This window comes from Pseudomonas yamanorum, assembly GCF_013386765.1.
Lineage (GTDB): Bacteria > Pseudomonadota > Gammaproteobacteria > Pseudomonadales > Pseudomonadaceae > Aquipseudomonas > Aquipseudomonas yamanorum_A.
In genome coordinates, this window is sequence record NZ_JACARE010000032.1 from 43892 (window position 1) to 101141 (window position 57250).

The 57250-nt window shown below is 61.6% G+C and carries 51 protein-coding genes (1 of these 51 only partly in view); 27 read left to right on the plus strand and 24 right to left on the minus strand.

Going from position 1 to position 57250, the window contains the following annotated elements:
* Positions 1-220: 220 nt before the first annotated feature.
* Both HX875_RS23875 and pap read right to left on the minus strand, forming a co-directional pair.
* Complete coding sequence (locus tag HX875_RS23875) at positions 221-1405, minus strand: thiolase family protein (RefSeq protein WP_177046241.1); 1185 nt, start codon at positions 1403-1405, stop codon at positions 221-223.
* Between the two features lie 102 nt (positions 1406-1507).
* On the minus strand, positions 1508-3025 hold the full coding sequence (pap, locus tag HX875_RS23880) for a polyphosphate:AMP phosphotransferase (RefSeq protein WP_177046243.1): 1518 nt from the start codon (positions 3023-3025) through the stop codon (positions 1508-1510).
* Positions 3026-3166: 141 nt separating this feature from the next.
* Here pap and mnmC point away from each other — a divergent pair, with 141 nt between their 5' ends.
* Positions 3167-5146 carry a bifunctional tRNA (5-methylaminomethyl-2-thiouridine)(34)-methyltransferase MnmD/FAD-dependent 5-carboxymethylaminomethyl-2-thiouridine(34) oxidoreductase MnmC gene (gene mnmC / locus HX875_RS23885; protein ID WP_177046245.1) on the plus strand — a complete coding sequence of 660 codons (1980 nt, stop codon included), beginning with the start codon at positions 3167-3169 and terminating at the stop codon, positions 5144-5146.
* On the opposite strand, the gene HX875_RS23890 is transcribed toward mnmC, so the two are convergent.
* Entirely contained in the window at positions 5143-9942 is a 4800-nt protein-coding gene (locus HX875_RS23890) for an NEL-type E3 ubiquitin ligase domain-containing protein (RefSeq protein WP_177046247.1), read from the minus strand. The two genes, mnmC and HX875_RS23890, sit on opposite strands and share 4 nt — an antisense overlap.
* Before the next feature lie 210 nt (positions 9943-10152).
* Here HX875_RS23890 and HX875_RS23895 point away from each other — a divergent pair, with 210 nt between their 5' ends.
* The 4 genes from HX875_RS23895 to HX875_RS23910 all read left to right on the plus strand — a co-directional run bounded on the left by HX875_RS23895 (position 10153) and on the right by HX875_RS23910 (position 15318).
* The gene (locus tag HX875_RS23895; protein ID WP_177046249.1) at positions 10153-11925 is read left to right on the plus strand and encodes an N-acetylglutaminylglutamine amidotransferase; all 1773 of its coding nucleotides are present in this window, start codon (positions 10153-10155) and stop codon (positions 11923-11925) included.
* Positions 11926-11928: 3 nt separating this feature from the next.
* On the plus strand, positions 11929-13674 hold the full coding sequence (ngg, locus tag HX875_RS23900; protein ID WP_177046251.1) for an N-acetylglutaminylglutamine synthetase: 1746 nt from the start codon (positions 11929-11931) through the stop codon (positions 13672-13674).
* Between the two features lie 172 nt (positions 13675-13846).
* Positions 13847-15031, plus strand: coding sequence for an osmoprotectant NAGGN system M42 family peptidase (locus HX875_RS23905; RefSeq protein ID WP_003216760.1), 1185 nt, complete (start codon positions 13847-13849; stop codon positions 15029-15031).
* Positions 15032-15090: 59 nt separating this feature from the next.
* Positions 15091-15318, plus strand: a complete 228-nt coding sequence (locus HX875_RS23910) for a YheU family protein (protein ID WP_003192759.1) — start codon at positions 15091-15093, stop codon at positions 15316-15318.
* A gap of 6 nt (positions 15319-15324) precedes the next feature.
* Here the strand turns inward: HX875_RS23910 and csrA are convergent, their stop codons facing one another.
* Together csrA and HX875_RS23920 are read right to left on the minus strand one after the other, a co-directional pair.
* Positions 15325-15513: a carbon storage regulator CsrA gene (csrA, locus tag HX875_RS23915; RefSeq protein ID WP_177046253.1), complete on the minus strand. Its 189-nt coding sequence runs from the start codon at positions 15511-15513 to the stop codon at positions 15325-15327.
* Positions 15514-15918: 405 nt separating this feature from the next.
* Positions 15919-16740, minus strand: a complete 822-nt coding sequence (locus HX875_RS23920) for an SDR family oxidoreductase (RefSeq protein ID WP_177046255.1) — start codon at positions 16738-16740, stop codon at positions 15919-15921.
* A 329-nt stretch (positions 16741-17069) separates the two neighbouring features.
* Between HX875_RS23920 and HX875_RS23925 the strand changes: the two genes are divergently transcribed.
* Positions 17070-17222 carry a DUF3309 family protein gene (locus HX875_RS23925; protein ID WP_003216767.1) on the plus strand — a complete coding sequence of 51 codons (153 nt, stop codon included), beginning with the start codon at positions 17070-17072 and terminating at the stop codon, positions 17220-17222.
* A 60-nt stretch (positions 17223-17282) separates the two neighbouring features.
* Here HX875_RS23925 and HX875_RS23930 read toward each other — a convergent pair whose 3' ends face one another.
* Positions 17283-19370: an LTA synthase family protein gene (locus tag HX875_RS23930; RefSeq protein ID WP_177046257.1), complete on the minus strand. Its 2088-nt coding sequence runs from the start codon at positions 19368-19370 to the stop codon at positions 17283-17285.
* A gap of 322 nt (positions 19371-19692) precedes the next feature.
* On the opposite strand from HX875_RS23930, the gene HX875_RS23935 reads away from it, so the two are divergent.
* Complete coding sequence (locus HX875_RS23935) at positions 19693-20163, plus strand: methylated-DNA--[protein]-cysteine S-methyltransferase (RefSeq protein WP_177046330.1); 471 nt, start codon at positions 19693-19695, stop codon at positions 20161-20163.
* 116 nt (positions 20164-20279) lie between these two features.
* Here the strand turns inward: HX875_RS23935 and HX875_RS23940 are convergent, their stop codons facing one another.
* From HX875_RS23940 to HX875_RS23955, 4 genes are all read right to left on the minus strand, one after another.
* On the minus strand, positions 20280-20471 hold the full coding sequence (locus HX875_RS23940) for a PLDc N-terminal domain-containing protein (RefSeq protein WP_010176042.1): 192 nt from the start codon (positions 20469-20471) through the stop codon (positions 20280-20282).
* 68 nt (positions 20472-20539) lie between these two features.
* On the minus strand, positions 20540-21070 hold the full coding sequence (locus HX875_RS23945) for a hypothetical protein (protein ID WP_177046259.1): 531 nt from the start codon (positions 21068-21070) through the stop codon (positions 20540-20542).
* 41 nt (positions 21071-21111) lie between these two features.
* Positions 21112-21627, minus strand: coding sequence for an ankyrin repeat domain-containing protein (locus HX875_RS23950; RefSeq protein ID WP_010176046.1), 516 nt, complete (start codon positions 21625-21627; stop codon positions 21112-21114).
* Between the two features lie 96 nt (positions 21628-21723).
* Complete coding sequence (locus HX875_RS23955) at positions 21724-23550, minus strand: long-chain-acyl-CoA synthetase (RefSeq protein ID WP_177046261.1); 1827 nt, start codon at positions 23548-23550, stop codon at positions 21724-21726.
* A 397-nt stretch (positions 23551-23947) separates the two neighbouring features.
* Here HX875_RS23955 and HX875_RS23960 point away from each other — a divergent pair, with 397 nt between their 5' ends.
* A complete protein-coding gene (locus tag HX875_RS23960) occupies positions 23948-24226 on the plus strand; it encodes a DUF3509 domain-containing protein (protein WP_003216777.1) in 279 nt (92 codons plus the stop codon).
* A 52-nt stretch (positions 24227-24278) separates the two neighbouring features.
* Here the strand turns inward: HX875_RS23960 and HX875_RS23965 are convergent, their stop codons facing one another.
* From HX875_RS23965 to aroC, 4 genes are all read right to left on the minus strand, one after another.
* Complete coding sequence (locus HX875_RS23965) at positions 24279-24566, minus strand: response regulator transcription factor (protein WP_177046332.1); 288 nt, start codon at positions 24564-24566, stop codon at positions 24279-24281.
* A gap of 245 nt (positions 24567-24811) precedes the next feature.
* On the minus strand, positions 24812-25357 hold the full coding sequence (locus HX875_RS23970) for a 1,2-dihydroxy-3-keto-5-methylthiopentene dioxygenase (RefSeq protein WP_177046263.1): 546 nt from the start codon (positions 25355-25357) through the stop codon (positions 24812-24814).
* A 28-nt stretch (positions 25358-25385) separates the two neighbouring features.
* Positions 25386-26537, minus strand: coding sequence for an MFS transporter (locus HX875_RS23975; protein ID WP_177046334.1), 1152 nt, complete (start codon positions 26535-26537; stop codon positions 25386-25388).
* Positions 26538-26685: 148 nt separating this feature from the next.
* Positions 26686-27777 carry a chorismate synthase gene (aroC, locus tag HX875_RS23980; RefSeq protein WP_003213122.1) on the minus strand — a complete coding sequence of 364 codons (1092 nt, stop codon included), beginning with the start codon at positions 27775-27777 and terminating at the stop codon, positions 26686-26688.
* A gap of 143 nt (positions 27778-27920) precedes the next feature.
* Here aroC and HX875_RS23985 point away from each other — a divergent pair, with 143 nt between their 5' ends.
* Both HX875_RS23985 and HX875_RS23990 read left to right on the plus strand, forming a co-directional pair.
* A complete protein-coding gene (locus tag HX875_RS23985; RefSeq protein WP_177046264.1) occupies positions 27921-28883 on the plus strand; it encodes an alpha/beta hydrolase in 963 nt (320 codons plus the stop codon).
* A gap of 100 nt (positions 28884-28983) precedes the next feature.
* Positions 28984-29787 carry a hypothetical protein gene (locus tag HX875_RS23990; RefSeq protein WP_177046266.1) on the plus strand — a complete coding sequence of 268 codons (804 nt, stop codon included), beginning with the start codon at positions 28984-28986 and terminating at the stop codon, positions 29785-29787.
* Between the two features lie 137 nt (positions 29788-29924).
* Here the strand turns inward: HX875_RS23990 and prmB are convergent, their stop codons facing one another.
* On the minus strand, positions 29925-30833 hold the full coding sequence (prmB, locus tag HX875_RS23995) for a 50S ribosomal protein L3 N(5)-glutamine methyltransferase (RefSeq protein WP_003213129.1): 909 nt from the start codon (positions 30831-30833) through the stop codon (positions 29925-29927).
* A gap of 240 nt (positions 30834-31073) precedes the next feature.
* Between prmB and HX875_RS24000 the strand changes: the two genes are divergently transcribed.
* The 5 genes from HX875_RS24000 to HX875_RS24020 all read left to right on the plus strand — a co-directional run bounded on the left by HX875_RS24000 (position 31074) and on the right by HX875_RS24020 (position 33845).
* Positions 31074-31664 carry a cysteine hydrolase family protein gene (locus HX875_RS24000; RefSeq protein WP_177046268.1) on the plus strand — a complete coding sequence of 197 codons (591 nt, stop codon included), beginning with the start codon at positions 31074-31076 and terminating at the stop codon, positions 31662-31664.
* Positions 31665-31794: 130 nt separating this feature from the next.
* The gene (locus HX875_RS24005) at positions 31795-32115 is read left to right on the plus strand and encodes a hypothetical protein (RefSeq protein WP_177046270.1); all 321 of its coding nucleotides are present in this window, start codon (positions 31795-31797) and stop codon (positions 32113-32115) included.
* A 75-nt stretch (positions 32116-32190) separates the two neighbouring features.
* Positions 32191-32748 (plus strand): Smr/MutS family protein, encoded by a 558-nt coding sequence (locus HX875_RS24010; protein WP_177046271.1) that lies wholly within the window; start codon positions 32191-32193, stop codon positions 32746-32748.
* A gap of 78 nt (positions 32749-32826) precedes the next feature.
* Positions 32827-33372 (plus strand): GTP cyclohydrolase I FolE, encoded by a 546-nt coding sequence (folE, locus tag HX875_RS24015; RefSeq protein WP_003204506.1) that lies wholly within the window; start codon positions 32827-32829, stop codon positions 33370-33372.
* A 101-nt stretch (positions 33373-33473) separates the two neighbouring features.
* Positions 33474-33845: a glutathione S-transferase N-terminal domain-containing protein gene (locus HX875_RS24020; RefSeq protein ID WP_063031984.1), complete on the plus strand. Its 372-nt coding sequence runs from the start codon at positions 33474-33476 to the stop codon at positions 33843-33845.
* A gap of 94 nt (positions 33846-33939) precedes the next feature.
* Here HX875_RS24020 and HX875_RS24025 read toward each other — a convergent pair whose 3' ends face one another.
* The 3 genes from HX875_RS24025 to HX875_RS24035 are packed head-to-tail and all read right to left on the minus strand — an operon-like array spanning position 33940 to position 36876.
* Positions 33940-34254, minus strand: coding sequence for an AtuA-related protein (locus tag HX875_RS24025; protein ID WP_177046273.1), 315 nt, complete (start codon positions 34252-34254; stop codon positions 33940-33942).
* The gene (locus HX875_RS24030) at positions 34251-35582 is read right to left on the minus strand and encodes an acyclic terpene utilization AtuA family protein (protein ID WP_177046275.1); all 1332 of its coding nucleotides are present in this window, start codon (positions 35580-35582) and stop codon (positions 34251-34253) included. Before HX875_RS24030 ends, HX875_RS24025 begins: the two co-directional genes overlap by 4 nt.
* Before the next feature lies 1 nt (position 35583).
* Positions 35584-36876 carry a CitMHS family transporter gene (locus HX875_RS24035; RefSeq protein ID WP_177046277.1) on the minus strand — a complete coding sequence of 431 codons (1293 nt, stop codon included), beginning with the start codon at positions 36874-36876 and terminating at the stop codon, positions 35584-35586.
* Between the two features lie 130 nt (positions 36877-37006).
* On the opposite strand from HX875_RS24035, the gene HX875_RS24040 reads away from it, so the two are divergent.
* Complete coding sequence (locus tag HX875_RS24040; RefSeq protein WP_177046279.1) at positions 37007-37894, plus strand: LysR family transcriptional regulator; 888 nt, start codon at positions 37007-37009, stop codon at positions 37892-37894.
* Between the two features lie 75 nt (positions 37895-37969).
* Here the strand turns inward: HX875_RS24040 and HX875_RS24045 are convergent, their stop codons facing one another.
* Both HX875_RS24045 and HX875_RS24050 read right to left on the minus strand, forming a co-directional pair.
* Positions 37970-38572 carry a glutathione S-transferase family protein gene (locus HX875_RS24045; protein ID WP_010176084.1) on the minus strand — a complete coding sequence of 201 codons (603 nt, stop codon included), beginning with the start codon at positions 38570-38572 and terminating at the stop codon, positions 37970-37972.
* 11 nt (positions 38573-38583) lie between these two features.
* Positions 38584-39750: an aminotransferase-like domain-containing protein gene (locus HX875_RS24050; RefSeq protein ID WP_177046281.1), complete on the minus strand. Its 1167-nt coding sequence runs from the start codon at positions 39748-39750 to the stop codon at positions 38584-38586.
* 82 nt (positions 39751-39832) lie between these two features.
* On the opposite strand from HX875_RS24050, the gene HX875_RS24055 reads away from it, so the two are divergent.
* The 3 genes from HX875_RS24055 to HX875_RS24065 all read left to right on the plus strand — a co-directional run bounded on the left by HX875_RS24055 (position 39833) and on the right by HX875_RS24065 (position 42494).
* Positions 39833-40267 carry a MarR family winged helix-turn-helix transcriptional regulator gene (locus tag HX875_RS24055; RefSeq protein ID WP_003212841.1) on the plus strand — a complete coding sequence of 145 codons (435 nt, stop codon included), beginning with the start codon at positions 39833-39835 and terminating at the stop codon, positions 40265-40267.
* A gap of 190 nt (positions 40268-40457) precedes the next feature.
* Positions 40458-41804 carry an NCS2 family permease gene (locus HX875_RS24060; protein ID WP_003212843.1) on the plus strand — a complete coding sequence of 449 codons (1347 nt, stop codon included), beginning with the start codon at positions 40458-40460 and terminating at the stop codon, positions 41802-41804.
* Positions 41805-41867: 63 nt separating this feature from the next.
* Entirely contained in the window at positions 41868-42494 is a 627-nt protein-coding gene (locus tag HX875_RS24065) for a LysE family translocator (protein WP_017479988.1), read from the plus strand.
* Here the strand turns inward: HX875_RS24065 and HX875_RS24070 are convergent.
* Both HX875_RS24070 and uraH read right to left on the minus strand, forming a co-directional pair.
* Positions 42491-47713 carry a dermonecrotic toxin domain-containing protein gene (locus HX875_RS24070; protein WP_177046283.1) on the minus strand — a complete coding sequence of 1741 codons (5223 nt, stop codon included), beginning with the start codon at positions 47711-47713 and terminating at the stop codon, positions 42491-42493. The genes HX875_RS24065 and HX875_RS24070 overlap by 4 nt on opposite strands.
* A gap of 156 nt (positions 47714-47869) precedes the next feature.
* Entirely contained in the window at positions 47870-48223 is a 354-nt protein-coding gene (gene uraH / locus HX875_RS24075) for a hydroxyisourate hydrolase (protein ID WP_088426303.1), read from the minus strand.
* A gap of 459 nt (positions 48224-48682) precedes the next feature.
* On the opposite strand from uraH, the gene puuE reads away from it, so the two are divergent.
* The 8 genes from puuE to HX875_RS24115 all read left to right on the plus strand — a co-directional run bounded on the left by puuE (position 48683) and on the right by HX875_RS24115 (position 55930).
* Complete coding sequence (puuE, locus tag HX875_RS24080; protein ID WP_177046285.1) at positions 48683-49609, plus strand: allantoinase PuuE; 927 nt, start codon at positions 48683-48685, stop codon at positions 49607-49609.
* Positions 49606-50121 (plus strand): 2-oxo-4-hydroxy-4-carboxy-5-ureidoimidazoline decarboxylase, encoded by a 516-nt coding sequence (uraD, locus tag HX875_RS24085; protein WP_177046287.1) that lies wholly within the window; start codon positions 49606-49608, stop codon positions 50119-50121. The genes puuE and uraD overlap by 4 nt, the downstream gene beginning before the upstream one ends.
* 81 nt (positions 50122-50202) lie before the next feature.
* Positions 50203-51198, plus strand: a complete 996-nt coding sequence (alc, locus tag HX875_RS24090) for an allantoicase (RefSeq protein WP_010176096.1) — start codon at positions 50203-50205, stop codon at positions 51196-51198.
* 121 nt (positions 51199-51319) lie between these two features.
* Complete coding sequence (locus HX875_RS24095) at positions 51320-51823, plus strand: ureidoglycolate lyase (protein ID WP_010176097.1); 504 nt, start codon at positions 51320-51322, stop codon at positions 51821-51823.
* A gap of 50 nt (positions 51824-51873) precedes the next feature.
* Positions 51874-53175, plus strand: coding sequence for a urate hydroxylase PuuD (locus HX875_RS24100; protein ID WP_087694785.1), 1302 nt, complete (start codon positions 51874-51876; stop codon positions 53173-53175).
* A gap of 181 nt (positions 53176-53356) precedes the next feature.
* Positions 53357-54709, plus strand: a complete 1353-nt coding sequence (locus tag HX875_RS24105) for a nucleobase:cation symporter-2 family protein (RefSeq protein ID WP_177046288.1) — start codon at positions 53357-53359, stop codon at positions 54707-54709.
* Positions 54710-54752: 43 nt separating this feature from the next.
* Entirely contained in the window at positions 54753-55148 is a 396-nt protein-coding gene (locus HX875_RS24110; RefSeq protein WP_177046290.1) for a hypothetical protein, read from the plus strand.
* Complete coding sequence (locus HX875_RS24115) at positions 55145-55930, plus strand: outer membrane protein OmpK (protein ID WP_003209104.1); 786 nt, start codon at positions 55145-55147, stop codon at positions 55928-55930. The genes HX875_RS24110 and HX875_RS24115 overlap by 4 nt, the downstream gene beginning before the upstream one ends.
* Before the next feature lie 135 nt (positions 55931-56065).
* On the opposite strand, the gene HX875_RS24120 is transcribed toward HX875_RS24115, so the two are convergent.
* Positions 56066-57217 (minus strand): patatin-like phospholipase family protein, encoded by a 1152-nt coding sequence (locus tag HX875_RS24120; protein WP_177046292.1) that lies wholly within the window; start codon positions 57215-57217, stop codon positions 56066-56068.
* Between the two features lie 32 nt (positions 57218-57249).
* Position 57250, minus strand: a 1-nt sliver of a protein-coding gene (locus HX875_RS24125) for a lipid A biosynthesis lauroyl acyltransferase (protein ID WP_177046295.1). The gene runs 935 nt beyond the window's last position; only 1 of the gene's 936 nt is visible here; the start codon falls outside the window, past its right edge — the gene reads right to left on this strand; only part of the stop codon is in view: it crosses the right edge, with 1 base visible at position 57250.

Genomic DNA, 57250 nt, shown 5'->3' on the forward strand with positions numbered 1-57250 from the left:
GGCTTTCAGGCCGCCGTGCTTTTGATTTTGATCTTGATCTGACTGCCCCATTCAGCCCGGAGTGAGGGAACACCGAGCCTAGGCGAGGTGCCGACAGGCGGGGCAGAGCCCTTTGCTTACTTTGGGCTGGGCCGGCATTCCGGCTTTTCCAAAGTGACCCGCTGTAAGAGCGGAACCATAAGCAGCCGTTACCGAAGAAACGGATATGCCCCCCCAAAAACTACCGCACCGCCTCAAACAACCCAGTAGCCCCCATCCCACCGCCAACGCACATCGTGACAATCCCATAACGCAAATTCCGCCGCTGCAACTCACGCACCAGATGCCCCACCTGCCGCGAGCCAGTCATCCCAAAAGGGTGCCCAATGGAAATCGACCCACCATTAACGTTGTACCTGGCATTATCAATTTCCAGCCGATTACGCGCATACAGGCACTGCGAAGCAAACGCCTCATTCAACTCCCACAAATCAATATCCGCCACCGCCAGCCCCCGAGCCTTGAGCAGCTTGGGCACCGAAAACACCGGCCCAATCCCCATCTCATCCGGCTCGCACCCGGCCACCGTAAACCCACGGAAAAACGCCTTCGGCTTCAACCCCAATTCCAGCGCCTTTTCCAAACTCATCACCAGCGTCATCGAAGCCCCATCAGACAACTGCGACGAATTCCCCGCCGTCACCGACCCATCCTCGGCAAACACCGGCTTCAACCCCGCAAGGCTGGCCAGAGTGGTATCCGGACGATTGCAATCATCCCGATCCACCACCCCGTCCAGCACCTGAACCGCCCCGGTGTTCTTGTCCTCAACCTTGTACTTCACCACCATCGGCACGATTTCATCGTCAAACAACCCGTCCGCCTGAGCCTGGGCCGTACGCTGCTGGCTTTGCAGCGCATACAGATCCTGCTCTTCACGGCTGACGTGATACCGCCGCGCGACAATCTCCGCCGTCTGCCCCATGGGAAAGTAGATACCCGGCACCTGCTCCTTGAGCAACGGGTTGATCAGATTGTCGGTGTTCACACTCTTCATGGTCAGGCTGATCGACTCAACCCCGCCAGCAACGATGATGTCACTGCAACCGGACGCAATCTGGTTGGCCGCAATGGCGATCGCCTGCAAGCCCGAGGAGCAGAAACGGTTGAGGGTCATGCCCGCCGTACCGGTGCCCAGCTGCGACAGCACCGCCACGTTGCGCCCGATGTTGTAGCCCTGGGCACCTTCGTTGGAGCCGGCGCCGACGATGCAGTCCTCGACCGTGGCCGGGTCGATGCCGTTGCGGGTCAGCAGCGCGTTGACGCAATGGGCAGCCATGTCATCAGGACGGGTCTGGTTGAACTTGCCGCGAAAGGACTTGGCCAGGCCGGTTCGCACGCTGTCGACGATCACTACTTCACGCATGGGCCACCTCGATTGTTGTGGTTGTTGAGAGATGGACCGAGCATAGATCCAGCCCTCTTCAACCGCGACAATCATTCATCCCGCGTATGCAAAAGCATGGCGTTACTTCTTCTTGTCCTTCTTGTCGTGCTTGTCCGACTTGTCGAAGGCCTCTTCCAGCGCCAGGTTGATGGTGCGCAGTACCTTCACCCGGGCCCAGCGCTTGTCATTGGCTTCCACCAGCGTCCAAGGCGCAATCTCGGTGCTGGTGCGATCCACCATGTCACCCACCGCCGCCCGGTAGTCGTCCCACTTTTCGCGGTTGCGCCAGTCGTCTTCGGTGATCTTGAAGCGTTTGAACGGGATTTCTTCGCGGGCCTGGAACCGCTCCAGCTGCGTCTGCTTGTCGATCGCCAGCCAGAACTTGACCACGATCACCCCGGCGTCCCGCAGTTGCTCTTCAAAGTCGTTGATTTCGCCGTAGGCGCGCATCCAGTCCGTGGGCGTGCAGAAGCCCTCGATGCGTTCCACCAGCACCCGGCCGTACCACGATCGGTCGAACACGGTGAACATGCCCCGCGACGGGATTTTCTGCCAGAACCGCCACAGGTAAGGCTGGGCGCGCTCGTCTTCGCTCGGCGCGGCAATCGGCACGATGTGGTACTGCCGGGGGTCGAGGGCCGCCGCCACACGCCGGATCGCCCCGCCCTTGCCTGCCGCGTCGTTGCCTTCAAATACCGTCACCAGGGCGTGCTTGCGCATGCGCTTGTCGCGCATCAGCCCGGAAAACCGCGCCTGCTCGGTGATCAGCTGTTCTTCATAATCGTCCTTATCCAGGCTCAGGCTCATGTCCAGGCTGTTGAGCAAACTCATCTGGTCAACCGCCGACGGCAGCGGTGCCGGGTTCATCCCACTGGCTTTGCCCTTGGGCAGTTTCAAGGCGTTTTGCAGGCCTTCGAGCAGGATCTTGCCCACGGTCAGCCCACGGTAATGCGCATCCACGCCCTCGATCACAAACCACGGCGCATAGTCACGGCTGGTGCGACGCAGGATCCGCTCACCGAAATGCACAAACTTGTCGTAGGTCTTGGACTGCTGCCAGTCCAGCGGGCTGATGCGCCAGCTGTGCAGCGGGTCGTCCTGCAGGGCCTTGAGCCGGGATTTCATTTGCTTCTTGGAGAGGTGAAACCAGAACTTGAAGATCAGCGCGCCTTCGTCGCAGAGCATCTTTTCCAGGCGCTCGGCGCCGGCGATGGCCTGGTCCAGCCGCGCATCCTTGATCTCGCCATGGACACGGCCCTGCAACATCTGGCTGTACCAGTTGCCGAAAAAGATGCCCATGCGGCCCTTCGCCGGAAGCTGGCGCCAGTAGCGCCAGGCCGGCGGGCGGGCGAGTTCTTCGTCGGTCTGCTGGTCGAAGGTGCGCACCTCGATCAGGCGCGGGTCCATCCATTCATTCAACAACTTGACGGTTTCGCCCTTGCCGGCGCCTTCGATGCCGTTGATCAGGATGATCACCGGGAAGCGCTTTTGCTGCTGCAGTTCGTACTGCACTTCCAGCAAGGCTTCGCGCAAGGCGGGCACTTCGGCGTCGTAGGTTTCTTTGTCGATGGCGTGACCAATTTCGGCAGATTCGAACATGGGCGGCTCCGTTTCAGAATGAGGCAAGACTAGCGGATTGGACGGCGCTGCGCCGGAGGAAATTCCACGCCCGGTTGTCATGGATCAATGACACCCCGGTTGATCGGCTAGAATGGCCGCCTTGTCTTTACCGAGCCGCCCATGAACCCCGTATCCCACGCCCAGCTCGACTGGGATGACCAAGGCCGCCCGCACTCGCGGGTGTTCGACGACGTGTACTTCTCCGACCAGTCGGGCCTTGAAGAAACCCGCTATGTGTTCCTCCAGCAAAACCGTTTGCAGGAGCGCTTTGCCGCTTTGCCGGCGGGCGGGCGGCTGGTGATCGGTGAAACCGGCTTCGGTACCGGCTTGAATTTCCTGTGTGCCTGGCAGCTGTTTGAACAACACGCCGTACCGGACGCACGCCTGCATTTTGTCAGCGTGGAAAAGTACCCGCTGAGCCACGCCGACCTGCAACGCGCCCTCGCCCTCTGGCCGGAACTGGCACCCTTCGCCGAGCAGTTGCTGGCGCAATACGTCGCGATCCATCAGGGCTTCCAGCGGCTGATCCTGGATAACGGCCGCGTCACCCTGACCCTGTTGATCGGCGACGCCCTGGAACAATTGCCGCAACTGGACGCACAGATTGATGCCTGGTTCCTCGACGGTTTTGCCCCGGCGAAAAACCCGGACATGTGGACCGCCGAGCTGTTTGCCGAACTGGCGCGGCTGGCGGCGCCGGGTTCGACCATCAGCACCTTCACCAGCACCGGCTGGGTGCGGCGGCTGATCAACGCGGCCGGGTTCAAGATGAAACGCACCCCGGGCATTGGCCATAAGTGGGAAATCCTGCGGGGCGAGTTTCTGGGCTGGCCCGCCGAGGCACCGCCCTCCCTCGCCGCCAAACCGTGGTTCGCCCGCCCGCCGGCCATCAGCGGTGAGCGTCGTGCACTGGTGATCGGCGGCGGCCTGGCCGGTTGCGCGAGTGCCGCCAGCCTGGCGGCGCGCGGCTGGCACGTGAGCCTGCTGGAGCGTCACGACGGCCTGGCCCGGGAAGCCTCCGGCAACCCACAGGGCGTGCTGTACCTCAAGCTGTCGGCCCATGGCACGGCGTTGTCGCAACTGATTGTGAGTGGGTTCGGCCACACCCGACGCCTGCTGGAACACCTGCAACGCGGCACGGACTGGGACGGCTGCGGCGTCCTGCAACTGGCCTTCAATGCCAAGGAAGCCGAGCGTCAGGCGCAACTGGCCCAGGCCTTCGCGCCGGACTTGCTGCACCGGCTGGATCAGCCACAGGCGCAGGCCCGCGCAGGTGTTTCCCTGGATCACGGCGGGCTGTTTTTCCCCGAAGGCGGCTGGGTGCATCCGCCTGCGCTGTGCCAGTGGCAGGCCGGCCAACCGGGGATTGAAGTGCTGACCCACCATGAGGTGCTGGAACTGCGCAAGGTCGACGGCCAGTGGCAGGCCTGGGACGGCGAGCGTCTGCTGGCCGGCGCGGCGGTGGTGGTGCTGGCCGGGGCCGCCGAGATCAAGCGCTTTGCGCCGAGCGCAGACTTGCCGCTCAAACGCATTCGCGGGCAAATCACCGAGCTGGCCGAAACACCGGCCAGCTCGGCCCTGAACACGGTGGTCTGCGCCGAGGGCTACGTGGCCCCGGCTCGCCTGGGCCAACACACCCTGGGGGCGAGCTTCGATTTCAACAGCCTCGACCTCACGCCCAGCGCCGCCGACCACGCGGGCAACCTGGCACTGCTGGAGGAAATCTCCCCCGACCTGCGCCAGCGCCTGCACATCGACGCCGTCGAACCCGAACAGCTTCAGGGCCGCGCCGCCTTCCGCTGCACCAGCCCCGACTACCTGCCCATCGTCGGCCCGCTGGCAGACCCGCACCTGTTTGCCCAGGCCTACGCCGTACTGGGCAAGGACGCGCGCCAGGTGCCGGACGCGCCCTGCCCCTGGCTCGACGGTTTATACGTCAACAGCGGCCATGGCTCCCGCGGACTGATTACCGCGCCATTGTCCGGGGAACTGCTCGCCGCCTGGCTGGAAAACGAGCCGCTGCCGCTGCCCCGCAGCGTGGCCGAGGCCTGCCATCCGAACCGGTTTGCGCTGCGTACGTTGATTCGCGGCAAGGGTTAAAGCGGGCACTCCAGCATCAAGGGTTTATCGGCATCCGCCAGCACCGTGCGGGTCAGGCGTTCTACCAGTTGATCGCGGGCTTGCTGATGGTCGGCCTGCAGTTTCAGCGCTTGGGCCAGGTAGGTGCCGCTGGCAGAGTCCAGCGCAGTGTATTGGGTATCGTAAACCCGGCTGACGCTGCTGAACTCGGCCGCGAACTGATGCTTGAGGTACTCCACCCAGAACCCCTGGCGCGCCAGAAAGCGCGCTAGGTCAGAACTTATTTCCCGCGTGGTGACCTGGGCAATTGCCTCGGTCAGATCCTCCTGGCTCACACCGCCCACTTCGCGGTAAGTGATGCTTTCCGGCTGCCCCGGCAAGTCCAGCGTCTTGGCCAACCCGCTGCGATACACCAGGCGCACCGCCAGGTGATCAGCGATGTTTTTGCGGCGGCTGAACACATCGGAAATGCTGTCCACCTGTTCCAGGCGGAACAGCCCGCGCCCCAGTTTGAGCAACGTCGCGACACTGGGCTTGGTCACTCCGGCCTCCTTCATGGCCTTGTTGAGCATCACCGTGACTTCCATTTCACTGAAACTGTAGGCCGCCGCATCGACACAATTGGGTTCACCCTCGGCCAGCCTGAACAACAGATCACGCAGTTCGTTGTTCTCGATGGCGGCGTCCATGACCTGCCACACCCGGCGAATCAGGTCAGCGCGCACCTGCTTGTATTGCGGGGTATTGACCATTTGCCGCAATACGCCGAAGAAATCCCCGGACCGCCAGTCGTCCTTGAGCAACTCCCACTTGGCCTGGCGTGCGAGATAGGTATCGGCGGTCTCCCCTTCAAGCCAGGACTGGCGGGAACGCAGTTCACTGAGCATGGGAATGTCGTCGTCCTGCAAGCCCATGCCCACTCCGGTACGGCGCCGGTATTCATCCAGGCCCATACGGCTTTGGACCGAGATCGGATTGAGCCGCAGGTTGATTTTTTCCGTCACCGCAACCGGTGCCGTGAACAATTCGGGGGGCAACTCGACAATGTTGTTTTCCCGCAAATTAGCGTCTTCCAGGTGCAGGCGTGTGAGCAATCCTTCGGGCAGCTCCCTCGCTCGGGTGTCACGCAGGTTCAGCGAGCGCAATTGATCCATTTGCTTGACCGAGGGCGTTTCACCCAACGGGTTGCTGCTCAAATCCAGGCCGCGCAGCCCGTTCATGGCTTGTAATTTCCGGGTGGTCTCATGGGTCAGATTAATCCGGTTTTGCGCCAGACTCAGCACCTCAAGGGACGGCATGTGGGACAGCACCTCCGGCAGCCATGTGAGCAGATTATTGTCCAGCTCCAGCGAATGGAGGCCCTTGAACGCCTTGAGGAAATACGCCACATCGTTGTCCAGCGCCATGTTTTTCAAGGACAAACGTTGTACATGGCCAAACTCGATGTCGGGGGGCAATGTCGGCAGTTTGCCGACGCGCATGTTGTCCAGACTCAGGCCATACACCGCGGCACGACGCGCGCCCGGCAAATGGGTCTGGTGCCGCCAGGCACTGCGCAAACGGTCGGCGACTTGCTGGCGGCTATGACGATAGTCTTCCAGGTGGCCGGGCAATTTGCGCATTTCTGCATCCTGTTGGACCCAGGCCTTGAGCACCGCCTCCAGCCTGGCCAACTGCTGCTCGCGCTGGCGCACCATGGTGGCCCGCGACACATCATCCGCCCCCAGGCCCTCGATCATTTGGCGGGCCTCACGCTCGCTGAAGAACGGATACAGGGTCATGACTTTGCGCACCATCACGCGCGGTACACGTGTCGGGGTCGGGAGCGGCGGCGGGTCGATAACCTGGCAGGCGGCGATTGACGAGACCGGCTCGGCAGGCACCTTGCCGCGGGCCGCCAGTGCCTGGTCGAGCAACTGATACCGCAACCGCTGGGCATCCGATAAGCCGCTGCCGCCAATGTCCAGGGCCGTGCGCATGCTGACAGGCAGCGCCTGTAACGTTGCTCGATAGAACCCTTGCGGGCCACTGAAGGATTCGCCCAACGCCCGCCCGTCGCGCTCGAAGGCCGCGTATTGCTCAGCGTCCTTGACCACCGTGCGGCTCTGCGTGGCAATCGCAGCACCGACCTCTTCCAGCACATTCCCGCTGATCGACCCCTCGCGAAGTTGCAACTGCAACCCCGACGGCCATTCCGGCAATTGCTGCAAAAGACGCAAGGAAAAACCATGGGCCCGGGCATCCGCCAGTTCCGGCAAATGGAAACTGGCCATCAACCGCTCACGCTGGATCTGTGCCGTGGCCTCACGGGCCGCCTGGGCCAACGCCAACGGCACTCGGCGTTCGTTGCGCAGGTGAACCCGGTCGACGCTGCTGGCGTTGGCAATCAGTTCCCCGGCGATTTTCGCGGGCAGGCCCGGTACCTCCTCGATCAGCCGGGCCTGCTCCGGTCCCAGAGCCCGGTCGTAAGCGGCGTAGAGCCGTCGGTGCAAGGGCTTGCAGTCGATCTTCAAGGTGTATGCCAGTCGCCGCGCCAACGCTTCCCCCGCAGTTTCGCCGGTCATGGCAGGCGTTTCCCCCATCAGCACGTCAAGTTCGCGCTGGTACAAGCCGTCGGCCACGCCCAGCAGGACTTCGCCTTCCTCCAGTTGATCGTGGGTGATGGCCACGCTCAATTCATTGTCGATACGCGCGTCAGCCGGGAACGTTGCCGTGACGTGGCCCTCGGCATCCAGCACCTCAAGGTAGCGCCCACGGGGCCATCCCGGCATCAACGGCACGGCCTCCAGTTGCAAGTCCAGACTTTCGCGCGTGAACGGCTGGCGTTTTTCCAGGCGCCAGATCAAGTCATTGATTTTTTGGTCCAGGGCAAACCATTGGATGTTGTCCTGAAAACTGGCCGGCAGTTTGAGGTTTTCCTGGCCCCACTGCTGAACCTGGGACAACTGAACATCACTGGCTTGGCGTACCTGTTCCAGGCGCCCATCGGCAAGGTCGGTGAGGCTCGGGTCCAGGCGGCGCAAGCCATAGAGGCTGCTGTTCCAGGCCTGCTGCGGGCGCTCATGGACAGAGCGCCAGCCGCCGGCCCCGTTATGCACCACCGGTGGCGAGTACGCCTGCAGGCGGCTGGGATGACGGATACACCATTGCCCCTTTAACGGGTCAAAACGTACCGCGTAGGCGAGGCCATCAATGCTGATCAACTGCTGGCCCGCCTGCCGGAAAAATCCCTGGGCATCCGGCTCTTTAACGGCGACAGGCTGCGCGTAAGGCTTGAGGCTGGGGCGCCATAAGCGGGGCTGGCCGTCGGTGTTTTCGATCGCCTCGACGTCATCGAATGCCGCGACGTGATCCCGCGCAGCACGGCGTACCGCGCCGACAATTTTGCCCCCGGCCGCAAACGCGGCCATGGACGCCACGCCCTCCAGCACCGCGCGCAAATGCGAGAGTGCGCTGCTGCGGTCATGATGGCGCCAGTCCTGTACCCCTTCGTAGATTTCACCGAGCATCTGCCCCATCGCCACGCCCATCATCAGCTGACCGATAACCGGCACAAAAAAACCGGCGAGATTGAGCAGGTCCAATCCGAGGGATTCATAGTATTGCCAGCGCTGGTCGCGCACCGCCTGATCAAAATCCGCCGTGGGCACCGCCAGCACCCGGCTGTCTTTTTGCAGCTTGCCGACCATGCTGTTGAAAAAAAACTGAAACAACCCGCTATTGATCGCCAGGGGTTTGATCAACCCCAAGGATTTATGGGTGGTAAACCCGCTGAAAAAGTCTTTGCGTGAAGCTTCGTCGAGATACAGCACAAAAAAATCCGCATAGCTTTTCACGTGCAGCTTCAACCTCAGGTAGAGCTGGAACTCGGCAAACGTCGGGTATTCGAAGATCGGGCGATGCGGCTCCCCCGGCATATAGACGATACAGCGGGTTTCGGGGTGTTCATCAATCGCCGCGAGGCTGAACACCACTACGCCCCACAGGCAGCAATCATGCACACTCAGGCCCTGACACAGCAGCGGTTGGTCATCGAGCGTCAGGCTGGCAATGGTTGACTGGGTGACGTTCGGCCCTTGGCGAGTAAGACCCAATAACAGCTTGAACACGGGCTCGCCGATGTCGCCGCGCAGGTACGCCAGGTAGACGTCCACCGCCATGTCATAGACTTTCAGCTGCTTTATTTCACTGGCATCAGGGTTGTGCAGCCTCTCGTCAGCCAGCGGCAGCGCCTGATTCACCGCCGCCCGCAAGTGCAGTTGGTAACGTTGCCCGAGGTCCAGCTCGCGACACAAGGTGGCGAATGCCGGGACGCTGATTTCAGGCACCAAAGCGCCAGTGTCACTGCGATGCACGTCGCTGTCCCGAGGGAACCGCCCGCCCTGTGCCTCCTCCTCGGAAAAATTCTGCATCGCCGCCTGCAGCAGCGTACGGGTTTCGACCACCACCTTCGGCTGGTGCAGGCTCAGAGGCGAAGGCGCCGGGTCGACCCAGACCCAAGGGAGGTGCAGATAATCGTGCTTGACGTCCAGGGTCACCCCAAACCGGCTTTTCAGGCCACGGGTCAGTTCGTCGGCGCAAAACGTATCCAGGCTTTTGATTCGTTGCAGGACGGCCTGGACCTTGGATTCGTGAAGCCCCGCCAACTCATGAACCTTCTCCAGTTGCTCCAGCAATTCGGGCTTGGCCTTGAGCAGCCAGGGCGCAATGCGCTGTTGCAATACATCGGCTTTGTCCAGGTCGCCCGTCAGCTCCAGCAGCGTGGCCGAGAGTTGATCCAGGGTGAGTTGAACGGAGGCGGAAGTGTCGTCCGGCATCGGCAATATCCTTTGGCGCGAAATGAAGTGCGCACCATAGCCAGCACTCGCCGCCGCGATCCCATAACTATGTGACGCCGCTCCCGGACAGCTTGCTTATAACCGATCGGTCTAAAACTCCACGGATTCACCCGTGTCAGTTTCCAGGTACCCGCCGTTTTGGCGCGACTGTTTTTACCCCTCCCCAACGGAAAAACCGGTAAGGAATCTATGTGCGGATTAGCTGGCGAGTTACGCTTTGATCACCAACCTGCCGACCTGGCAGCCGTGGAACGAATCACCCATCACCTCGCCCCCCGAGGCCCCGACGCGTGGGGCTTCCATGCCCAAGGTCCGATTGCCCTGGGCCATCGTCGCCTGAAAATCATGGACCTGTCGGACGGCTCCGCCCAACCGATGGTCGACGCCCAATTGGGGCTGTCCCTGGCGTTCAATGGCGCGATCTACAACTTCCCCGAACTGCGCCAGGAGCTTGAAGCGCTGGGCTATGCCCTCTATTCCGGTGGCGACACCGAAGTGCTGCTCAAGGGCTACCACGCCTGGGGCGAAGCACTGCTGCCCAAGCTCAACGGCATGTTTGCGTTTGCCATCTGGGAGCGTGATGCCCAACGCCTGTTTATCGCCCGTGACCGCCTCGGCGTGAAGCCGCTGTACCTGTCGCGCACCGGCCAGCGCCTGCGTTTTGCCTCCAGCCTGCCGGCGTTGCTCAAGGGCGGCGATATCAACCCGATCCTCGATCCGGTGGCCCTCAATCACTACCTGAATTTCCACGCCGTGGTACCTGCCCCGCGTACCCTGTTGGCGGGCATCGAGAAGCTGCCGCCCGCTACCTGGATGCGTATCGACGCCAGCGGCACCGTCGAGCAGAAAACCTGGTGGACGCTGCCCTACGGCCCCCACGCCGATGAAGCCAACCTGACCCTGGAAGACTGGACCGACCGCGTGCTCGACAGCACCCGCGAAGCCGTGGCGATTCGTCAACGGGCGGCAGTGGATGTAGGCGTGCTGCTCTCGGGCGGCGTCGATTCGAGCATGCTGGTGGGCCTGTTGCGCGAAGTGGGCGTGCAGGATCTGTCGACGTTCTCCATCGGTTTTGAAGACGCCGGTGGCGAGCGCGGCGACGAGTTCCAGTACTCGGACCTGATCGCCAAGCACTACGGCACCCGACACCACCAACTGCGCATCGCCGAAAGCGAAATCCTCGAGCAACTGCCGGCGGCCTTTCGTGCCATGAGCGAGCCGATGGTCAGCCATGACTGCATCGCGTTCTACCTGCTGTCCCGCGAAGTGGCCAAGCATTGCAAGGTGGTGCAGAGCGGCCAGGGCGCCGATGAGCTGTTCGCCGGGTATCACTGGTACCCGCAGGTGGACGGCGCGAGCGACCCGTATGCCGCTTACCGCGACGCATTTTTCGACCGCAGCTACGACGACTATGCCGCCACTGTCGCACCGAAGTGGCTGACTGCAAATGACGCCGCCGGTGACTTCGTGCGCGAACATTTCGCTCAGCCTGGCGCCGATGCCGCGGTGGACAAGGCCCTGCGCCTGGACAGCACCGTGATGCTGGTGGACGACCCGGTCAAGCGCGTCGACAACATGACCATGGCCTGGGGCCTGGAAGCGCGCACGCCGTTTCTCGACTATCGCCTGGTGGAACTGTCGGCCCGGGTGCCGGGTAAATTCAAGCTGCCCGACGGCGGCAAGCAGGTGCTCAAGGAAGCCGCACGCCGGGTGATCCCCAGCGAAGTCATCGACCGCAAGAAAGGCTACTTCCCGGTGCCCGGGCTCAAGCATTTGCAAGGCGACACCTTGAACTGGGTGCGCGACCTGCTGCTGGACCCGAGCCAGGATCGCGGCCTGTTCAACCCGGCGATGCTCGACCGCCTGCTCACCGATCCCCAAGGCCAATTGACCCCGTTGCGCGGCTCCAAGCTGTGGCAACTGGCGGCGCTGAACCTGTGGCTCAGCGAACAAGGAATCTGATTCATGAAACCTCATGCCACGGCTTACAGCCAACGCTTGCTGCGGGGCCAGGCGCCCTCTTACGAGCGCCTGCAAGCCCGCCTCGCCGAAGACGGCAGCGCGCTGGACACCACGCCGATTGCCGTGCATTGCGGCTGGGGCCGGCTGTTGATCGGCCACACCTTCCCGGACCCGGCAAGCCTGGCCCTGGAGTTGCTCAACGAGCAGCCCGGCGAGCGCGACATCGCCCTCTACGTGGCGGCGCCGCAGCAGATCCTGGGGATTGACCCGCAGCAGTTGTTTCTCGACCCGTCCGACACCTTGCGCCTGTGGTTCACCGACTATCGCCCGGCGACCCGGGTGTTTCGCGGGTTCCGGATTCGCCGGGTGCAAAGCGAGGCGGACTGGCAAGCAGTGAACCAGCTGTACCAGGGGCGCGGCATGTTGCCGGTGGACCCGGCGTTGCTGACCCCGCGTCACCAAGGCGGCCCGGTGTATTGGCTGGCGGAAGACGAAGACAGCGGCACGGTGATCGGCAGCGTGATGGGCCTCAATCATCAGAAAGCCTTCCACGACCCGGAGAACGGTTGCAGCCTCTGGTGCCTGGCGGTGGACCCGCAATGCACCCGCCCCGGCGTGGGTGAAGTGCTGGTGCGCCACTTGATCGAGCACTTCATGAGCCGTGGCCTGAGCTACCTCGACCTGTCGGTGCTGCATGACAACCGCCAGGCGAAGAGTCTCTACGCCAAGCTCGGATTTCGCGCACTGACCACCTTCGCCATCAAGCGCAAAAACGGCATCAACCAGCCGCTGTTTCTCGGCCCCGGCCCGCAGGCGGAGTTCAATCCTTATGCGCGGATCATCGTCGAGGAAGCGCATCGGCGCGGAATTGATGTGCAGGTGGACGATGCCGATGCCGGCCTGTTCACCCTGAGCCACGGTGGCCGCCGCGTGCGCTGCCGCGAGTCGTTGAGCGACCTGACCAGCGCCATCAGCATGACCTTGTGCCAGGACAAGAGCCTGACCCACAAAGTGCTCAAGGCCGCCGGCTTGAACCTGCCGCAGCAACAGCTGGCCGGCAGTGCCGACGACAACCTGGAGTTTCTCGACGAGCACCAGCGCATCGTCGTCAAGCCGCTGGATGGCGAGCAAGGCCAGGGCGTGGCGGTGGATTTACAGACGATCGAGGACGTGCAAAAAGCAATCGAGGCCGCACGCCAGTTCGATTCGCGCGTGCTGTTGGAAAGCTTCCACGAAGGCCTCGATTTGCGGATCCTGGTGATCGGCTTTGAAGTGGTCGCCGCCGCCATTCGCCGCCCGGCAGAAGTCACCGGTGATGGCCAGCACTCCATTGGCGCGTTGATCGAAGCCCAGAGCCGTCGACGCCAGGCCGCCACCGACGGCGAAAGCAAAATCCCCCTGGACCACGAGACCCAACGCACCCTGCACGCCGCCGGCTACGACTACAGCAGCATCCTGCCCCGTGGCGAACGCCTGGCCGTGCGGCGCACCGCCAACCTGCACACCGGCGGTTGCCTGGAAGACGTCACTGCCATCCTCCATCCGACCCTGGTGGACGCCGCCGTGCGCGCCGCCCGCGCCCTGGACATTCCCATGGTGGGCCTGGACCTGATGGTGCCGGCCGCCGACCAGCCGGACTACGTATTTATCGAAGCCAACGAACGGGCTGGGCTGGCCAACCATGAACCGCAGCCGACGGCTGAAAAGTTTGTGGATCTGTTGTTCCCGCATAGCCAACCGACGGCTTGAGAAAGGTGTTGCCTTGACTGGCGCTTTCGCGGGCAAGCCCGCTCCCACCTGTGGAATGCATTCCCCTGTGGGAGCCGGGCTTGCCCGCGATGGGGTCGGAACAGTCGATGATTCTCTAGCCAATCGCCCACTCATCGAAACCATCGATGCCCTCAACTCATCAGGAGTTTCCATGACCCGAACCATCCCCGAACCGGATCTCGCTTACCTGCAAAAAGTGCTGCTGGAAATGCTCGCCATCCCCAGCCCCACCGGGTTTACCGACACCATCGTGCGCTACGTTGCCGAGCGCCTCGAAGAGCTGGGCATTCCGTTTGAAATGACCCGGCGCGGCACCATTCGCGCCACCCTCAAGGGCCAGAAAAACAGCCCCGACCGCGCCGTCTCCGCGCACCTGGACACCATCGGTGCCGCCGTGCGGGCGATCAAGGACAACGGCCGCCTGACCCTGGCGCCGGTAGGCTGCTGGTCCAGCCGGTTTGCCGAAGGCAGCCGCGTCAGCCTGTTTACCGATAACGGTGTGATCCGTGGCAGCGTGCTGCCGCTGATGGCCTCCGGTCACGCATTCAATACTGCCGTGGACGAGATGCCCATCAGCTGGGACCACATCGAACTGCGCCTGGACGCCTACTGCGCCACCCGTGCCGATTGCGACTCACTGGGGATCAGCGTGGGGGATTTTGTCGCTTTCGACCCGCTGCCGGAGTTCACCGAAAGCGGCCATATCAGCGCCCGCCACCTGGACGATAAAGCCGGGGTTGCCGCCCTGCTGGCGGCGCTCAAGGCCATCGTCGACAGCGGCCAACCGTTGCTGATCGACTGCCACCCGCTGTTCACCATCACCGAAGAAACCGGCAGTGGCGCAGCGGCGGCCTTGCCGTGGGATGTGAGTGAGTTCGTCGGCATCGACATCGCGCCGGTGGCCCACGAGCAGCATTCCAGCGAACACGCGGTGAGCGTGGCGATGCAGGATTCCGGCGGGCCCTATGACTATCACCTGTCACGCCACCTGCTGCGCCTGGCGGCGGAGAACGAGTTGCCGGTGCGCCGCGACCTGTTTCGCTATTACTTCAGCGACGCGCATTCGGCGGTGACCGCCGGCCACGACATTCGTACCGCGCTGCTGGCGTTTGGTTGCGATGCCACCCACGGCTACGAGCGCACCCACATCGACAGCCTGGCCGCGCTGAGTCGCCTGCTGGGAGCCTACATCCTCAGCCCGCCGGTGTTCGCCAGCGATGCCCAGCCGGCCAAAGGCTCACTGGACCGGTTCAGCCACCAGATCGAACACGACACACAGATGGAGAGCGATACCCGCGTGCCGTCGGTGGACAGCCTGGTGGGCCAGAAAACCTGAGACTGGCAACTGGGATCCCGGCGCAGTAGCATCGCCGGGATTCCTTAGCTGAGGCTTGTATGCTGATTCCCTACGATGCACTTGAAGTCGACACCCTGACCCGCCTCATCGAAGACTTCGTGACCCGCGACGGCACCGACAATGGCGACGACACGCCCCTGGAAACCCGCGTGCTGCGCGTGCGCCAGGCACTGACCAAGGGCCAGGCCCTGATCGTTTTCGACCCCGAGAGCGAGCAGTGCCAGTTGATGCTCAAGCACGATGTGCCCAAGCATCTGTTTGACTGAGGACTATCAGGGGTTGGGGACGGGCTGCCCCTGCCGGCTGAGAATCTTCTGATAGACCTCCGCCCGATGCACATTGACCCCCACTGGCGCTTCGACACCCAATTTCACTTGGGTGCCGCTCACCTCCAGGATGCGCAAGGTGATCTGATCACCCACCGAGATTATTTCGCCTACCGCGCGGCTTAGTACCAGCATGGGGTTCGTCCTTTTTGAATTACCGGACGCCGACCTTGCGCTACCCGCCTGTCACCATCAATGACCTTCAGGTTAAACAGGCATGCCTTACACGCCAGGGTAAATTACCCTACAGACAGGCAGTGAATAGTCGCGAATAGCATCCAAGAACTAAACGGCATGTTCATATTTGCAGGCGATTTCTGTGGCTAGAGAACTTGCTGTGGCGAGGGAGCTTGCTCCCGCTGGGGTGCGAAGCAGCCCCAAAACCTGCCGCCCAAGTCTTCCTGAAAGAATGCATTGATCTTGTTGGGGGCGCTTCGCACCCCAGCGGGAGCAAGCTCCCTCGCCACAGCAAGCTCCCTCACCACAGCAAGCTCCTTGCCACGGCAAGCTCCCTCGCCACATCAGGTGCTCACCTGAAATTCAACCTTTCACCGCCTGCGACTGAGCTTTCGCCCGCATCTTGTCCGCCATCACGGTCATTTCGTCATACAGCAGCTGCGGGTTCTTCTGCTTCAGCGCCCAGGCCATGCGCCCCTGCTCGTGGGGCAGGATCATGAATTGTCCCTCAGCCACTTGCTGGTAGATGTAGTCGGCGATCTCTGCAGCGGTAATCGGTGAGCTTTCCAGCAACTTGCCCACCTGGGCCTTCATCGCCGGAGTCGGCCCGCGGAAGGAGTCCAGCAGGTTGGTCTGGAAGAACGACGGGCACACCACATGCACGCCCACTTCCTGTTGTTTGAGTTCCACCAACAGGCTTTCGGACAGCGCCACCACACCAGCCTTGGCCACGTTGTAGTTGCTCATGGCCGGGCCTTGCATCAGCGCGGCCATGGAAGCGATGTTGATGATGCGGCCCTTGCTCTTTTCCAGCAGCGGCAGGAACGCCTTGCAGCCCTTGACCACGCCCATGAGGTTGATTGCGATCTGCCAGTCCCAGTCTTCCAGGGACAGTTCGCTGAAGAACCCGCCCGAGGCCACACCCGCGTTGTTGACGATCACGTCGATGCCACCGAGCTTTTCCTCACAGGCCTGTGCGAAAGCCGTGAGCTGGCTGTAGTCGCGCACGTCGCAGCGCTGGGTGAAACCGTCACCGCCGGCCTGGCGCACTAGCTTGAGGGTTTCTTGCAGGCCTGCTTCGGCGACGTCCGACAAGGCCAGCTGCCAACCCTCGCGGGCCCAGCGCAGAGCGATTTCGCGACCCAGGCCAGAACCGGCGCCGGTGATCATCATGCGATTTTGCATAGGAAAGTAGCCTTGTGGTTCACGGAAGAAGTGAGCCGCAGTGTAGCGAAGGTTTTTGCGCCACCCACGCACCATCAGAGTGCTGAATGCCCCGGGCAAACCGTGGGCCGGGTCGGATAGCGGGAAACCCGCCAAGTTCAATTTATTTAAACTAAGGATGGATAGTTGCAACGCGCTTAAAGGAAATAAGCAAGTTAGCAAAATGCTTTAAAAAAACACGGAATTTTCTGATGAACGCACCGGTCGGAGTTATTAAGGCGTCCGTAATAGCTGTCGGGCTTACTCGTTAAATATCAGGTCTTTTCAGAAGACAATAAGGAAAACAAAACATGAGCCTCATTCTTATCATTATTCTGATCCTCCTGCTGGTCGGTGGTCTTCCAGTGTTCCCTCACTCGCGCAACTGGGGTTACGGGCCATCGGGTATTCTCGGTACCGTGTTGGTAGTGCTGCTGATTCTGTTGTTGCTCGGCAAGATATAACCGGTTTAACAGCGCAAAAAAAAAGAGGCCTTGAAGGCCTCTTTTTTTATGCGCGGGTGTTTAGTCCGGCTTGCCGTCCACCACACCTGCGGTGTTATCCAGCAGGCTCTTGGTAGCGGTCTGCAGGAACGATTCGAGCTTCTGCTTCAACGCAGCCTCGTCCGGCGACTCTGGAATCACTTTCCCGGTAGGGTTGGCGCCCAGTTCATATTCCCACAGCTTCGGTGGCATTTCCTTGGGCAATACCAGCACACGGTCGCCGGTGAGCAAGGCCACGGTCTGGTCGCTGCCCGACGGCTTGATCACGCCAAAGCCCTTGTCGCCTTCCGGCAGGTTGAGCAGGTCGCGGCCCCAGCACTGGTGCAGGGTGTCGCCGCCGAGGCGGCCCATGATGGTCGGCACGATGTCGATCTGGGTGCCGACGGTGTGGTCACGCTCGCCGAATTTTTCCTGCATGCCCGGTGCAATCATCAACATCGGTACGTTGAAGCGGCCCAGGTCCATCTCGGTGATCTGCTGTTCGTTGCCGAAGCCGTGGTCGCCCACAATCACGAACAGGGTTTCCTTGAAGTACGGCTCCTTGCGGGCCTTTTCAAAGAACTGGCCCAGGGCCCAGTCGGAGTAGCGCATGGCCGTCAAATGCTCGTTGAGGCTGCCACGGTCAGTGACTTTCTCAACCGGCAATGGCGTCGGCAACGCGTACGGCGTGTGGTTGGACAGGGTTTGCAGCAGCGCGTAGAACGGCTTGCCGCCTTCACGTGCCTTCAGCTCTTCCAGGCCACGGCTGAACATGTCCTGGTCGGACACGCCCCAGGTCGGATCCGAGAACACCGGGTTGACGAAGTCATTGCGGCCGATGAAGTTGGTCATGCCCTGGTTGCTGAAGAAGCCCGACTGGTTGTCCCAGGCGAAGTCGCCGTTGTAGACATACACGTCGTCAAACTTGCGGGCGCTGAGCAACTGCGGCAGGCCCGAGAGCTTGTGGCTGCCTTCCGGCGTCTGCATCAGGTATTCGAAACCCGGCAGGTTCGGGAAGCAGGCCATGGTGGCGAACATACCCTGGTGGGTGTGAGTGCCGTTGGAGAAGAAACGGTCGAACAGCAGGCCTTCCTTGGACAGTTTGTCGAAGTACGGCGTGATGTTGCCCGGGCGGCCCAGGGCGCCCACCGAGTGACCGGCGAAGCTTTCCATCAGGATAACCACGACGTTCTTGATCGGCAGGGTCTTCTCGGCCGGCGGCGTGAAGTCACGACGCACGGCAGCGGTATCGGTATCCACCAGCTTTTCGGTCGGCAGCACCAGCATGTCGCGCACGGTCTGGGTCGCCAGAGGCTGCTCCAGGGTGGCTTTCCAGATGTTCGAACGCTCTTCGGAGAAGCGCGATTTCGCCGCCGAGATCAGCGACAACGTACCGTTGAGGCCCAGCTGGTTGGCGAAGTTCGAGTCGGTGGTGTACACGTCACCCCAACGCAGTGGCGGACCCTGACGCAGGGTGCCACGGATGGCGACCACGGCCACCAGCAGGCAGACCACGAACACCGCGATGCGTGTGTACCACGGCGCCACCTGGCGGGTGCCGATGCTGCCACCGCTGAACGGGCCGCGTGGGCGCGTTGCACGGTCGGCGCCTTTGAAGGCGATGCTCAGGATCAGCGTGCCCACGGCCCAGGCCAGCAGGTAGCGCACCACCGGGAAACCGTACCAGAGCATGCTCATCACGGTTTTCGGGTCTTCCTTCACATACTGGAAGACCAGGCCGTTGAGGCGCTGGTGGAACTCGCGGTAGAAGTCCATTTCCATCAGGCCCAGGAACAGCGCGATGCTCGACGCGACCGTCAGCCACAAGCGGAAGAACCCGCGCGCCGCCATGGCCCGCACGCTGAACAAGGCCAGCAGCAGCGGGACCAACACGTACATCACCAGGCGGATATCCAGGCGCAGGCCGTTGGCGAATGCTTCAAGGAAGGTCGAGGCCGGTGTGTCGAGGATCATTTCGCGGTTGTAGACCAGCAGCGCCAGGCGCAGCAGGGAGAACATCACCATCATGATCAAGGCACAAAGCAGCGTGTACGCCAGATGGGATTTGACGGTCGGTTGCAGCAAGCGATTAGAAGCTCGCTGCTGATTCAGGGCGTCCGGGTTTGCCATGTCGTTTTAGGACCCATTGGAAGTTTAAGTTGCGAATGAATACAGCGGCGCCCCGCCCTCGCCCAGGCTGGCTGGGGTAGACGGTGAACGCAATGGCGCAAATGGTGCCCGATCAACGCCGGCAACGCCATTGATTACTCACTCCGGCCGTTTGTTGGCACTCGTCTTAGAGCACTCGGACAGGAAAATAGCCGGCGAATTGTCTTGGATGGAATGTGAAAATTTTGTACAGCGAATATCTCGACACACAAAAAACAACGGGATTGTAGCGGCCAACTTACGGCCGTATCTTTGCCCCCTGCCCTTTTGGATTGCCCCGATGATGTTTTATTGCTATCACCCAAGTCCGCTCGGGCCGCTGTTACTGGCGGCGGATGAACAAGGGCTGCGCCTGTTGTATATGGACGTGCATCAATGCCCGGTGCAGGCGGACTGGATCCCGGCAACTAATGAACTGGATGAAGTGCGTCGACAACTGGATGAGTATTTCGCGCGCAAGCGGGAAGTGTTCGACCTGCCATTGGCACCGGTGGGTACGCCGTTTCAGCAGCAGGTCTGGCAGGCGTTGTTGCAGATTCCCTATGGGCGCACCTGGACGTATGGCGAACAAGCCCAGTACCTGGAAAATCCCAAGGCGATCCGCGCGGTGGGCACGGCCAATGGCGCCAACCCGATATCCATCATCATTGCGTGCCACCGCGTGGTGGGCAGCGATGGAACATTGGTGGGGTTTGGCGGCGGGATTGAAAACAAGGTGAAGTTGCTGGAGCTGGAAGGCAGCTGGTTGATCTAACCCACAATGGGGTACCCGCGTAGCAGCTGTCGAGCTTAAGCGAGGCTGCGTTCGCGGTTTGCCTGACACACCGCAGACGCAGCCTCGCTCAGGCTCGACAGCTGCTACGCAGATCTTCAGATCCGCACGTTGCCGCGCGGCCCGGCGATCGCCCAGATGATCAAGCCCAACACCGGCAGCAGCAGGATCAGCAGGATCCACAGCACTTTGGCGCCGGTACCCGCGCCGCTTTTGAACACGTTGATGATCGCCCAGATATCCAGCGCCAGGATGATCAACCCGATCAGACCATTAAAAGTGGAACCCATGGTATCGCTCCTAAGTGAGGGCTTGCCTGCTTAGGATAGTCAGCCGTGGCCAGGGGTTCCGTTTTATTTCAGACGTGCACCGCAACCCGCAGGGCTTCCAGGGACGGTTCGCCCTTGATCCCGACTTCAGCGCACAACTCCAGTACCCGTGGCACGTCGTTGCCGTAGACCAGCACGGCCTGGATCTCGTCGTCCAGCAGTTGGCTGAAGTTGACCAGCACGTAGCCGCCGTTTTCCGGGTTGAGCGCACTCATCTGGATCTGGATGCGGTTCAGTGCGGTCAGGGCTTCGGTCTTGGCCAGTTGCTTGGGCTTGAGGTTGAACGCCACGCCGGGGCCGAAGGAGGCGACGATCTGGGCAAACAGGTCCAGGTGAGTGTCGGCCTGGAACAGCACGGTGTCGGGCAGGCTGCCGACGACGATCCACTCGCCCAGGGGAATCGGGAAAGTGTCGTCGTAGTTGATGTCTGGGTTGGCGGCCAGGAAAGCGTCAGGATCGGCGTAGGCCTGGGCCGCTTCGTCAGCCACCTTGGCGATCTCGGGTTCGCTCATGCAGCCGGAGCTGATTTTGCTGATGAGTTCGACGAGTGCGGTTTTCATGGGGTGGTCCTGTGGCGGGGCTGATTTTGAGGGCGCAAAGCCTACACCAGTTTTTGCAACTGCGCCGCCGTATCCACCGCCCCCATGGTCTGGGCCGCTGCCAGCGCGGTCACGCCCTGGGCATCGGTGGCCTTGGGGTTGGCGCCCTGGCTGATCAGGTAATCCACCATTTCGGTACGGTTGAACATCGCCGCCATCATCAGGGCCGTGCGGCCATCGGAAGACGCGCCCTCAACCAACGCTCCGCCTTCGATCAACGCCTTGACCACCGGCAGGTTGCCCTTGAACGCGGCGCCGGCAATCGGCAGTTGGTTCTTGTCATTGGCAATCTGTGGGTCGGCCTTGAATTCCAGCAGCACTTTCACGGCATCGACATGGCCGTGGTAGGCAGACAGCATCAACAGCGTATCGCCATTGTGGTTGCGCAGGTTCGGCGGCAAGCCCTTGGCCAGCAACGCAGCCAGCATCGCGGCGTCGCCCTTGCGCGCCACGTCGAACACCTGCTCGGCAAATTCGGCGGCTTCGTCTTCGGTCATTTGTTTGGCTTGGTCTGACATGTGGGGCTCCTTGTCTGGTGTTTCATAAGGCGTCCAGTCTCGCGACGGAGTTCCCCACTGTCATGCCTTTTTTCCCAAAAGCGGCGATAGCCAGAATCAATAACGGAACTTGCCCGCCTGGATGTCCGCCAGCAGTTGCCCGGTGACCGGCACGTAGCTGTCCGATCCCGGCAGCCAGGCAAAGATCGGATCATCGCCCGCCTTGTCCGGGTCGAATGCCTCCTCCTTGAGTTTTACCTTCTGGTATTTGAAGGTGCCGGTCGTCTCCATCTTTACCTTGATCCGCAGGAACAATGGCACCGCATACGCCGGCAACTGCCCGTGGGCAAACGTCAGCAGCTCGCGCATGTCCAGGGATGCCAGGGATTCAGCGGGCGTGATGGCCGCCATGCCGGCGCGGCCATTGGTGTTTTCGATCTCTACGCCGTAGGCCACCACTTCGGAAATCTGCGGGTGCTGCAGGAAGATGTTCTCGACTTCGGTGGTGGAGACGTTTTCGCCCTTCCAGCGGTAGGTGTCCCCCAGCCGGTCAACGAACTGGGCGTGACCGAAACCGATATTGCGCAGCAGGTCGCCGGTGTTGAAGTAGCGGTCACCCTTTTCGAACACATCGCTGAGCACCACCTTGCGGTTCTTCTCGGGGTCGGTGTAGCCGTCGAAAGGTGCCTTGTCATCGATCCGGGCCAGCAACAAGCCCTGGCCGCCCTTCGGCACTTCCCGCATGAAACCGTCACTGCCGCGAATTGGCTCACAGCTGTCGTGGGCGTAGTCCACCAGTGCCCAGTGCATCAGAGAAAAGCCGATGGTGTTGTCGAAATTCAGCACGTTGGTGAAGCCGATATTACCGTCGCTGGCAGCGTACAGCTCACAGATGTGATCGACGCCAAAGCGCTGCTTGAACTCGGCCCAGACGCCGGGACGCAGGCCGTTGCCGATCATCTTCGTCACCCGGTTGTCACGGTCCTGCTCACTGGCGGGCTGGTCGATCAGGTAGCGGCACAGCTCGCCCACATAGCCCAGGGTGGTCGCGTTGAAGCGGCGCACGTCGTCCCAGAACTGGCTGGCGCTGAACTTGCGGCGAATGGCAAACCCCGACGCCCCGGCAATTGCCGAACCCCAGCACACGCACAGGCCGGTGGCGTGATACAGCGGCAAGGTGCAATAGACAACGTCTTCGGGGCCCATATCCAGGGCGATGGTGCCGAAACTGGCCGAGGACTTCATCCAGCGGCCGTGCTTGAAAATGCCGGCCTTGGGCAAACCGGTGGTGCCGGAGGTGTAGATATAGAAGCAGGGGTCGTTGAAGTAGATCTGCTGGGTGCTGGCGGGGTTTTCCAGCGAATGGTCAGCGCTCGCGGCCATCAGGTCGACATAACCCGCCGGCACGTTGTCCTGCTGCTGATCGGCGACAAACCAGGTTTTATCCGCCTGGATGCTCACTTGGCTGCGAACCACCTCGTAGGCGCCTACCAACTCGGCACCGACCACGATCGCCGCCGGCGTCACCAGGTTGAGGCTGTGCACCAGTGCGGCCTGGGTTTGCGCGGTATTGAGCATCGCGCAAATGCCGCCGACCTTGGCCACGGCCAGCACATTGAGCAACAACTCGGGGCGGTTCTCGATAAACAACGCCACCACGTCGCCCTTGCCGATGCCCTGCGCTTGCAGGTAGTGGGCCATGCGGTTGGCCTGATGGTTGGCCTGGCGGTAGCTGAGCACCTTGTCGCCATACAGCAGTGCGGCGCCATCAGGGTTGCGTTGGGTGGCTTGCTCGAAGGTCCAACCGAGGCCGCATGGCTGGTCGGGGTCGGTGATGTTGGCAACGCGGATACCGCGGACCAATCGCGGCAACGCACGGACAATGGTGGGCACCTTACGCAGCATCATGCCCCAGGTGATCAAGTCACTTGGCGGGTGGTTCATGGTGGGAACGTCCTTTTTCTTATTGTTCGTATGACCCTCAAACACCCTTTGCACCGTAAGACCGGCGCCGGATGCCTTGCAGGAAAATACGCCAGCCATTCTTTGGCTGTACATGCAGGATTTGAAAAGTTTTGTATCCCATAAGGAAAAGGAATTTAACCGCCCGTTTCGCGGTCACTATGGAAGACCTGCCTTGCGCGCCTGCGGATAAATCTTACGCAGAACCACGCAAAATGCAGGATGCACGATGGCCATTCATGCAAATTGCACGAAACTGAAAATCTTAAAATTTTTCAACATACTGATTTATAACGATTTTTTAAGACAATCAGTACTGGCACAATCACTGCACCTATCACTCCACGCTGCAAAACACGAGCTAACGGAGCTGATAGACATGAGCCTGATCCAAGACAAGTTTTCTTCTGTGTTCTCTAATTTCGACGTCACCACCCAGGCGCGTCCGGATGGCGGCATCCTGCTGACCTTGCGTAACAGCGAAGGCAAGCAGATCAAACGTTCGATCTCTTATCAGCAGTTGCACACGGCCGACCAGCTCACTTGGGTCATCAGCGCCATTCGCCGTGACCTGGCTGAACAAGCCAGCGATCTGCCGCAGATTTCGATGCTGCAAAGCCAGAACCGCTTTGCCCTGCCGACTTACCATTCGGCCTGATAGTTTTGCCGCAATGAATAAGGCCGTGATGCGCTGACGCATCACGGCCTTTTTATTGACACAACTGCAGCTTGAGCGCCTCGTTCACGGCCTGTACCCGATTGCATACCTGCAACTTGCCGTAGATGTTGCGCAGGTGAAACTTCACCGTGGCTTGGGAGATTGAGCGAATCCTGCTGATTTCCCACACTGTCTTACCCTCGACTGCCCAGCGCAGAATCTCCAGTTCCTTAGGTGTCAGGGGTTTGCCTGACAATACCGTGCGTGCCTTGCTTTTGACGGCAATGGGCGTGTGATCTGTTTCAGTGGACGGTTGTTCCAGCTGCTTTGGGCCGCTCATTTCTGCCTCCCCCACTTCCATAGGCCTTTGTAGCGCCGACATTCGGATTCCTCCTATTGACAGGCATTCAAATAATTAGGGGAGAGAGAGTTACACAAAGAGTGGAAATATTAAGTCAGTGCCGCGATAAACATCTGTTACTTACAGACCTTTAAGTTTCTTCCCACAACATTTTCCAACGCATATGGGTTGAAGTTTAAAACAGCCTCAACTACCGAGGCTGTTTCCTCAACATCCCTTCGGACTCAGTCCTCCAGGCGCGCAAATCCTGTGGCAATGGTATCGCCGGTCAGGTTGATCGCCAGCCCTTCTTCGCCGTTGAACAGGCGGATCACCACAAAATGCGGGTTTTCCCCCATGTCGAACCAATGGGCGATGCCGCCCGGGATGGCGATCAGGTCGTTTTTCTCGCAGAACACCGCGTACACATAATCCTCGATGTGCAGGGTAAACAGGCCACGTCCGGCGACGAAGAAGCGTACGTGATCCTGCGCCAAACGGTGTTCGTCGAGCCGTTCGGCACGCAGTTCGGCTTTCTGCGGATGGTCGTTGCTGATACTGACGACATCGACGTGGGTGTAGCCGCGCTCGGTCATCAGTTGGTCGATGGGCTGCTGATAGGCGGCAATGATTTCAGCCTCGCTGGCACCCGCCTCAAGCCGGGCGGCGGCCTGCCAGCGCTGGAAACCCACGCCCAGTTCGGCCAGGGTCGAGGCAATATCGTCGAGGTGAGTCAGCACCTTGTTCGGAGTATCGGGGGTGGAGACGGGGTAAACCGCGAGATAGCTCATCAAACTCTTCCTCTGTCACGGGAAAGGCTCATGGCCTCTCCTCTTGCAATCGAATGCCAATGATTATGGCGGCGGCCAGGGCCGCAAGGCTGGCAATGCTGAAGGTCAGCGTCGGCCCCAGCAGGTTCCAGCTGTAACCTGAATAGAGTGCGCCCAATGCGCCGCCGGTACCGGCCAGTGCGGCATACAGTGCCTGGCCCTGGCCCTGCTGGCGAGCGCCAAAGCTGCGTTGCACGAACTGGATGGCCGCCGCGTGAAAACTGCCGAAGGTCGCCGCGTGCATCACTTGCGCCAACAACAGCACCCAGAAAAATTCGGCGAATGAGCCCAGCAGCAACCAGCGCACGGCCGCCAGCAGGAAACTCGCCATCAGCACCCGGCGTACCGAAAAGCGCGTGAGAATCCGGCTCATGGCCAGGAACATCAACACTTCGGCGACCACGCCCAAGGCCCACAGCATGCCGATCACCCCACGGCTGTAGCCCAGGTGTTCAAGGTGCAGGGTGAGGAAGGTGTAGTACGGGCCGTGGCTCATTTGCATCAATGCCACACAGGCGTAAAACGCCAGCACGCCGGGGCTGCGCAGTTGTCGCAGAAAGCCGTCACCGGCCAGGCGATTGCCCTGGGTCAACGGCTGCGCATTCGGCACCCAGAGACTGGCACCGATGATGCCGGCCATGATCACCACGACCACCACCGGGTAGATGTCCAGGCTCAGCCAGTCGAACAGGCGCCCCATGATCACCACGGTGAGAATAAAACCGATGGAGCCCCACAGCCGCACCTGGCTGTAGCGTGAGGTCTGGCCTTGCAGGTGCGCGAGGGTGATGACTTCAAACTGCGGCAGCACCGCGTGCCAGAAGAACGCGTGCAACGCCATCACCAGCGCCAGCCAGGCGTAGGTCTTGCTGACAAAGATCAGCGAGAAGCTCACCAGGGTACACACCGCGCCAAAGCGCACGATGGCCAGGCGTCGGCCGGTGTAGTCCCCCAGCCAGCCCCACAGGTTGGGGGCCACGCAGCGCATCAGCATGGGGATGGCCACCAGCTCGCCGATGCGCGCGCTGGAGAACCCCAGGTGATCGAAGTACAGCGCCAGGAACGGCGCCGTCGCCCCCAGCAGGGCGAAATAGAACAGGTAGAAGCTGGAGAGTCGCCAGTACGGGAGTGCTCCCGTCAGCATAAGTGGCTTGTGGCGAGCGAGCTTGCTCGCGCTGGGTCGCGAAGCGGCCCCGATAGAAGCGCCGCATTGTTCCAGTTAACACCGGGTTGCAGGCTTTGGGGCTGCTTCGCAGCCCAGCGCGAGCAAGCCCGCTCGCCACACACCGTCACAGCTGGCCCAACACCGGCGTACTGACCTTCACATCGGCGTTCTGCCCGCGATGGCGCAGCAGGTGATCCATCAGCACGATAGCCATCATCGCCTCGGCAATCGGCGTGGCACGGATGCCCACGCACGGGTCGTGACGGCCCTTGGTGATCACGTCCACCGGGTTGCCGTGCACATCGATCGAACGGCCCGGAGTGGTGATGCTGGACGTTGGCTTGAGGGCCAGGTGCGCAACAATCGGCTGGCCGGAGGAGATGCCACCGAGGATGCCGCCGGCGTTGTTGCTGAGGAAACCTTCCGGGGTCAGTTCGTCTCGGTGCTCGGTGCCACGCTGGGCCACGCAGTCGAAGCCGGCACCGATTTCCACGCCCTTGACGGCGTTGATGCTCATCAGCGCGTGGGCCAGTTCGGCGTCGAGGCGGTCGAAGATCGGCTCGCCCAGGCCCGGCATCACGCCTTCGGCCACCACGGTGATCTTGGCGCCGACGGAATCCTGGTCGCGGCGCAACTGGTCCATATAGGCTTCCAGTTCCGGCACCTTGTCCGGGTCGGGGCAGAAGAAGGCGTTGTCTTCGACGCTGTCCCAGGTCTTGAACGGGATTTCGATCGGGCCGAGCTGGCTCATGTAGCCGCGAATCACGATGCCCTGGGTGGCCAGGAATTTCTTGGCAATCGCCCCCGCCGCCACGCGCATCGCGGTTTCCCGCGCCGAACTGCGGCCACCGCCACGGTAGTCGCGTTCGCCGTACTTGTGGTGGTAGGTGTAGTCGGCGTGGGCCGGGCGGAACAGGTCCTTGATCGCCGAGTAGTCCTTGGACTTCTGGTCGGTGTTGCGAATCAGCAGGCCAATGGCACACCCGGTGGTGCGGCCTTCGAACACGCCGGAGAGGATTTCGACTTCATCGGCTTCCTGGCGCTGGGTGGTGTGGCGGCTGGTGCCGGGCTTGCGGCGGTCGAGGTCACGCTGCAGGTCTTCCAGGGACAACTCGAGGCCCGGCGGGCAGCCGTCGACAATGGCGACCAACGCCGGGCCATGGCTTTCGCCCGCGGTGGTAACAGTGAACAGCTTGCCGTAGGTATTGCCGGACATGCAGGGCGCTCCGTGAAATCAGTTGAATCAAGTCAACCGTAATAACTTAAGGCGGCCAGTATACGCAGGCTAACCGACTAGTTCATCCTCGAAACCTTACCGGTAGACGTTGGTCCAACCGGCACCTTCCTCATGATGGCGCGATGATGCTGCGAGTTCTGCTTTTGACCCTCACCCTGTTTTCCAGCCTTGGCTTCGCCGCCTCCCCTGTCGTGCTGCAACGGCCTATCAGCCTGGACACCGGCAGTGGCGAGCTGTTTGGCTCGCTGTTGTTGCCCAAATCCGACAAACCGGTGCCCGTGGTGCTGATCATTCCCGGCTCCGGCCCCACCGACCGCAACGGCAACAGCGCCGATGGCGCACGCAACGACAGCCTCAAGCGCCTGGCCTGGGTGCTGGCCAGACACAACATCGCCAGCGTGCGCTACGACAAGCGCGGTGTAGCCGCCAGCCTTGCCGCCACCCCCGATGAACGCAACCTGACCCTGGATGCCTACGTGTCCGACGCCGTGGCCTGGGGCAAGCTGCTCAAGGCCGACCCGCGCATGGGCCCGCTGATTGTGCTGGGCCACAGTGAAGGCGCACTGGTCGCCGCCCTCGCCGCCCCGCAGCTCAACCCGGCCGGGGTGATTTCCCTGTCCGGCAGTGCGCGCCCGGTGGACCAGGTGATCCGCCAGCAACTGGCCGACCACATGCCACCCGCGCTGCTGCTACGCAGCAACCAGATTCTCGACCACCTCAAGGCCGGCCAGGTGGATGCCGACGTACCCACGCCGCTTGAGGGCATTTTCCGACCCAGCGTGCAGCCTTATCTGATCAGCCTGTTCCGCGCCGATCCGTCGGCAGCGTTTGCCAAACTGAAGATGCCGGCGCTGATCGTCCAGGGCACCAATGACCTGCAGGTCGGCGTGGCCGACGCGCAACAACTGCAGAAGGCCAAGCCCGACGCCGAGCTGACGGTGATCGAGGGCATGAACCACGTGATGCGGATCGTGCCCAATGACGTGAAGCAGCAACTGGAATCCTATAACGACCCTCAGTTGCCGCTGGCTGCCGAACTGGGCACCCGCCTGGTTCGCTTTATCGACGGACTTCGCGCCAGTTAAGCGAGTATTCCCCCTCCAGTCCTGAGTAAAACGGCCGATAAGCCATGGGTCGACAGCAAAAAGCCTGTCGACCCGCAGAGCTTGGACAGGATCGCGCCGAATGACGAACACCGAAGCAACACCCGAATCTACCGCCGAGAGCACGGCTGAAACCGAAGCCGCCGCATCGGCCGCGTTACCGTGGGCGGAGGTCCAGGCCGAACATTTCAAGATGCTGCGCCTGGCCCCTCTGGCCACCGATCGCTCCACCGGCGTGAGGCCACTGCGCTTTGTGCAGTTTGGCTGGGCCGAACGCAATAACAAGGACCACAGCCTGCTGCGCATGGTCATTCAGTTGCCTGGCCAGCGGGTACGCCGGGAACAGAATCACCTGGATATCTGGGTCGATCACGCCACCCAGCGGGTGCACTTTGGCCCGGGCAACAGCCTGGAGATCGAACCGGCGAACCGCGGTATCGGCCGTTTCCTGGTAGCCCAGGGCGCTGCCTGGGCGAAAAAGAAGTGGGCGCACTATCGTGTCGACGGCGTTGACCTGGCCAACAAGGACGCGCTCAACGAAGCCACGCGCCTGCGCCGGGATCACTTCCTGCGCATTCAGGGGTTTGATGTGGCGTATGCCGATGTCCAGCATCTGAAGGGCAACGTGCAGCCGGGCAAGGTCAGTGACGTGCTGGACAGCTGGAACACTGAAAAACTGCAGTTCGTGGAGATTCTGGAAGCGGCGCAAATGCTGCAACAGGCCGAGCAGAACCTGGCCGAGCAGGAAGTGAAACTGCGCAAGGAAGAGGAAAAGGTCACCAAGTTCAAGCGCGAAGACAGCGGGCTGCGCTTCACGATTACCTGCCTGGTGGCGTTTACCGTGTTTCAGGCGGGGTTGTTGATCTGGATTGCGACACATCGGTAATCCTTCTGCAGAAACCGGATACCAATGTGGGAGCTGGCTTGCCTGCGATAGCGGTGTATCAGCCGGCATCCCCGGCAATGACACTCCGCTGTCGCAGGCAAGCCAGCTCCTACACTGACCGCATTCCTGCCGTTAGATCAGACCCTGGCGGCAAACACCGCCTGATGCGCCCGGCACTGCTCAGCCGTCAGCATGAACACACCATGCCCACCACGCTGGAACTCCAGCCAGGCAAAGTCGACTTCCGGGTACAACGCCTCGACGTGAACCTGGCTGTTGCCCACTTCGACAATCAGCAAGCCCTTCTCGGTCAAGTGATCTGCCGCCTCGGCCAGCATCCGCCGAACCAGGTTCAACCCGTCATCGCCGCACGCCAGGCCCAGTTCCGGTTCGTGCTGGTATTCGTCCGGCATGTCGGCAAAGTCTTCGGCATCGACATACGGCGGGTTGGACACGATCAGGTCAAAACGCTGGCCCGGCAAACCATCAAAGCCATCGCCCTGCACGGTGTACACCCGCTCGTCGACGCCATGGCGCTCGATGTTCTGGTTGGCCACTTCCAGCGCTTCAAAAGACAGGTCGCCCAATACCACTTCGGCGTCCTGGAACTCGTAGGCGCAGGCAATACCGATGCAACCGGAGCCGGTGCACAGGTCCAGGATGCGCGCCGGCGGTGTGCCCAGCCACGGTTCGAAGCGGTTTTCGATCAGTTCGCCAATCGGTGAGCGTGGAATCAACACGCGCTCATCGACGATAAACGACATGCCGCAGAACCAGGCTTCCTTCAACAGGTAGGCGGTCGGCACGCGCTCGTGGATGCGGCGGTGCAGCAACCGTTGCACGTGGGAGATTTCCTCTTCTTCCAGGTTGCAATCCAGGTAGCTGTCGGCAATTTCCCATGGCAGGTGCAAGGCGCCGAGCACCAGTTGCCGGGCTTCATCCCAGGCGTTGTCGGTGCCATGGCCGAAAAACAGGTCTTCCCCATGGAAACGGCTGACGGCCCAACGGATATGGTCGCGCAAGGTGCGCAGGCGAGAAGTGATCACGGGGGCAAGCTCCTGGAAAAAACGACCGGCGATTCTAACAGCCTTAAGCTGTACCGACGATGTACGAAAAAACCCTTTGCCGCACGTCGGATTTCATCTTAATTGGGCTTTTTGCCTAAACGTAGTGCCCTATTGACATCGCTACACGCCAACAACGGCGTACCTTACGATGGTAGCGATTCACAGAAGCGCTCAGCCAGAGGACAATGTCACAAAAGCCCCACTCACAGGAGCCCCAGAATGTCCGTTCCAAAGACGATGTTTCAACTCAGCGGTCGTGGTTACGCAGCGGCGAACCTGAACCATGCGACCCTCGTGATCATCGACGCCCAGAAGGAATACCTCAGTGGTCCCCTCGCCCTGTCGGGCATGGACTCTGCTGTCGAAAACATCAAGCAACTGACCGCTGCCGCGCGCAACGCCGGGCGCCCGATCGTGCATGTGCGCCACCTGGGTACGGTGGGCGGGCTGTTCGATCCCCAGGGCGAGCGCGGTGAATTCATCCCGGGGCTTGAACCCCAGGCTGACGAACCCATCATCGGCAAGCTGCTGCCCAGCGCCTTCCACGGCACCGGCCTTGAAAAGCACCTGCAAGACCTCGGTTCCCTGGACCTGATCGTCTGCGGCTTCATGAGCCACTCCAGCGTCAGCACCACCGTGCGCGCGGCGAAGAACCTGGGTTTCCGTTGCACCCTGGTGGAAGACGCCTGCGCCACCCGCGACCTGCCTTACAAAGGCGGCATCCTCAGCGCCGACCACGTGCAGCAGACCGAAATGGCCATCATGGCTGACAACTTCGCCACCCTCGCCTTGACCAAAGATCTGATCTGATCGACCTTCGATGAGCGGGTAGCCACCCGCTCATCCGCAAAAGCCTCTCATTTGCTGCAATTGCCTCTGTACCCGGAACAACCTGTGTATCTTCCGGTCGAAGGGCCGATACCCTGGAGGAAAGGTCGGAATGAAGATATCCGATGGTTTTGATGCACGTCGCTTGCGCCCCAAGGGCCCGAGCAACTGGCGTCTGCGCATCGGCGCCGGCTTTGCCGCGCTGTTTGCGATAGCGGGTGTGCTGCTGGCAATTGCCGGCGCCGCTGGTTTGTTTGGACACTCACCGGCCCTGGGCGAGCTGAATGCCAGCCCTGGCGGTTCTGCCATACTGTTGGTGATCGGCCTGCTGGTGCTGTGGTTCGGCCTATGGCTGTGGCGCCGTTGCCGTCGGCGCATGCGCCAACCCTTGTCACTGAACATCGCCTCGCACCTGATGAAAAAGCACGACTGATGGCGCACAGATAGCGTTTGTTGCGCATCAAGCCGCCGCGATTAGGTAAACTGCCCGCCCTTCGCGGAGGCTGACATGCAAGACGACGATTTTTCCCTGTTCAAGAACGAGCTGCGCGGCGTCAAGCCGATCAAGCACGATCGCGCCGAAACCGGCAAACCCAAGACCGACCGCGCCCAGATCGCCAAGCTGCGCCAGGCGGCGACCGTGCGCACGGACGCCACTACGGTGGACGGCCTGTCGGATCAATTCGTTATTGATGTAGGTCCCGAAGACGAGTTGATGTGGGCCCGCGACGGCGTGCAGGAAAGCCAGATGCGCAAGCTCAAGGTCGGCCAGATCCCGTTCGAGGGCAGCCTTGACCTGCATGGCATGAACGTCGAAAAAGCCCGCGAAACCCTCTGGGCGTTTCTTGCCGAAGCCACCAAATTCGAAATCCGCTGCGTGCGCGTCACCCACGGCAAGGCCGTGCGCCTGGACGGCAAGCGGCCGATGATCAAAAGCCACGTCAATACCTGGCTGCGCCAGCATTCCCAAGTGCTCGGCTTTACCTCGTGCCAGCCGCGCCACGGCGGCGCTGGCGCGGTGTATGTGATGCTCAAGCGCACCATGATGGAAGGCCGCGACGAGTAACAAGTGCCATCGTCAGGCTTGCAGCGATGTGTCGGCCACCGTACCCTTGCCGTTTGCGAAAATCCCACAGGTAGTTTCATGTCCCTGGAACAGAATTACACCGCGATCCTCGGCCAGCTCGGCGAGGACGTTTCCCGCGAGGGCCTGCTCGACACGCCAAAGCGTGCCGCCAAAGCCATGCAGTACCTCTGCCGCGGTTATGAACAGACGCTCGAAGAGGTCACCAACGGTGCCCTGTTCAGCTCCGACAACAGCGAAATGGTGCTGGTCAAGGACATCGAGTTGTACTCGCTGTGCGAACACCACCTGCTGCCGTTCATCGGCAAGGCACACGTCGCGTATATCCCGAGCGGCAAAGTGCTGGGCCTGTCGAAGGTCGCGCGTATCGTCGATATGTATGCCCGTCGCCTGCAGATCCAGGAAAACCTCAGCCGCCAGATCGCCGACGCGGTCCAGCAGGTCACCGGCGCCCTGGGCGTTGCGGTGGTGATCGAGGCCAAGCACATGTGCATGATGATGCGCGGTGTGGAGAAGCAGAATTCGTCGATGATCACTTCGGTGATGCTGGGTGAGTTCCGCGAAAACGCGGCGACCCGCAGCGAGTTTCTCAGCCTGATCAAGTAACAGGCTGCCAGGGAAAAGACCGGCGTTCATCGCCGGTTTTTTTTCGCCCGCAGAATTAAGGTAAGCTGCGGCCCCTTCTTCATGGGCAAGAGGTTTCAGCCATGTTCGTCAAAGCACTTCGAGTGGGCCTCGGCCACGTCATCATCGCCGGCGACTTCCTTACCCGCCCGCGCAAAAAGCAGCGCCCTGCCGAACAACAGGCGCAGGTGAACGCTGCGGCCAAGGACCTGACCCTGTATCAATTCCACGCCTGCCCGTTCTGCGTGAAAACCCGCCGCACCCTGCACCGCCTGAACGTGCCGGTGGCCTTGAAGGATGCGAAGAACAACGAACAGGACCGTCAGACCCTGCTGGAGCAAGGCGGCAAGATCAAGGTGCCGTGCCTGCGTATTGAAGAGAACGGCCAGACCACCTGGATGTACGACTCCAAGGTGATCATCGATTACCTGGACAAGCGGTTTGCGGCGGTCTGATAGGCAACATTCTCTGTAGGAGCCTGGCTTGCCGGCGATGGCGGCCGAAAGATCATTGACTGACTTTCGGGCCTCATCGCCGGCAAGCCGGCTCCTACAGGTGGATTTCCAGGTCCAGCAATGCTGAGCCCAGGCACTTGCCATGGGCGTCCAGCGCCAGCGACCGCGTGACCCCGCCCCGCAGGATCCCCGGCAACACGAAGTTCAGTGCCTGCACATTGGGCAGCTCGTAACGCCGCACCGGTGCCGCGCCCGCCTCCAGCAACGGCGCAAAAAACGCCGCCACCACCTCGGCCGTCAGTTGTTCGCAGAGCAGCGGATAGTCCTCGGCCCGATACGCAATGATCGAGATGTTCGAGGTGTCGCCCTTGTCTCCCGTACGGGAGTGGGCCAGGGTGTGCAGCTTCATGACTCGATCCTCGGATTGACCGCGTTACGGGGCAACAGCAACGACGCCACCGCCACCACCTGGCGCAGGCTTTTACTGGCACCACCGCCGCCGGACGGGCCGTTGGTGTAGAGGGTTTCCACTTCATTGCCGACACGCACCGCTTCGCTGCGCTCTTCGCAGCGGGCGCTGACCCGCAGCCGGACTTCCCAAGGTTCCACCGTGCTGCGCGGCCCATGCAGCGAGTCCATGCCGATCAATTCGGCGCGTACGTCCTGCATTCGCACCCCGGTCAATTCCAGACGTTTGAGGACCACATCCCGAGCCAACTGCGCTCTGGCGACCGCGCCCGGGCCACCGTAGGAGATCTGACCTTCGCCGATCCAGCCGTCCAGATACCCGACACTGACTTTCAACCGCTCAGGCCGTGGCTGCCCGTTCGCGCCGCCGGCCCGCACCCGGTCCACCGCTTCCTCGGTAAACGACACCCGGGAAAAATCCGCGCACACGTCCGGCGTGAGGTACGCCGCCGGGTCGTGCACTTCGTAGATCAGTTGCTCGGTGCAGGTGGCACGGCTGACGCGCCCGCCGGAACCTGCGACCTTGGTGATCAAGGCTTCGCCGTCTGCGTCAATCTCGGCCAACGGAAAACCCAGGCGCGCCAGGTCGTCCACATCCTTGAAGCCCGGGTCGGCAAAGTAGCCGCCACTGACCTGCCCCGCACATTCCAGCAAATGCCCCACCAACGTGCCGCGCCCCAGGCGCAGCCAATCATCGGCCGCCCAGCCGAATTCGAACATCTGCGGCGCCAGGAACAACGACGGGTCGGCCACCCGGCCGGTGATCACCACGTCGGCATCGGCGTGCAAGGCCTCGATAATGCCCTCGGCACCCAAGTAGGCATTCGCGGAAATCAGCCGCTCGCCCAATGAGCCAAGGGTCTGCCCATTGTCCAGCAACTGCTCCGGCTCGCGGCGCAACACCTCAAGCACGTCATCGCCCACCACCGCCAGTACCTTGAGGGTAAGCCCCAGTTCACTGGCGATCCGCCGCACTTCAACCGCCGCGGCCACCGGATTGGCCGCGCCCATATTGGTGATCACCCGCAAGCGCCGGCGCCCGTCAGGCTGGCCGACAAAGGGCAGCACGCAGCGCATGCGCTCACTCAACAGCGGGTCGTAACCGCCTTGTGGGTCGCTGATGCGTGCCTGTTGCGCCAGGGCAATGGTGCGTTCAGCCAGGCATTCGAAGACCAGGTAATCCAGGTCGCCCTGTTCGGCCAATTCCACCGCAGGTTCGATACGGTCGCCGGAGTAGCCGGCGCCGGAACCGATGCGCAAGGTTTTCATCTCAAATCACTCCCAGGAGCAAAGCCGTCAGGGTCATCAACACCGACGCGGCAAACAGAAAGGGGATGGTGAAGCGCTGGTGATCGGCCAGTTCAATCTTGCACAGGCCCACCAACAGGAAGGTCGCGGGCGTCAGCGGGCTGACCGGGAAGCCGGTGGTGTGCACCCCCAGCAGCGAGGCCTGGGCCACTTGCAGCGGGTCGACGCCCAAGGCCTTGCCGACTTCGGCGATCACCGGCATCACGCCGAAATAGTAGGAATCGGGATCAAACAGCATGCTCAACGGCATCGACAGGAAACCCACCACCGCCGGGATCAGCTTGCCGTGGCCCGCCGGAATCTGCGCCACCGCCACTTCGGCGATGGCCTTGAGCATGCCGGTGCCTTGCATGATGCCGGTGAACACCCCGGCGGCGAGCAGGATGCTGGCCATGGTCAGGGCGGTTTTGGCATGGGCGTCGATCCGCGCGCGTTGGGCGTCGACATTCGGGTAGTTGATGCACAGCGCGACCACGGTGCCGAGCATGAACATCACCACCGGGTCGACCCAACCGGCGATCATCACCACCATCACCAGCACGGTCAGCACCAGGTTGACCCAGAACAGCCGCGGGCGACGCAGGGCGATGTCATCGTCGCTGAGCACCCGTTGCGGCACCGCGTCCACGCTGGAACCGGCGCCCAGGCCCAGGCGTTTTTCTTCGCGATGGCCCAGCCACCAGGCGCAGGCAAACACAAAGACCAGGCCGACGATCTGCACCGGGATCAGTGGCTGGAACAGGTCCGCCACCGGCACATGCAGTGCCGCCGACGAGCGCAGCACCGGGCCGGTCCAGGGCAGGAAGTTGACCCCGGCCGCCATCGCCGCCACGCAGGCCAGGATGCGTTTATCGATCCCCAGCCGTGTATACAACGGCAGCATCGCCGGTATCGTCACCAAAAAGGTCACCGCGCCGGAGCCGTCCAGGTGCACCAGCAACGCCAGCGTCGCCGTACCGACGACAATTCGTGTAGGACGCGTCCCTACCGTGCGCAGGATGCGATCAATGATGGGGTCAAGCATGCCGGCATCGGTCATGATCCCGAAAAACAGGATCGCGAACACAAACATGCCCACCACGGGGGCGACGTTCTTGATGCCGGTGATGATAAAGGCGCTGGTTTGCAGGCCGAACCCGCCCAGCAGCGCGGCGATGATCGGCAAGGCAATCAGGGCCACCAGTGGCGACAGGCGCTTGCTCATGACGGCAGTGAGCAGGCACAGGATGGTGATGACACCCAGGGTAGCGAGCATGGGGTAGCTCCAGAACGGCGTTTTCGCCGGTTATTGTTTTCCCTGGAGTATTGGAATCGCGTTAGGCTTTGTAAATTGGAATATTCGGCACTCCATATTCGAAAAAACAAAACGCTCGAGCAAAATAAAAATGAAAAATTCGATCCAGCATATCCAGGCGTTTCTCGCCGTGGCGCGCACGGGCAGCTTTACCAAGGCCGCCAACGAACTGCATCTGTCGCCCTCGGCGCTGACGGTGCAGGTACAGCAACTGGAGGAGTGGCTGGGGGTTGCCCTGCTCGACCGCAGCCCGCGCCACGTCAGCATCACCGCCGCCGGGCTGGACGCCCGCGGGCCGATGGAAAAGCTGTTGCTGGACCTGGACAACATCGTCACCGGCTCCCGCGACCTGGCGGCCTTGCGCCGGGGCGTGGTGACCATCGCCGCCCTGCCCTCGGTGTGCGCAGGCGCCTTGCCGCCGGCCCTGCGCCTGTTTCGCGAGCGCTTTGCCGGGATCGAGGTGCGGCTGCACGACCTGGTGGCCCATCGGATTCATGCGCAAGTGCGTTCGGGTGAAGTGGATTTCGGCATTGGTGTACGGGCCCGGCTGAGCCACGGATTGGCGTTTGTGCCGGTGCTGAATGACCGGTTGTGTGCGTTTGTGCCGCTGGATCACGCCCTGGCGCGCCATGGCCGGCTGACCCTGCCCCAACTGGCCGACCAGCCGATCATCCTCACCGGGCGTGACAGCAGCGTGCGCGAACAGGTGGACGCGTTGTTCGATGAGCGACAGGTGACGATGCAAGCCGGGATGGAGGCCAACTACATGTCGACGGTGTTGGCGCTGGTGCGACAGGGATTGGGGATCAGTATCTTGCCGGAGTCGGCGGCGGACAGCCTGGAGGGGTTGAAGCGAATTACGATTGATCATCCGGGGGTGAACCGGGAGATCGGGTTGATCAGCCGCAGTGGGCAGCCGTTGAGCCCGGCGGCGCAGCGCTGTTTTGAGTTGCTCAATGAAGAACTGCGCCCCTTGTAGGAGCCCGGCTTGCCGGCGATGGCGTCCTTGAGGGCGCTATCGCCGGCAAGCCGGGCTCCTACAGGGTTTCGGTGATCAGCCCAGCATTGCCACATGCTTTGGATGGCTGGCCACGCGTTTCAACCAGGCCTGCACGCCCGGATAAGCGCCCAGGTCAAAGCCACCTTCATCCGCCACGTGGGTGTAGGCATACAGCGCCACATCGGCAATCGAGAACTGGTCGCCCACCAGGTACGGCGTCAACTGCAACTGGCGCTCCATCACCTTGAGGGCCTTGTAACCGCCCTTGTGCAGCTTCTTGTACTCCTCCAGCCGATCTTCCGGCAGCCCCAGGTAAAACTGGATAAACCGCGCCACCGCGATGTACGGCTCATGGCTGTACTGCTCGAAAAACTGCCACTGCAGCACTTGGGTGCGCAGGCGCGGTTCGGTCGGCAGGAACTCGCTGCCGTCGGCCAGGAAGTTGAGGATAGCGTTGGATTCCCACAGGCAGGTACCGTCTTCAAGCTCCAGCACCGGGATCTTGCCGTTGGGGTTCTTGGCCAGGAACTCGGCGGTCTGGGTGTCGCCCTTCAGGATGTCGACATCGATCCACTCATAGTCGATGCCCAGCAGGCTGAGCATGAGTTTGACCTTGTAGCAGTTGCCCGATTTGTAATCGCCGTAGACCTTGTACATGGAGGCTCCCCTTATGCCGCTTGCGCGTGCTGTGCTTGACGGACCACCGCAGCGAGACGCTTGAGACCTTCGTCCAAACGCGCCGGGTCGATATGGCTGAAATTGAGCCGCAAGTGACCGTGATGGTTATCCGGCTCGGAAAAGAACGGTTCACCGGGCATGAACGCGATGTCCTGGTCGAGCGCAGGTGCCAACAAGGTGCGGGTGTCGAGCGGTTGTTTCAAGGTCAGCCAGAAGAATAATCCGCCCTGGGGTATTTGCCAGTCGGCCAGGTCGCTGAAATGCCGCTCCAGTGCCGCCTGGAACGCATCACGGCGGCCGCGGTAGAAACTGCGCAGCTCCACCAGGTGGTGCTGGTATTTCTCGGTGCCGATCCATTGCATGGCCTGCCACTGGCCAACACGGTTGGTGTGCAGGTCGGCAGACTGCTTGAGCTTGAGCAGATGCGGGAACAGGTCGGGGCTGGCGATCAGGTAACCGACCCGCAAGCCCGGCAACAGGGTTTTGGACACGGTGCCGGTGTAGATCCAGCTGGCCTTTTTCAACCGGCTGACGATGGGCTGCGCGCTGGCGCCGTCGAAGGTCAGCTCGCGGTAGGGTTCGTCTTCGATCAGGGTCACACCGAACTCGTCCAGCAGCGCGGCGACGGCCTCGCGCTTGGCATCGCTGTAGCGTACGGCCGACGGGTTCTGGAAGGTCGGGATCAGATACACGAAGGACGGCCGATTCTGCTCCAGGCTGTTGCGCAACGCCGCAAGGTTCGGGCCATCGGCCTCAAGCTGCACCGTCAGGCAATCGGCGCCGAACAGCTGGAAAATCTGCAACGCCGCAAGATAGGTCGGGCCTTCCAGCAGGATCTTGGTGCCCTTGTCGATATACAGCTTGGCCGCCAAATCCAGGGTTTGCTGGGAGCCGCTGACCACCATGACCTGGCTGGCCTGGCAAGGAATGCCCAGCACTCGCGCCTCGGCCGCCAACAGCTCGCGCAACTGCGGCTCGCCTTCGCTCATGCCGTACTGGCCGATGTTCAGGGGCATGCCAGTCCAATCCAGCTTGGGCAGCATCACTTCAGCCGGCAGGCCACCGGCGAAGGACATCACCTGTGGCTTTTGCGCCGCCGCGAGGATTTCACGGATCAAGGAGCTTTTAAGACGCGAAACACGTTCTGAGAAGGCCATAAGGGTCACCGGTAGCAAAGCCAGGGAAAAATACGTCAAACTGCTTGACCGAAATTACGACGACTTGGGCAGATACGTCAATATGCTTGACCTTAAAAACCAGACCAGCCAACAAACCGCCATGGAAGCCTTCTTCTTCGGCTACCAGGCGTTCACCGCCAAGGCCGACGAAATGCTCGAGCGCCGCGGCTTGAGCCGGGTGCACCAACGCATCGTGTTTTTTATCGCGCGCTACCCGGCCTTGAGCGTCAAGGAGCTGCTGGAACTGCTCGGGGTGAGCAAGCAGGCGTTGAACATGCCGTTGCGCCAATTGCAGGAAATGCACTTGGTGGACAGCGTGGCGTCCGAGACCGACAAGCGTAAGCGTTTGCTGGAGCTGACCGAGGAAGGGCGACGTTTCGAACAGTCCTTGCGACGCGAGCAGGTCAAGCTGCTGCAACGAGCGTTTGCCGAGGCTGGCGAGACAGCGGTGGAAGGCTGGCTGGCGGTGAACAAGGCACTCAGTGGCCAATCCTGAATTGCCTTTCATCCCTTTCGCACACAAAATAGAAAACATTATTTGCTTTATTTGTATACAAAAGCATAATTCGCTTCGTGCGAGTTCCTGACCTATTGGTCAACAAAACCCGCTGGTACCTCAAAGCGCTGCTGCCCACTCATGTGTCCGGCGCTGGAAATAACAATAAAACTCTTGAGGAGTACTTGCTGTGGAAAGCCGCAAATCCGAAGCCCCTACGCTCGACCTCTCGCCAACCCACAACGGTTGGCTGGAACGCCTGTTCAAACTCCGCTTGCATGGCACCACAGTGAAGACCGAGCTGATCGCCGGCCTCACGACCTTTATCACCATGGCCTACATCATCTTCGTCAACCCCAACATCATGGCCGACGCCGGCATCGACCATGGCGCGGCGTTTGTCGCCACCTGCATCGCTGCGGCACTGGGTTGCCTGTTGATGGGCCTTTACGCCAACTGGCCCGTAGGACTGGCGCCGGGCATGGGCCTGAACGCATTTTTTACCTACACCGTGGTCGGCACCATGGGCTACAACTGGGAGACCGCACTGGGTGCGGTGTTTATCTCCGGTGTGTTGTTCATGATCCTGACGCTCTCACGCATCCGCGAGTGGCTGCTCAACAGTATTCCGGTGAGCCTGCGCCACGCCATGGGCGCCGGTGTGGGGTTGTTTCTCGGGGTGATCGGCCTGAAAACCGCCGGCATCATCGTGCAAAGCCCGGCCACCCTGATCAAGCTCGGCTCCCTGCATGAACCCGCCCCGCTGCTGGCGGCCATCTGCTTCCTGCTGATTGCAATCCTCAGCTATCACCGGGTATTCGGCGCGATCCTGATCAGCATCATCGCCGTGACCCTCGCCGGTTGGGGCCTGGGCCTGGTGGAATACCACGGCATCCTGGCCACCCCGCCAAGCCTGGCACCGACCTGGATGGCCATGGACGTGATGGGCGTGTTCAACGTCAGCATGATCAGCGTGGTGTTCGCCTTCCTGTTTGTGCACATGTTCGACACCGCCGGCACCTTGATGGGCGTGGCCCAGCGTGCAGGCCTGGTGAATGCCGACGGCAAGATCGAAAACCTCTCCCGCGCCCTGAAAGCCGACAGTGCTTCCAGCGTGTTCGGCGCGATGGTCGGCGTACCGCCCGTGACCAGCTACGTGGAAAGTGCCGCCGGTGTGGCCGCCGGTGGCCGTACCGGGTTGACCGCCGTCACCGTGGGCGTGCTGTTTATCGCAGCAATGTTTTTCGCCCCGCTGGCTGGCATGATTCCCGCTTATGCCACCGCCGGCGCGTTGATCTATGTGGCGATGCTGATGATGAGCGGCATGGCCCATATCAACTGGGATGACGCCACCGACAGCATTCCGGCGATCGTCACCGCGATCATGATGCCCCTGACCTTCTCGGTCGCCGACGGTATCGCCCTGGGGTTCATCACCTACGTGGCGCTGAAAGCCGGCACCGGTAAACACAAGGAAATTTCCATCAGCCTGTGGGTGCTTTGCGCGATCTTTATCGCCAAGTTCGCGTTCCTGTAGGCCAACCCGTTTCACCCCGCCTCACCCCGTCGGGTGGGGCTTTTGTACGAATGGAGGAATGCAATGAGTCTGGAAACCTGGCTGCTGTTCAGCGGCGCTGCGCTGGTGGTGATCCTGATCCCCGGCCCCCTGTCCTTGCTGATGATCAGCAACAGCCTGAACTACGGCCTGCGCCGTTCGTACCCGGCCTTTCTCGGCGGGGTGATTGCTTCGATCTGCCTGTTGAGCGCGTCGGCGCTGGGTCTTGGGGCCTTGCTGTTGGCGTCGGAACAGCTGTTCAGTGCACTGAAAATCGTCGGTGCGGTGTACCTGTTCTACCTAGCCTGGCAGAGCTGGCAGCAATCCCGGCAACCCTCCCACGGCGCCGACGTGCCGCAAGTGGCCGCCACTCCGCGTTTTCGCGCGTTGTTTGGCCGGGCGTTTGTACTGGGTGCAAGCAACCCGAAAGACATTCTGTTTTTTGCCGCCTTCCTGCCGCAATTTCTCAGCGCCCAGCAGGCCTTTCTCCCGCAGTTGCTGATCATGATCGCCACCTGGACCGTGCTCGACCTGCTGTGCAAGCTGGCCTACGGCCTCGGTGCCCATGGCGCCGCGCGTTACCTGCGCAGCGGCAAGGGCCAGAGCTGGTTCAACCGGATCAGCGCGGGGCTTTTTTCCGGGGCCGGGGCGGCCTCATTGTTGAGCCGCTAGAGGTCCGTCAGTTTGACGAAGTACACCGTGGCGCTGTTGGAGCGGGTGTCATGATGTATGCCCGCGACGATCCTGACCAGGCGCCCCTCTGCCAGCGCCCGCAGGACCGACTGGTGCGCTTGCGCCCGCCCCAGGACCTTCGACCCGGCGTTGCTGCGCAGCCAGGCGTCGGACAGTTGCACCAGGCGTCCCGAGCCCAGGGCAATGCTCGGTGTTTCGGTCCAGCGCGTCAGCACGTAATACAGGTTGTTCGACTTCGGATGGGTGCAGACAAAGTTGACCAGGGTGGCCGGGCTGCCTTTGCGCAGCGTCTGCAGCACAAACCCCTGCCGCTCCAGCACTGACCTCACAGCGGCTTGCGCCGCAAGGGGTCGGGCGTTGTCCAGTGCCCTCGCCGTATGGGCGAATAACCTCGGATCAAGGGCGGTCGGCGGCTGGAAATCCACGCGTTCCAGGCCCGGCGCCTGCCCTGCAAGCCCAATATTGACACTGACCTGGCGCCTTCTTGAAACAGGCCTGAGCATGCGCAATAAATCATCCGTTTGCCCAGCCAGTGCGGGCGCAGGTGGCAGCCAGTCGTCCAGCGTCGCGCGGATATTGAGGATCCGGGTCGCGGTCATCGAGCGTCCGGAATCCGCCAACTCAATCAGGCGCTCCGTCACAAAACGCTGGCTGGCCTGGGTCAAACCGGGAAATGCCATGCCCACCGACGTTGACAAGGGATGGCTGAACAACGGTTCGCGAGGGATCCACGCCTGATTCCCGCCCCAGGTGGCCGGTATGGGTTGCTCGCTTATCACGCCGGGTATCAACCAGCGGGCCAGCTCATCGCGGGCGATAGCTGAGGGCAACTCGGGGGCTCTTAAAAAAATCACGCCGTCCGGTACGGTCGAACCATTGGGTAGCAGTTCGTAGTAATGGCTACCCAGTTTTACCGCGTCATAGCCGGGCGCACCCGGAACCCGATGCAGCTGGCGTGACGCCGAAATCTCCGGTACTGCCTGCTCATTGAGCTGGCGGCCCCAGGGATGCCAGTGGGTGGAGGCCAATGGTGGTTGCCGCTCCACCCGTTCGACATGGGAGGCCGATGGCGCCACCCACTCTGTACCGCCCGCCGGCGCTTCCCATGGTCGCCGTATGCCGGAGCTTGGGCCCGCCCGAGGCGTAGGTGGCGCATCGGCGCCCAGCAGCCACTCGCCAGGCTCCTCGATAGTCAACAACAGTTCGTTCTGGCCGCTGTCCCTGGCGTTTTTCAAGCGCAACGCCGACTCGTCCCGGCGTCGATAAACCGGATACGCATGGCTGTCTTCGGCGACGAACTGCTGGCCGCCCTTCACATGGCTGCCTTTGTTGATCGGCCCATTCAAAGGCACCGCCCCTTCCAGCGTGAGGTCCTTGCGATACACTTCAACCCCCCTGAAACCCTTGGCTACGCGCGCGAATCCGGGGTTGATGCTGCCACCGCCAGGGAGCCGTGGCGAACGGCGGATCACATTCAAGGCCGAGACCATCGATACTCGCCTGACAGGCAGGCCAGGCTTGGGAACTCCTTTGCCCAGCGGGAACAGGGTCATGGCCACGTCAGCAATCAGGATCAATGCGGCAAAGCCGGTAGCGATGCCATCGCGAGCGTCACTGCTGTGGTGAAAGCGCCGGGCGGCCGACAGCACCTCGTAGAGATTCACCCCGACACTCACGCCAGGGATAAACGACAACAGCCCGCGCACCCGCGCCGCCGATTGCTCGCCCAGGCGCAGTTGCCGATAACTGACAAGGTCCCTGGCAGAGTTGGCAACCGCCTGTACGTCGCGCTGCATCGCCAGTACCCGGGCGTGCGTCAGCATGCGCAGCAGATCGCCGCCGGTGGTCGGGGTAATGCCTAGCCACTGCTGGGGCGCCTGTTCGATCTGCTCGCGAATTTCTTTTTCAATCTCCACCAATGCCGCCGCCGGCTGCGAACGCCGCACCGCGAACCAACCCCGGAGCACTTGCGCCATGATCCACAGGGGCCCAAGGGAAAAGGGCCAGATTGCTCCCCATCCTGACAGAGTCTGGTAGGTACGATCAGGCGTGCCACGGGTTGGCCGAACCGCCACCGGGTAGCTTTCCAGGGCTTGCGCCTCCCAGCCGGGAGCGATGGATTGAGCCAGCACTTCAAGGTTTCCAGGGCTCAGCGCCGCCGTCATTAATGCTTGCCGCGCCGCTGCCACACTGTCGTGCTCGGTCAGCGGTGGATAGCCCTTCACCGCCGGCCAGTAGAGCAGTGTCTTGCCCAGCACTCGGTCATCAATCACCAGCACCCCGGCGACATGCCGCGGCTGCTCCAGGGTGAGTGCCGCCAGATGCACACAGCACAGTTGTAAGTGATGACCATTTCTCTTCAAATCCTCGGGCGTCCTGGCCGCCAGGGCTGTGGAGAACGCACTCAACGCACCCTCACTCAGCCCTTGCTGCCGGGCGCTGAAATGATCCCGCCGTGCACGCTGCAACCATGGCCGCTCCAGCAGCGCCGTGGGCAAGCTGGCCGGCGCCCCGCTGGCATCCGGATAGAACGTGCGGGTGATCAGTCGCTCATACTGGCCCGCCAGGTCCAGGCCGGCGATCAGCCGGGTCAAGTCCTCGGCTGGCAGATGCTGCGCCCACAAGGGCTCAAGGTAGTGGCTGTAGTGCAGGCGCTGGCGCGTCCAGGGCGCTTCGGCGTCCAGGTTGTGCAAGGCCAACTGCAACAGACTGTAGGTATGCCGCTCCTGGCTGATCACCGTCCGAACCCCGGAATCCCCCGCCGGACGCTGTGGATGAGATTCCCAATGGGTGCTGACATCGTCGGGCATGTCCAGGAACGGCGTGTCGATATCCAGCAGCGAGGGCAGCCCCTCGCGCTTTAATCCCTCGACCAGGGTCTTGCGGGCGAATACCTCAAGGCTCGGCAGCACATGCCCCAGTTCCTGCTCAAGAGCACTGGCACTGGCCAGGTAATGCGTGTGCAGACGCTGATAGCGCTTGCGCAGCGGGCGCGAAGCACTCGCAAGCCACGCCGGCAATGTGTTGGCCTGGGCCACCGCCAGGCGCAACACACTGATATTGGCGAACGCCTGGGCACGCGCGGTGCTGAGGGGCAGACGCAGGCTGTCGGCCAGCTCGCGGGCGAGCAAGGTGCGTGTCAGCGCCAGGTCCGTGACCTCGCTGAACGGTCGCCCGCCCTGGCCTACCCAACGGTCGGTCTGCGCGTAGCGATTGATCTGTTCCTTGAACGGATCGGACAACACGTTGCCTTCCATCGCCTCGTAGTACACGAGTGTCGGCTCGCTGGCCGCCAGTGCCTGGATTACTTCGCGGGCATCCCGCCGTTGATCCTGCGGGATGCAGTGCCAGAGCATCGAACCGTCCGGGCTCTTGAGGCTCGCGTCAAGGCTGGCGGACAACTTATCCAGCGAGCCGAAGGCCTGAAAGCCACCGTACTTTCCAGGCACCTGGAGCACCACAGGTTGCAAGCGTTCAGGATGGCTGAAGGCTTCCCGGGTGGTGACGACCAGCACCCCGAGCAATCGGTAGAGCGGCTGCCGCGCGCGCCCGATGGACAGTTGCAGGACCCGGGTGGTGCTGGCCGCCCGGTCGCTGGCGAGTGGCGCTGTGTACACCTCGGTCAGCAACATGCGCTCGACCTCATCCAGCAACCCCAGCCGATAGTAAAGGTGCGCGTCTTTGATCAAGGCCAAACGCTGGGCATTGAGCCGTTGTACGCCTCGACTGGAGGTCGAACCGGGCCGTTTTTCCAGCCAGAAAGCCCTGTCGCCCAACCGATGTTCCTGACCATCCTGCATCCCGTGCAGCGTCTCTACGTGTTCAAGCCATTGCCTTTGCAAGGTTTCAACCTCGCTGAAAGGCCGGTAGTCCTGGCTCAGGTCGGAAGGGTTCAGCAACGCCAACAAGCCTTGCTCATGACGCCGCACCAACGCCTCGGCGGTGCCCATGGCCAGACCCGGCGTCAGTGCGGCGCAGCTGACTTGCGACGCCCGGCGCTGGCGGTCCCACTCCAGCAGTTGCTCCACGGCTACGCGCAACAGTTCGTCGGCAGGCGACCGACGCCGGGCCTGTTCAACCCGGCGCAATCGTTGGGACGCGCTCCACGAGACGCTTCCCCGATCAATACTCACCCTGGATGCATGACGCGCCAACAGGCAGTCCCGTTCGTTGTCCCGCTGAAGGTCCAACTGCGCCAACGCGCTGTGCCTGAGTGCATCCCCTGCCAACGTCGGCCCACGGTGTACCCTGAAATCCTCCGCCAACCCGTGCCGACGCCGCAGGGGCAACTGCTGCCAGAGGGTAGCTCGGTGTACACCGTTGATCAGTGCGGGCAACTTGAGCTGCATCTGGGCCAGGCTGGTGAACTCGTGAAACCACTGGCCAAGCCCTGGCAGGTAAACCACCTGGCGTTTGTCCAGGGCGTCTCCCGAACGGTAGATATGCAGCGCGCCGGCCAGGGGCACTTCGCTCCCGGCCTCCGACGGCCACAGCACCGGGCTGACCTGCAAGCGCTCCCAGGCACCGCCAGCCTGCGTACGGGCCTGCGGAGTCGGCGCATCGAGAATGCCCAGCGCCATGGCAAACCCATGATCCGACAAGTCGTACAGCGCATGGGCGAGGTACGCACGTTCAGCGAAGGCCTCGAGGTGCACTTGCACCCACCGCTCCTCCCGGGACAGCGCGCTGCCAAATGCCAACCCTTGCCAATAACCGGACATCGCTGCCTGGATTTGCCCAGGCAAATCCAGGGCATTGACCTTGTGCAACACCTCGCTGACGCTGAACGGCAATGTACCTGTGGTATCACCTTGAAGGCTCAGGGTGGTGTAGCGATTGATGTTGATCGGGAACTGCGGGTTATCCAGCAGGCCCAGTGCCCGGTCGGTGAGGCTATCCACCGCCTGCGGCCCGCCCGGCGTCACCGGCTCGCTGAACAGCAGGCGGTCGGGGTCGAGGTCGAACGCTTCACGCAGCGCCTTGCGCACCACACGATGGATACTCGGCGCCTGTTCCAGCAACCGCCGCAGCTGCCTGTTGGCCTCGCGGCAGCGCACTTGGGCGCCCCGCAGCTGGTTGATGAACCGGCTGGGCCTGGGGCTTGATTCAATCCTGCGGGTCAGACGGTGACGAAGGCGTGCCAGCTCGTCCAGGGCGTCATCGGGGTCAGGTTGGGGAGAATCGGGGTCGGTAGTCATGTCGCCATCGGTTCCAGATGAAAAACCGAGGGTAAGCAGCGCCTTGATCTACAGGGCCTTACATAGTTAGGCCGATCACCAGGCAAAAAAAAGCCCGCAGTGTGAGCGGGCGAAAAACCAACGAAGAGCTTTGGGGGTGTGAAGCGCGGTGACGACTCAGCTACCGCGATAGGTCGAGTAGCTGTAAGGCGAAATCAGCAAAGGCACATGGTAATGATCCTGCTCGGCACTGATGCCGAAGCGCAGCACCACCACATCGAGAAACGCAGGCTCGGGCAGTTGCACACCGCGGGCGCGGTAGTAATCACCGGCGCTGAACTGCAACTGGTAGACACCACTGCGGTAGTCATCGCCTTGCAGCAGCGGCGCATCGCAGCGGCCGTCGCTGTTGGTCAAGGTACTGGCCACCAGCTCAAGCTGCGTGCCTTCGACACGGTACAGCTCAACCTTGATCGCGCTGCCGGGGCAGCCGTGCGCGGCGTCCAATACGTGTGTAGTCAAACGTCCCATAGCGTCTGCGCGCCTCCCGAAGTCAGTAAAGTGAAAGACCGCACCTTTTCAGGGCACTGAAAAGGCCGGCGATGACTGATTAAGACACTTTTCAAAAAAATTGTACACAATAAATTCAACAAGCTCGTTTTCCGTTACTGGCGCCGATTCTTTAGGAGCGAGCTTGCTCGCGAAGATCGTCAACGATAATGCAGCGCTTCAGGGTTACCGAGGCGTTCTCAGGGTTTTCGCGAGCAAGCTCGCTCCTACAGTGAATGAGGTTTTTTCAATTTAGTTGACCAGTCAGGCAGGTTTCTTGCAATGCTATCCTGCAAAGACCCTGCGGAAAAAATGCAGAAATACAGGCTTACAAAGTGCGCATCAAGTTGTATACAATCAGTCATCGTCGTGACGCCATCCAGTCTTTCCGCTGCCCGGCCGCCACACACACCGCTACCACGAACAAGAAGGAAGACTGCAGTGAGCGCTGACTACCCACGCGACCTGATCGGTTACGGCAGTAACCCTCCTCACCCACACTGGCCAGGCAAAGCCCGTATCGCCCTGTCGTTTGTACTCAACTACGAGGAAGGCGGCGAGCGCAATATCCTGCATGGCGACAAAGAGTCGGAAGCCTTCCTCTCGGAAATGGTGTCGGCGCAGCCGCTGCAAGGCGAGCGCAACATGAGCATGGAGTCGCTGTACGAATACGGCAGCCGGGCCGGCGTGTGGCGCATCCTCAAGCTGTTCAAGGATTTCGACATCCCGCTGACCATCTTCGCCGTGGCGATGGCCGCCCAGCGCCACCCGGACGTGATCCGTGCGATGGTCGCCGCCGGCCACGAGATCTGCAGCCACGGCTACCGCTGGATCGACTACCAATACATGGACGAGGCCCAGGAACGCGAGCACATGCTCGAAGCGATCCGCATCCTCACCGAACTCACCGGCGAACGCCCGCTGGGCTGGTACACCGGGCGCACCGGCCCCAACACCCGGCGGCTGGTGATGGAGGAAGGTGGCTTCCTCTACGACTGCGACACCTACGACGACGACCTGCCCTACTGGGAACCCAACAACCCGACCGGCAAGCCGCACCTGGTGATCCCCTACACCCTGGACACCAACGACATGCGCTTCACCCAGGTCCAGGGTTTCAACAAGGGCGACGACTTTTTCGAATACCTCAAGGACGCGTTCGACGTGCTGTACGCCGAAGGCGCGGACGCCCCGAAGATGCTCTCCATCGGCTTGCACTGCCGCCTGATCGGCCGCCCGGCACGCCTGGCCGCCCTCAAGCGCTTTATCGAATACGCCAAGGGTCATGACCAGGTGTGGTTCACCCGCCGCGTCGATATCGCCCGTCACTGGCATGACGTACATCCTTTCCAGGGAGCCGCCAAATGACCGCGTTCCAGACCTTGAAACCGTCGACCCTGAGCCGCGACGCATTCGTCGCAGCCTTCGCCGACATCTACGAACATTCGCCATGGGTGGCCGAAAAGGCCTTCGACCTGGGCCAGGACGCGTCGATCGACGAGATCGAAACCCTGCACCAGCGCATGAGCGACATCCTGTTGAGCGCCGATCACACCAGTCAACTGGCCCTGATCAACGCTCACCCGGACCTGGCCGGCAAAGCGGCCGTCCAGGGCCAACTGACCCAAGCCAGCACCGATGAGCAAGCTGGCGCGGGGATTCACCAATGCTCGAGCGACGAGTTTTCTCGCTTCACCGAGCTGAACGATGCCTACAAGGCCAAGTTCAAGTTTCCCTTCATCATGGCGGTAAAAGGCAGCAACCGGCATCAGATCCTCGCCGCGTTTGAAACGCGCATTCACAACTCGGTAGACGCCGAGTTCAAATGCGCACTGGCCGAGATCAATAAAATCGCGTTGTTCCGATTACTGACTCTTTAAGCAAACCTGGCCCGAGCGATTCATGAACGCCCAGGGCCTCGCGAGCATCCCAAGCCACTCTATTTAAGGCAGACAAGAAGAATGAAAGCTTACGCCGTACCTTTCGAGAAGTTCGTCAACCTGGCCGACGCACGCCTGGGCACCAAGATCATCTCTGTCACCGATGACTGGTTCGCCGACGCCAACCGCCTGTTCCAGCCGACCCCGGCCGTGTGGAAGGAGGGCGTTTTCGATGACAACGGCAAGTGGATGGACGGCTGGGAGTCGCGCCGCAAGCGCTTCGAAGGCTACGACAGCGCCGTGATCCGCCTGGGCGTACCGGGTTCGATCAAGGGCGTGGACATCGACACTTCATTCTTCACCGGCAACTTCCCGCCATCGGCGTCCCTGGAAGCCTGCTTCCTGGCGTCCGGCGAGCCGGATGACAACACCCAGTGGGTTGAAGTGCTGTCGGCTGTAGAGCTGCAAGGCAACAGCCATCACTTCCACGAGATCAACAACGACCAGGCCTTCAGCCACCTGCGTTTCAATATCTACCCGGACGGTGGCGTGGCCCGCCTGCGTGTGTACGGCATTCCGTTCCGCGACTGGTCGGCCGTGGGCGACAACGAACAGGTTGACCTGGCTGCGGCACTGAACGGTGGCCGTGCACTGGCCTGCTCCGATGAACACTTCGGGCGCATGAGCAACATCCTCAACCCGGGCCGTGGCATCAACATGGGCGACGGCTGGGAAACCGCACGTCGTCGTACGCCGGGCAATGACTGGGTGATCGTCGCACTGGGCCACCCGGGCGAGATCGAGAAGATCGTGGTCGACACCCTGCACTTCAAGGGCAACTACCCGGACACCTGCTCGATCCAGGGCGCCTTTGTGAAAGGCGGCACCGACAGCCAGATTGAAACCCAATCGCTGTTCTGGCGCGAACTGCTGCCGGCGCAGAAACTGGAAATGCACGCTGAACACACGTTTGCCGAGCAGATCAAGGCGCTGGGGCCGATCACTCACATCCGCCTGAACGTGTTCCCGGATGGTGGTGTGAGCCGCCTGCGGGTTCTCGGTAAGGTAGCGAAATAAGCGGCGAACCGAAATCTGTAGGAGCCCGGCTTGCCGGCGATGGCGGTCTCACGGACGCCATCGCCGGCAAGCCGGACTCCTACACAGAAATCACATCATTCAAAAGATTAAGAAGACAGCCATGCGCACACTGATGATCGAACCCCTGACCAAAGAAGCCTTCGCCCCTTTCGGAGACGTTATCGAAACCGATGGCAGCGATCACTTCATGATCAACAACGGGTCGACCATGCGCTTTCATAAACTGGCGACGGTGCAAACCGCCACGCCAGAAGACAACGCGATCATCAGCATCTTCCGCGCCGACGCGCAGGACATGCCGCTGACCGTGTGCATGCTGGAACGACACCCGCTGGGCAGCCAGGCTTTCATTCCGCTGCTCGGCAACCCCTTTCTGATCGTGGTCGCGCCCGTTGGCGATGAACCTGTATCGGGCTTGGTCCGCGCCTTCGTTACCAACGGCAGGCAGGGCATTAATTACCATCGCGGCGTCTGGCACCACCCGGTGCTGACGATCGAAAAGCGGGATGACTTCCTGGTGGTTGATCGCAGTGGCACAGGCAATAACTGCGATGAGCATTTTTTCAAAGAGGATGAGCGGTTGATCCTCGCCCCCCACCAATAAGAGAAGGTCTGATCACTCGACGACAGAGTGACAGGCGAGAGGTAAAGACTGTGGAAGCACATTTGATGGAATGGCTGAACCTTAGCGTGCGCTGGGTTCACATGATCACCGGCGTCGCCTGGATCGGCGCTTCGTTCTACTTCGTCTGGCTGGAAAACAACCTCAATCGCGTCAACCCCAAGGACGGCCTCGCCGGGGACTTGTGGGCGATCCACGGTGGCGGTATCTACCACCTGGAAAAATACAAACTGGCCCCGCCGACCATGCCAGACAACCTGCACTGGTTCAAATGGGAAGCCTACTTCACCTGGATGTCCGGCATCGCGCTGCTGTGCGTAGTGTTCTACGCCAACCCGACCTTGTACCTGCTAGCCCCGGGCAGCAGTCTCAGCGGTCCGGAAGGTGTGTTGCTGGGCCTCGGCTCGTTGCTGGCCGGCTGGTTCATCTACTCCTTTCTGTGCGACTCGGCCCTGGGCAAGCGCCCTGCCCTGCTCGGTTTGATCCTGTTCGTGCTGTTGATTGCCGCCGCGTACGGCTTCAGCAAAGTGTTCAGCGGCCGTGGTGCGTACCTGCATGTGGGCGCCGTAATCGGCACCATCATGGTGGGCAACGTGTTCCGCATCATCATGCCGGCCCAGCGTGCGCTGGTGGCGGCGATTGCGGAGAACCGCACACCCGACCCGGCGCTGCCGGCCAAGGGTCTGCTGCGCTCACGTCACAACAACTACTTCACCTTGCCGGTGCTGTTCATCATGATCAGCAACCACTTCCCGAGCACCTACGGCAGCCAATACAACTGGCTGATCCTGGCGGGTATCGCGGTGGCGGCGGTGTTGGTGCGTCACTATTTCAACACCCGTCATAACAGCCAGAAATATGCCTGGACCCTGCCTGTGGGCGCGCTGGCGATGATTTGCCTGGCCTACGTGACCGGCCCAAAACCGGTGGCGACTGCACCGGATGTGGCCAAGGCGCCAGCAGCCATCGAGTACCAGCCGCTGCCGGAAACGGCGTTGGGTGGCGGGCTTAAGCCAGCTGCGCCAGCAGCACCTGCACCGGCACCCGCCGAAGCGGCACCGGCCCAGGCGTCGATTGATTTTGACAAGGTCCACGGGGTGATTCAGGAGCGCTGCGCGGTGTGCCATTCGGCCAAGCCCACCAGCCCGCTGTTCAGTACGGCACCGGCCGGCGTGATGTTCGATACGCCGCAGCAGATCCAGCAAATGGCGCCGCGCATCCAGGCACAGGCCGTGGCCAGCCAGATCATGCCGCTGGGCAACATCACCCAGATGACCCAGCAGGAGCGGGACTTGATTGGCACCTGGATCACTCAGGGGGCGCGTACCAACTGACTGATTAACGCAGGACCCAATGTGGGAGCTGGCTTGCCTGCGATAGCGATGTTGAATTCACCGCCGCTATCGCAGGCAAGCCAGCTCCTACAGTTGAGAGTTGCGGTGTGCTTTGACGAATGAGTTCCACCCGGCAATTGAATGCCGAACAACACAACAATAAAAAGATTCGAGGTGTTGCATGTCCCAGTTAGAAACGCAGATTCCTGCCGCGCCTCCCATGGTGCGGCTTCCCCTCTTGCAACTGATTCTGGTAGGCCTGCAACACGTCTTGCTGATGTACGGTGGCGCCGTCGCCGTGCCTTTGATCATCGGTCAGGCCGCGGGCCTGAGCCGTGAAGAAATCGCCTTCCTGATCAACGCCGACCTGCTGGTAGCGGGCATCGCAACCATGGTGCAGTCGTTCGGCATCGGCCCCGTCGGCATCCGCATGCCGGTGATGATGGGCGCCAGTTTCGCCGCAGTCGGCAGTATGGTGGCCATGGCGGGCATGCCCGGTATCGGCCTGCAAGGGATCTTCGGCGCCACCATCGCCGCCGGCTTTTTCGGCATGCTGATCGCGCCGTTCATGTCCAAGGTCGTGCGCTTCTTTCCGCCGTTGGTGACCGGCACCGTGATCACCGCCATCGGTCTTTCGCTGTTTCCCGTCGCGGTCAATTGGGCCGGCGGCGGTGCTGCGGCCTCCACGTTTGGCTCACCGATTTACCTGGCGATCGCCGCACTGGTGCTGGCCACCATTTTGCTGATCAACCGTTTCATGCGCGGCTTCTGGGTGAACATCTCGGTGCTGATCGGCATGGCCCTGGGCTACGGGTTGTGCGGCATGATCGGCATGGTCGACCTCAGCGGCCTCGCGCAGGCGCCGTGGGTACAAGTGGTGACGCCGCTGCATTTCGGCATGCCCAAGTTCGAGTTGGCGCCGATTCTGTCGATGTGCCTGGTGGTGGTGATTATCTTCGTCGAGTCCACCGGGATGTTCCTCGCCCTGGGCAAGATCACCGGCCAGGACGTCACGCCGAAGATGCTGCGTCGCGGCCTGTTGTGTGATGCCGGCGCGTCGTTTTTTGCCGGGTTCTTCAACACCTTTACCCACTCCTCGTTCGCGCAGAATATCGGCCTGGTGCAGATGACCGGCGTGCGCTGCCGCTCGGTGACGATCATGGCCGGTGCGTTTCTGATTGTGCTGAGCCTGCTGCCCAAGGCCGCGTTCCTGGTGGCCTCGATTCCTCCCGCAGTACTGGGCGGCGCGGCGATTGCCATGTTCGGCATGGTGGCGGCCACCGGGATCAAGATTCTGCAGGAAGCCGACATCGCCGACCGCCGCAACCAGTTGCTGGTGGCGGTGAGTATCGGCATGGGTTTAATCCCAGTGGTGCGTCCTGAGTTCTTCGCGCAACTGCCGCTGTGGATGAGCCCGATCACCCACAGCGGTATCGCCATGGCCACGATCAGTGCGCTGTCGCTGAACCTGTTATTCAACATTCTGGGTGGCGCCGAACGCGCTGCCGCAAGCGAACTCGCTCACCAACACTGATTCCTGCGTCACAACAAAAACAATAACGATCAGGGAACACACCATGCACGCCATTCACCCGGGGCCGGCCACGCGCCGTGCCCCATTCTCGCCCCGCGCGCTCTGTAACGGCGCACTTGAGCACAGGCCTGGGAGTCAGTATTCTCGGCGCCCGCTCAAATCGACTCAAAAAAAAACAGCAAATGTAAAAGCTGACTGCAAGGCCAACTTATCCCGGCCCCAAGTCCGCAGCCAATGTGTGCAAAAACTCTCCGAATTCGACTGTGTTCATCACAGCCGACGGGGATTTTTTGGCTTTTTAAACACCTTGGCGCAGCTCTTGCTAAAAGCATTAAAGCTGACCGAACAGACGATTTTTGCGGCAAGCCAAAAGACGCCACACCAGAGCGTCCGCTTAGAAAAAAAACCAGAAACCTTTACCTCGGGAGCAACCGAATGAAACGTACTGTGAACAGCCTGATGCTGGCAGGATCCCTGCTGGCCGGGGGCCAGGCCATGGCGGGTGATCTGCTGCAGTGGCAGAACAACAGCCTGACTTATCTGTGGGGCAAGAACTTCACTGTTAACCCGCAGATCCAGCAAACCGTGACCTTCGAACACGCTGACGCGTGGAAGTACGGTGACAACTTCTTCTTTCTCGACCGCATCTTTTACAACGGCAAGGAAGACGGCAACGTAGGCCCAAGTACTTACTACGGTGAGTTCAGCCCGCGCTTGTCGTTCGGCAAGATTTTCGACAAGGACTTGTCGTTCGGTCCGATCAAGGACGTGTTGCTGGCGTTCACTTACGAGTTCGGTGAAGGCGATAACGAATCGTACTTGCTGGGCCCGGGCTTCGACTTGGCAATCCCTGGTTTCGACTACTTCCAGCTGAACTTCTACCAGCGCCAGACCGAAGGCAATCGCCCGGGTGACGGCGTGTGGCAGATCACTCCGGTGTGGTCGTACACAATCCCGGTGGGCAACTCCAATGTGTTGATCGACGGCTTTATGGACTGGGTGGTGGACAACGACAAGAACGCCCGTGGCACTTACCACGCCAACCTGCACTTCAACCCACAGATCAAATATGACCTGGGCAAGGCGCTGCATTGGGGCGAGAAGCAGTTGTATGTCGGTATCGAGTACGACTACTGGAAGAACAAGTACGGCATCCAGGACAGCGGCGCGTTCGAGACCAATCAGGACACGGCGAGCCTGTTGGTGAAGTACCACTTCTAACCACACCGCATATCCCCTGTGGAATCGGGCTTGTGTGGGAGCCGGGCTTGCCCGCGATAGCATCACCTCGGTATGTCGGTTACACCGAGGTGATGCTATCGCAGGCAAGCCAGCTCCCACACAAGCCCCCCATATTCAGTTCGGTGTCAGGCCCAGAAACCGCTTCAGCTCTTCGCGCTTGGCCAGCGCATCCCGCCGTCCCAGTTCGATCAACTCGCTGCAATACCCCGCCTCGAACAGCAAATAGCTGAGCACACCCGCGCCACTGGTTTTGGTCGCCCCCGGCCCGCGCAGGAACAGGCGCAATGCCGCCGGCAATTCCTGACGATGACGCGCCGCGATTTCGTCGATCGGCTGGCTCGGTGCAATCACCAATACCTCCACCGGCGCCAAACCTTGTATCGCCGCATCGGCAGGTAGTACATGACTGAACTGGTTCAGGCGTTCGAGCAATTCAATGTCGCTTTCCAGGCTGTCGATGAACGTGCTGTTGAGCATGTGCCCACCGATCTGCGCCAACGTCGGCTCCTGGCCGGTGAAGGTGCGTGCCGGGTTCGAAGGGTCGTTGCCGCGCGGGTTGCCACTCACGCCCACTACCAGCACACGGCTGGCTCCCAGGTGCAGCGCTGGGCTGATCGGCGCCGACTGCCGCACGGCACCGTCACCAAAATATTCCTGATCGAGTTTCACCGGCGCAAACAGCAACGGAATCGCCGAACTGGCCAGCAGGTGCTCAACGGTCAATTGGGTGGGAATGCCTATACGCCGATGCCGCAGCCATGCATCGATGGTGCCGCCGCCCTGATAGAAGGTCACGGCTTGCCCGGACTCGTACCCGAAGGCCGTCACAGCCACCGCATGCAGGTGCTTTTCGCGGATCGACTGTTCGATGCCTTCCAGATGCAGCTTGTCCCGCAACAAGTCCCGCAGCGGCGAACTGTTGAGCAGCGCCACCGGCACCTGTGCGCCGAGCCCCAGCAGGCTGTGGATAAGAAACCGGCTCGCCTGGCTGATCACCCCGGGCCAGTCGCTGCGCAGCACCAGGTGGCTGCGAAAGCCTTGCCAGAAGGCGGTCAGGCGCTGGATGGCGGCGGTAAAATCCATCGCGCCGCTGGCCAGGCTCACCGCATTGATCGCCCCGGCCGAGGTGCCGACAATCACCGGAAACGGGTTGGCTGCCCCCGGCGGCAACAACTCGGCAATCGCCGCCAATACCCCCACCTGATAGGCGGCCCGCGCCCCGCCTCCGGAAAGAATCAAGCCTGTGACCGGTTCAGCTGGGCGCATTGCATCACTCCATGTTGCTTGGGGACTTCAGAT

Bases quoted from the DNA above. Each gene is read 5' to 3' on its own strand.
- HX875_RS24110 (WP_177046290.1), top strand. From the start codon at position 54,753: ATGCACGCCATTCACCCGGGGCCGGCCACGCGCCGTGCCCCATTCTCG.
- HX875_RS23945 (WP_177046259.1), bottom strand. From the start codon at position 21,070: ATGAAAACCGCACTCGTCGAACTCATCAGCAAAATCAGCTCCGGCTGC.
- HX875_RS24005 (WP_177046270.1), top strand. From the start codon at position 31,795: ATGAAGATATCCGATGGTTTTGATGCACGTCGCTTGCGCCCCAAGGGC.
- HX875_RS23905 (WP_003216760.1), top strand. From the start codon at position 13,847: ATGACCCGAACCATCCCCGAACCGGATCTCGCTTACCTGCAAAAAGTG.
- HX875_RS24095 (WP_010176097.1), top strand. From the start codon at position 51,320: ATGCGCACACTGATGATCGAACCCCTGACCAAAGAAGCCTTCGCCCCT.
- HX875_RS24055 (WP_003212841.1), top strand. From the start codon at position 39,833: ATGCTTGACCTTAAAAACCAGACCAGCCAACAAACCGCCATGGAAGCC.
- HX875_RS24120 (WP_177046292.1), bottom strand. From the start codon at position 57,217: ATGCGCCCAGCTGAACCGGTCACAGGCTTGATTCTTTCCGGAGGCGGG.
- HX875_RS23955 (WP_177046261.1), bottom strand. From the start codon at position 23,550: ATGAACCACCCGCCAAGTGACTTGATCACCTGGGGCATGATGCTGCGT.
- ngg (WP_177046251.1), top strand. From the start codon at position 11,929: ATGAAACCTCATGCCACGGCTTACAGCCAACGCTTGCTGCGGGGCCAG.
- aroC (WP_003213122.1), bottom strand. From the start codon at position 27,777: ATGTCCGGCAATACCTACGGCAAGCTGTTCACTGTTACCACCGCGGGC.
- HX875_RS23895 (WP_177046249.1), top strand. From the start codon at position 10,153: ATGTGCGGATTAGCTGGCGAGTTACGCTTTGATCACCAACCTGCCGAC.
- HX875_RS24065 (WP_017479988.1), top strand. From the start codon at position 41,868: ATGAGTCTGGAAACCTGGCTGCTGTTCAGCGGCGCTGCGCTGGTGGTG.
- HX875_RS23940 (WP_010176042.1), bottom strand. From the start codon at position 20,471: ATGGGTTCCACTTTTAATGGTCTGATCGGGTTGATCATCCTGGCGCTG.
- HX875_RS24045 (WP_010176084.1), bottom strand. From the start codon at position 38,572: ATGTACAAGGTCTACGGCGATTACAAATCGGGCAACTGCTACAAGGTC.
- HX875_RS23950 (WP_010176046.1), bottom strand. From the start codon at position 21,627: ATGTCAGACCAAGCCAAACAAATGACCGAAGACGAAGCCGCCGAATTT.
- HX875_RS24000 (WP_177046268.1), top strand. From the start codon at position 31,074: ATGTCCGTTCCAAAGACGATGTTTCAACTCAGCGGTCGTGGTTACGCA.
- mnmC (WP_177046245.1), top strand. From the start codon at position 3,167: ATGAACCCCGTATCCCACGCCCAGCTCGACTGGGATGACCAAGGCCGC.
- HX875_RS23890 (WP_177046247.1), bottom strand. From the start codon at position 9,942: ATGCCGGACGACACTTCCGCCTCCGTTCAACTCACCCTGGATCAACTC.
- pap (WP_177046243.1), bottom strand. From the start codon at position 3,025: ATGTTCGAATCTGCCGAAATTGGTCACGCCATCGACAAAGAAACCTAC.
- HX875_RS23910 (WP_003192759.1), top strand. From the start codon at position 15,091: ATGCTGATTCCCTACGATGCACTTGAAGTCGACACCCTGACCCGCCTC.
- alc (WP_010176096.1), top strand. From the start codon at position 50,203: ATGAAAGCTTACGCCGTACCTTTCGAGAAGTTCGTCAACCTGGCCGAC.
- folE (WP_003204506.1), top strand. From the start codon at position 32,827: ATGTCCCTGGAACAGAATTACACCGCGATCCTCGGCCAGCTCGGCGAG.
- HX875_RS24070 (WP_177046283.1), bottom strand. From the start codon at position 47,713: ATGACTACCGACCCCGATTCTCCCCAACCTGACCCCGATGACGCCCTG.
- HX875_RS24030 (WP_177046275.1), bottom strand. From the start codon at position 35,582: ATGAAAACCTTGCGCATCGGTTCCGGCGCCGGCTACTCCGGCGACCGT.
- HX875_RS24035 (WP_177046277.1), bottom strand. From the start codon at position 36,876: ATGCTCGCTACCCTGGGTGTCATCACCATCCTGTGCCTGCTCACTGCC.
- HX875_RS24010 (WP_177046271.1), top strand. From the start codon at position 32,191: ATGCAAGACGACGATTTTTCCCTGTTCAAGAACGAGCTGCGCGGCGTC.
- HX875_RS23935 (WP_177046330.1), top strand. From the start codon at position 19,693: ATGTTTTATTGCTATCACCCAAGTCCGCTCGGGCCGCTGTTACTGGCG.
- HX875_RS23930 (WP_177046257.1), bottom strand. From the start codon at position 19,370: ATGGCAAACCCGGACGCCCTGAATCAGCAGCGAGCTTCTAATCGCTTG.
- HX875_RS23985 (WP_177046264.1), top strand. From the start codon at position 27,921: ATGATGCTGCGAGTTCTGCTTTTGACCCTCACCCTGTTTTCCAGCCTT.
- HX875_RS23990 (WP_177046266.1), top strand. From the start codon at position 28,984: ATGACGAACACCGAAGCAACACCCGAATCTACCGCCGAGAGCACGGCT.
- HX875_RS24020 (WP_063031984.1), top strand. From the start codon at position 33,474: ATGTTCGTCAAAGCACTTCGAGTGGGCCTCGGCCACGTCATCATCGCC.
- HX875_RS24040 (WP_177046279.1), top strand. From the start codon at position 37,007: ATGAAAAATTCGATCCAGCATATCCAGGCGTTTCTCGCCGTGGCGCGC.
- HX875_RS23960 (WP_003216777.1), top strand. From the start codon at position 23,948: ATGAGCCTGATCCAAGACAAGTTTTCTTCTGTGTTCTCTAATTTCGAC.
- HX875_RS23970 (WP_177046263.1), bottom strand. From the start codon at position 25,357: ATGAGCTATCTCGCGGTTTACCCCGTCTCCACCCCCGATACTCCGAAC.
- uraH (WP_088426303.1), bottom strand. From the start codon at position 48,223: ATGGGACGTTTGACTACACACGTATTGGACGCCGCGCACGGCTGCCCC.
- HX875_RS24115 (WP_003209104.1), top strand. From the start codon at position 55,145: ATGAAACGTACTGTGAACAGCCTGATGCTGGCAGGATCCCTGCTGGCC.
- HX875_RS23875 (WP_177046241.1), bottom strand. From the start codon at position 1,405: ATGCGTGAAGTAGTGATCGTCGACAGCGTGCGAACCGGCCTGGCCAAG.
- HX875_RS23920 (WP_177046255.1), bottom strand. From the start codon at position 16,740: ATGCAAAATCGCATGATGATCACCGGCGCCGGTTCTGGCCTGGGTCGC.
- HX875_RS24105 (WP_177046288.1), top strand. From the start codon at position 53,357: ATGTCCCAGTTAGAAACGCAGATTCCTGCCGCGCCTCCCATGGTGCGG.
- HX875_RS23965 (WP_177046332.1), bottom strand. From the start codon at position 24,566: ATGAGCGGCCCAAAGCAGCTGGAACAACCGTCCACTGAAACAGATCAC.
- HX875_RS24025 (WP_177046273.1), bottom strand. From the start codon at position 34,254: ATGAAGCTGCACACCCTGGCCCACTCCCGTACGGGAGACAAGGGCGAC.
- csrA (WP_177046253.1), bottom strand. From the start codon at position 15,513: ATGCTGGTACTAAGCCGCGCGGTAGGCGAAATAATCTCGGTGGGTGAT.
- HX875_RS24050 (WP_177046281.1), bottom strand. From the start codon at position 39,750: ATGGCCTTCTCAGAACGTGTTTCGCGTCTTAAAAGCTCCTTGATCCGT.
- HX875_RS23925 (WP_003216767.1), top strand. From the start codon at position 17,070: ATGAGCCTCATTCTTATCATTATTCTGATCCTCCTGCTGGTCGGTGGT.
- uraD (WP_177046287.1), top strand. From the start codon at position 49,606: ATGACCGCGTTCCAGACCTTGAAACCGTCGACCCTGAGCCGCGACGCA.